Raw genomic sequence first — 57,671 nt, forward strand, 5'->3', positions numbered from 1 at the left:
AGGCCCTGCAGCAGGCAGTATTCAAATGTAAGAAGCCTGTAAGTCACGCCCCCTGTCTTTCTTTTCATTTCTTTCATATACCGCCTTTCCGCAGATATCTGTCTCAAGGATCCTTGTCTTATAGATATCCATAGGTCGAACAGATGTAAGGTCCTGTGAGAGCCATACGAAATCGGCATCCTTTCCCGGCTCGATAGAGCCCTTATGATCCTCTATGTCGAGCTGATAGGCCCCGTTTATCGTGAGCACCCTTAGTGCATCCTCTACAGAGATACACTCCTCCGGAAAATATGCCTCCTTTGAATGCTTGTGGTCGAAGCGGTTTACCATCATATGCAGACAGTCCATAGTATCCGGAGGTATGGTCACCGGGAAATCGCTTGCAGACGACATGACTATGCCCCGTCTCTGATAGCTACCGAGATAATACATATGTTCGACTCTCTCCTTTCCAAGGAAAGGGAATTCGAGAGGCTCATACAGCTCTGTCTTATAATGCCAGTATGGATTTACAACAGCCATAATACCAAGATCAGCCATCCGGTCAGCCTGATCCTCATGACAGACCTGCAGATGGGTGATCTGATTTCTGAAATCATCACCCTCCACAAAGTTCTGGGCAGCCTGACAGGAATTTATTGCCATATCGATCGCCGCATCTCCTATAGCATGAAAATGAGCCCTGTAGCCCTTGTCAAGAGCCATTGTGACCCTCCTGTCAAGCTCCTCCTGATCATAGACTGCCATACCGCAGTCATAGGGCGGCCTCTCATAGGGCTCTCGCAGATAAGCCGTATGTCCGTCCACTACCCCGTCCATAAAGAATTTCACTGTATTGAACTGAAGGCTCTGATGGCCGGAAAACTCTCTGTGTAGATTATCGAGCCTGTCAAAGAATGTCTTCGGATCCATATCAGGAGTAAGGGTAAGGGCAATCCTGTATGAGAGAAGAAGCCTCTTCTCTTCCTCCAGCTGCCTGTAAGCCTCGCATATCTCCTCCTCATGATGCCAGTAGCTAAGCACTGGCTCAAAGGCATTTGTGACGCCATAGGAAAGAGCTATTTCCTGATACTTAAGGATAGCCCTTTTGTACTCTTCGACTCCGATATGTGGAAGAGTATCCTTCATCAGATATACGGCAGCCTCCTGAAGAAAGCCTGTAGGCTCGCCGGTCTTATCATCCTTTACTATATGGCCCTTTTCTGGATCCCTTGTATCTGAGCTGATATGGGCAGCATCGAGAGCCTTCGAATTGACCCAGATCGAATGATGGCCGCTGTCCATTATCATTACAGGACGGCTATCGCATACACAGTCCAGGTATTTCTTATCAGGTCCCTTGGGCCCGAAGAGGCCGGTATCAAAGCCCGATCCAAGCACAGGCTCATCTCCCGGATGCTTTCTCAGATAATCAGCCAGCTGCTTCTGACATTTCTCTATCGAATCTCCGTCCAGCACAGGTCCTGCCATAAGCTCTACTGTCTGAGAAATATGGGCATGTCCCTCTGTAAAGCCCGGTGTGATCAGACCGCTGTCATAGCATATGACCTTGGTCTCTGGAGTCTTGTACCTTTCTATCTGATCTCTTGTGCCCACAGCGATCACCTTGCCGGAGGCTATAGCGAAGCCCTCTGCTATCGAATTATCACAGTCAGCAGTAAAGGTTTTTCCGTAAATAATCTTTTCTGCTCTCATTTCAACTTCTCCTTCCCTTTATGCCATTTTCTTCTTTTTCTTTCTGCCTGCTATATCAGATACCACGAAATATACGACTACCATAAGAAGCGCCGCAAGGAATACTATCGTGGTAAGCGCATTGATCTCCGGAGATATGCCCTTCTTTATCATTGAATATACCTTAATAGGAAGTGTCACGGTCTCGGCATCTGTCAGGAAGCTTGTGATGATAAGCTCGTCAAGGACCAGCGAGAAGCTCATGAAGGCTCCTGCTATTATACCAGGCATTATCTCCGGAAGAGTGATGTGGGTAAAGGTATAGAATCTGTCGGCTCCCAGATCCATGGAAGCCTCTTCTGTAGACGGATCCATACCTACAAGTCTGGCCTTTACAGTGATATAGACATATGGCAGGACCAGGGTCACATTACCTATGACTATAGTCGGCAGGCCAAGGCTGATCCCGGCTCCGTTAAACATCAGAAGCATTGCCACTGCAAGCACGATCTCAGGTATTACTATAGGAAAATATACTGAATTCGTGATAAGCTTCTTTCCCGGGAAATGGGCCTTTCTGAGGCCTACCGCTCCCATTGTCCCGATAATGGTACCGATCACTGTCACCAGAAGAGCGATAAAGAGGGTCGTAAAGAATATATCCCAGAGATTGCCGTCAGAAAAAAGCTCCTTGTAATATTTCAATGTAAAGCCCTGCCAGGTCACGTTTGCCCGGCTGTTATTGAAGCTGAACCTTATCATTACAGCGACAGGAGCATAGAGCAGGATAAGCACTATAATAAGGTAGACCCGTCCTGCGATCCTAAGCCCCCTTCCCTTTGTCTTTTCCTTTTGCATAGTCCTTCTCCTTTCTATGATGCGAGGTCATCCAGGTCTCCGCCAAGCTTCGTATAGATAAGTACCATCAGAAGGATGACAAGCGAGAGGACTACAGAAAGCGCCGCACCGAATGGCCAGTTCCTCGATATGGTAAACTGTCTGTAGATAAGGTTGCCTACCAGCATACTGGTGCCGCCGCCCAGCATATCGGTTACCATATAGTATCCTATACATGGAATAAAGGTAAGGATCACCCCGGCAAAGATCCCGGGAGATGTAAGAGGAAGTGTTACCTTAAAAAAGGTGACAGCCGGATTTGCTCCCAGATCCTTTGACGCCTCTATAAGAGATGGATCGAGCTTCTCGATCGAGGAATACATGGGAAGCACTGCAAATGGCAGAAACATATAGACCATTCCTATGGTCACCGAGAAATTGTTGTAAAGAAGCTGCAGAGGCTTTTTTATTATCCCTATATTCATAAGGAAAGAATTTATCGTTCCTGAATTGTTTAGCATTATTACAAAGCTATAAAGAATAACCAGCCCCGATACCCAGAGAGGGAGCATCAGAAGTATAGTGATGATACCCGTCGTCCTTTTTTTTAGCCTGCTCATGACCATTGCAAGAGGATAGCCCAGAAGCACCGTAAGAAGGGTAGTCCAGAGAGCTATGATAAGCGACTCCTTTACCACGTTGAAATAGACTGGCTTCAGGATATCCGTATAGTTTGCAAATGTGAACTTATAGACGATCTTTCCCAGAAGTCCCTTTGTCATGAAGCTCATGACAAAAAGCATGACTACCGGGATCAGGATAAAGAGCACCGACCATATGGTCATAGGGCCACACATGATGATATTGGCTATTGTAGCCCTTAACGACTGCTTTCTCTTATGACAGGTCTTTTTGCCCTCTGCTGTTCTTTCAACTGCGCCGCCTGCATCCACAGCGACCTTTACACCCGTATCACTCATCAGATCACCTCCTTGAGATGTGCGGCTGTATCGAGCTCGATCTCGCTCTTCTCAGGAATAACCACAGCATCCTTTAAATCCCAGCTCAGATAGACATGGCTTCCAGGCTCAGGCAGATCTGCCGCATTTATGCTGTTGATCTTTATCTCGTTGCCGTTGTTCAGCACAGCTATCTCCTTGATCAGATTGCCAACGAAGATCTTGTCCTTTACCAGAGCCTGGACACAGAAACCATCCGGCCTTTCTGTTGAGACCCTCATATGCTCAGGTCTTACGCAGACTGAAACCGGATCATTTACCTTTATGCTTCCTGCGCTCACCTGTCCTGAAAGTCCCTCTACCATGCCCACCTCAGTACCAATGCTTAGGACTCCATTATTTTCTGCCCTTATTATACCGTCAAAGAGATCCGACTCTCCGATGAAGTTTGCTACAAATCTGGTACGCGGCTTCAGATAGATCTCCTTGGGAGAAGCGATCTGCTCTATCACTCCGGCGCTCATTACAGCTATCCTGTCACTCATGGTAAGGGCCTCCTCCTGATCATGGGTGACATAGACAAAGGTGATCTCAAGCTTCCTCTGAAGCCTTTTAAGCTCTATCTGCATCTGCTTCCTGAGCTTCATATCGAGAGCTCCGAGTGGCTCATCGAGAAGCAGGACCTTTGGCCTGTTGATAAGCGCTCTTGCTATTGCCACACGCTGCTTCTGGCCTCCTGACATCTGCGTGATCCGCCTCTTCTCAAAGCCCTCCAGCTGGACAAGGCTAAGCATCTTTTCGACCCTTTCCTTTATCTCTGCCTTAGGGACCTTCTTTACCCTGAGCCCGTAGGCTATATTGTCAAAAACATTCATATTAGGGAAAAGCGCATAGTTCTGGAAAACCGTATTTACCGATCTCTCGTATGGCTCCTTTTTCTCTACGTTTTCTCCCTCCACCTTAACGAGGCCCTCGCTCGGAAGCTCGAAGCCCGATATCATGCGAAGAGTTGTGGTCTTTCCACAGCCTGAGGGGCCGAGGAGGGTTAAGAACTCTCCTTCCTCTATATTCAGATTACAGTTCTTTACCACATGGTTGGAGCCGTACCATTTTTCCACATTTGTCATAGAAACTATTGGCTGTGCCATAATATCACCTCCGGTCAGTTAGTTTATCGCATCAAGACCACGCTCGCTGGTCCTTATCCTCATCGCATCCTCGATATCGGTGATAAAGACCTTTCCGTCTCCTGTCTTTCCGGTACCTATGATGGTAGCGATATCAGCCAGGATCCCGTCACATTTATCATCCTCTACCACTGTAAAGATAAGGATCTTTGGCAGGAGGTTTATATCCTCTCCCGAGAAATGCATCTCATCTATATATCCTCTCTGCTTTCCTGAACCCATTACCGACAGAACTGTAAGTCCCTCGCAGTCATGTGTCAGCAGGATGTTCTTTATCCCGCCAAGCTTCTCCGGTCTTGTGATGATCTCGATCTTCTTCATTTGTATACCTCCTTAGAAATTCATCGGTGCATCCCAGAGCTTTAATGGGTGACCGATCAGGTTTTCCTTTGCGTTCTTATAGCATTCATATCCCCAGGCCACGTCTTCAACAGGCATTCCCTCAATAGAGACAAGTATTATCTGGTCATCGCTCTCGCGCGCCTTCCTCTTGCCGCGGACTATCTGTCCCAGCTCCGATATATCGTCTCTTCTCATCAGGCCATCACGGACCATATAGATGAAATCCTCTCCCATACAGCCGGTGTGCTTTCTCCTGCCCTCGCTGTCGTAGCCCTCCTTGTCCTCATCGGCGTAATTTTCATACATACCGATGTTATCTACTACCTTCCTGAATGGAAGGATAGATTCATAATCCATGTTAAATGTGGATGTAGAGATGATAGTGGCTCCTGGCTTTATCCAGTCTGCCTTGTATTCCGGCCACTCTCCCTCCTTGCACGAGACCGCTTCTGTAACTATATCCGAGCCTCTTATCGCCTCCTCAAGTGTAGCTGCTACACTGACCTTTTTCACCCAGGGAAAATTCGTCTTGATGAAGTCACATGCCTCAAGGGCTGTCGCACTATCAGGAGTCGATCCCTTGATCTTTATCTCCTCTATGGTCCTGATCTTTGACAGGATAGCCATGACCGAGGACTTGCCTATAGGTCCTGCTCCTATAAGGGCAAGCACCCTGGAATCCTTTCTGGCCAGAAGCTTGGCCGCGAGTCCTGGCATGGCTCCTGTCCTTATCGAGCTAAGGAGGTTTGCCGACATATAGGCTAGCGGGGCTCCTGTCTCGACGTCGTTAAGCATCATCATGAGTATCGACCTCGGAAGACCATGCTGCCTGTTCCTCCCATTCGAGCCATACCACTTGCAGCCCGCCAGATGAAACCTTCCTCCTATATATGCCGGCATGGCTATGAATCTGCGGTCAGCCGCGTTATTAAGCGGAAAGCCCGGTATATCGGAATGCTTGGGAAAGTAAAGCATCATTCCGTGCTGGTCATGATCAGGTCCTCCCATGATAGCGTCTCCGTCCTCTAAGAGTCCCACGACCTCCTCCATAACATCAACTGCTTTTCCAGCATCAAGTACACCGGCCTCCACCATATCGTCCTCAGAGAGCCAGAGTATCCTGATCCTCTTATTCGTTTCCTTGTGAGTCAGTTGACTTCTGATATCGAGTGCCATCTTTTCTTCCTTTCATAAAAAATCGGAGTGCTGCGAGAAGCAGCACTCCTTTGTGCAAGGTATGATATGAAAACTAAAAAGGCCGCCCCGTTTCCGGGACGACCTCTTTGTCTTTTCGATCAATACGTGGCCATCATATCCCTTATGGCAGACATTGTCAAGCAAAAATTTCCGATTTGGCAATATTGCAAGATTTTTCCGGAATGTTCGACGTATTTTTTGTACACTAAAAGCCCTTGACAGACCTTGTCTGCAAGTGATAACATTGCAGTCAAAACTGATTCTGGAACACGCAAAGGAGCGCCTGCACATGCAGCGCTTCTTTTTTTGTTCCCCGATAAGAAACGGAGGTAACGCCAATGAAGAACAGACTAAAAAAAATATGTGCAGCATCACTTGCAGCTATCATGGCTATAGGGTTGATGAGCGGCTGCGGCAGCCAGACATCAGCTTCCGGCAAAGCAAAAGCTTCCTCCGGGAAATCGCTTAACGTCATTGTCTGGGAGGGCACCTGGTCCGAGGATATGTTTAAGGACTTCACAAAGGAGACCGGTATCGATGTAAATATAAGCTACATCTCAAACACTGACGAGCTTCTTACTAAGCTTATAAACGGCAGCGCGACCTATGATGTGATGGATCTGGAGGGCGCCTATGTAAAGACCTTCGTAAAGAACGGCCTGCTCGAAAAGATCGATGACGACAAGGTTCCTAACCAGTCCAACATCATCGACGAATACATGAAAGAGGGGCCTATTGGTGATGAAAAACTGACCTATACGGTTCCTGATATGGCTCCTAACTACACGACCGTTGTCTACAACAAGAAGACCTGTCCTGTAAAGATAAAGAGCCTTAAGGATCTCACTAACCCTAAACTAAATGGTCGCGTCGCTCTTGTTGACTCGACTATCTCGCTTTACGGCGCGGCTCTGCAGTGTCTCGGATACAAGGCTGACTCCACAAACGAGAAGGAGATCAAGGAGGCCAATGATCTCCTGATGAAGATCAAGGAAAACACCAAGGCCTTCGTCGGTGAGACCGCTGTTCCCCAGCTCGAGGACGGCGAAGTCGACGCAGCACTCTGCTGGGACTACCCTACTCTCTGCGGAGATTCTGAAAAGAACTGGGACAAGTTCGGATATGTAAGCCTTGACGGCGGTGTTGAGAGATGGGCTCAGTACTGGGCTGTTTCTAAGAGCTCAAAGAATAAGGAAAATGCCGAGAAGCTGATAAACTTCATCTTAAAGCCCGAGGAATACTCCAAGAGCCTGAACGAATATGCTGTCCCGCCTCTTGAGAAGCAGGATAAGATTGCCTCGTATCTGCCGAAGAACTACTATGACAGCCCGGCAATGACTCAGATGACAAAGGATCTCTTTGATAATTCCTGGGAGGCCACGGTTTCTGAGAAACAGATCGATATAATGGATGACTATTATACTCAGCTGAAAGGAGAATAAAATGATAGCATGGATAATACTGAAATAAGCTTTTTATACCTGAATGAAAATGATATGATACAGGCAGGGGTGCTGGACGCCCCCGCCTGCATTTCGACTACAGAGGAAGTCCTTGCCCTTCTCTCTGACGGTGACGTCCTTATGGGAGGTAAGAATCACAGGGAGCACGGGATACAGCTTATCTTCCCAAGAGAAAGCCCTATTCCCGGCTTCCCCTTAGAGGACAGCCCCGACAGGAGATTCATGTCCATGCCGGGCTATCTCGGTGGCCGTTTCCACATAGCAGGAGAGAAATACTACGGGAGCAACGGCAGGAACGTGCCTAAGGGGCTGCCCAGGTCGATCCTTATGTTCACCTTAAATGATGTCGAGACCGGAGCCCCTATAGCCTATATGTCTGCCAACCTTCTGTCCGCTATGCGTACCGGCGCGGTTCCGGCTGTGATGGCTAAATATACGGCCAGAAAAGATATCCATACCATAAGCTTTCTTGGTACCGGCGAGATCAACCGGGCCATCCTCAAATGCTTCATGGCTATATATGATAATGTGACTACGATAAAGCTCCGCGGAAGCAGTGCCAGGTCAAAGAGTGCCCTTTCAATGAAAAAGTTTGTCGAGGACAACTATCCGGATGTCAGGGAGGTCATCATATGCGAGACCCTTGAGCAGGCCTGTCGTGACACTGATCTGATTAGCGAGGCGGTCTCTACGATCAACAGGCAGTGGCCTCTGGTGGATCCGGCCTGGCTTGCCCCCGGAACTACTATCATTTCATCCGGGACCATGGATCTTACTGACCATGACTTCATTGCTGACCATATGAAAAAGGTCGTCGACAACAAGGGCATGTACGATGACTATGTGAAGGTCTATCAGGAATACGATGCCAATGGCAACAAGCTCTCGACCGGTACTCCGGGTATCTTCTTCTCGGAGATGATCTCTAAGGGCCGCATCAGGGATTCGGATGTCACCGAGATCGGTAATATCATAAGAGGCCGCGCCCCTGGCCGGACCAATGATGATGATATTTATCTGATCAGCGCCGGCGGTATGCCGATACTTGACATTGGCTGGGGATATGAATGCTACAGACGTGCTAAGGATAAGGGGATAGGTACCTGGCTTAAGCTCTGGGATTCCCCTTATATGGGTGTTTAAGAAAGGAAAATTTTATCTATGGAGAATTTTACACACTGCATCCCTACCGAATACCATTTCGGTAAGGGTGCAATTGACTGTCTCGGAGACTGTCTGGCCAGATACGGCTCCCGGGTACTTCTTGTCTATGGAGGCGGCTCTATAAAGCGCACTGGTCTCTATGACACTATCATTGGTATCTGCAATGACAAAGCTTTAACTGTAACTGAGCTTTCCGGCGTTGAGCCAAACCCTCAGATCGCTACCGTGCGTAAGGGAATTGCTCTCTGCCATTCCGAGTCCATCGATGTGATCCTCTCAGTCGGAGGCGGAAGTACCATTGACTGCTGCAAGGCCATTGCTGCCGGATATTACTACAAGGGTGATCCGTGGGATATGGCCCTTGCCGGCGGCTGCCAGGACAGATCACTTCCTCTGGTGGATGTAATGACCCTTGCGGCGACTGGCTCTGAATTCGATGCCGACGCCGTGATCTCCAATTCCATGACCTCACAGAAGCTTGACGGCACCTATCGCTGTCCTGATGTATCGATATGTGATCCGACCTATACCTTTTCTGTCCCTGCCTCCCAGACTGCCGCAGGAAGCGCCGATATAATGAGCCATATCTGCGAGCAGTATTTCTCCAGGGTCTTCGACAGCGACCTATCAGAAGCCATCGGTGAAGGTATCCTCAGATCAGTTATAAAGAACCTTCCCAAGGCCTTATCTGATCCATCGGACTACAGCGCCCGGGCCAACCTGATGTGGGACAGCTCGATCGCCTGCTCCGGTATCCCTGCATACGGCAAGATCCCTACTCTCTGGCCTTGTCATGCAATGGAGCACGAGCTCTCCGGTTTCTACAACATCACTCACGGCGTCGGCCTGGCTATTCTTACCCCACGCTGGATGAGATTCGTCCTGAAGAAGGACACTTCAGTCACTCCACGTTTCGTAAAATTTGCCCGCAATGTCTGGGGGCTTGATGGCGATGACGACGAGGCTCTGGCAAGAGAGGGTATCGAAGCCCTCGAAGATTTCTTCTCCTCTGTAAACCTTCCTTCAACGCTTACAGAGCTTGGCATAGGAGACGAGCACTTCCTCGACATGGCAAACGACCTGAAGGAGGTCACAGGAGGTCTTGAAAACGACTACGTTCCTCTTACGATCGACGACATAGTAGCCATCTACACCGCATGCCTGTAAGGCATAATACGGCCATCTGTACCGCCTGCATATAAGCCATCATTCAGCCATCTGCAACGCCTGCCTGTAAGGCATCATATTACTGTTGTCTGGGGCAACCACATGTAAGGCCCGTAAAGCATAATATAGTCGCTATCTGCGGCGACCACATGTCAGGCTTGTAAAGCATATAAGAAACCGGAAGATCAATAGATCCTCCGGTTTTTTTATATAATAAACAGCATCCATGCTTACTAAATCCTGAACCCTAACCCCCCTAGCCCCTAACCCCTACCTATGCCAACGTCGGACTATCCCAGAGCTTCAGCTTCACCCCTATTCCCTGTTCCAGAGCCTTGCGGTAACATATACTGCCCCATGCCACATCCTCTACCGGCATTCCTCCTACCGAATAAACGATTATATCGTCATCGCTCTCGCGTCCCGGAGCCTGTCCCAGAAGGATAGCACCCATATCGCTTATAGCTTCTCTCTTTAGCTTTCCGTCATGGATCATATCTGTGAATTTACTTCCTACTATATTTACCTTACCGAATGTAGGGTAAGGATATTCCTCCGCCCATGCATCGTAAAGCTTGATATTGTCTACGACCAGCCTGCACCTCTTAGCCAGGAAGTCGCTGTCGAAGTTCACAGCAGACGGAGCTACGATCATTGCTCCCGGCTTTACCCAGGAACCGTCTACAAACGGATAGGTGGCCGGGTCTTCCCCTGATGTGGATGCGAACGACATCACATCCGTATCCCTTACCATTTCCTCTACTGTATCGCATACAGTGATGGTAGTAAACTGTGGATAATGCTCCTTTACATAGCTTACAAAGTCATCTATACCTTTTTTACTTCTTCCCTTGATCTTTACCGTATCAAGCGCCGGACAGGTGGCTACGAAGGATGCGAGAGCCGTACGTCCCATGACTCCGGGGCCGCAGATACCGCAGACCCTTGAGTCCTTCTTCGCCATGTATCTGGTCCCTACTCCAGGTATAGCACCTGTCCTGTAGGCACTTACCAGGTTTCCGCTCATCAGGCACTTAGGAGCTCCGGTATTCTTATCATTCAGCATGATCATAAGGATAGATCTGGGAAGACCCTCCTCCTTGTTTGCCATATTGGATCCGTACCACTTGCAGCCTGCTATATCAAACGGCGCCCCGATATAGGCCGGCATGGCCATGAATCTCCTGTCATCTCCTGTATCAAGCGGCATCTCAGGGAATGGTGAGCTCTCAGGAAACTTGACCATTGAACCGTGAGAATTGTGATTTTCACCAGCCATAACGAAGTCTCCCTTTGTCAGGTCCTTTAGCACATCCTCCATTGCATCGATGCAGGCACTCATATCCTCTACACCGACCTTTTTCATATCCTCCTCATCAAGATATAAGAAATCTACTTTGCTTGTCATATAGCTTCCTCCATTTTCCATAAAAATACAGTTTTTATAATATGACCGTTTCAGCCCTTCCTGAAGTCACTATCAACCTGCGCTTACAGGTCTGCGAAGGCCTATCCTTTCCTCTTCTTCCTCGTAGCTTAATGCCTTTCTGTTTACCTCATCCATATCCATGGCCGCGAAAGGCTTTACCTTCATCACGAATCTGATCCAGATCGAGCAGTAGGTGACAAGGACTACAAACAGTACTCCGCAGAGCTCATAGATCCTGATACGGTCTGCTCCCGTACTGATATTTGCTATCATATAGACATTTCCTATGATGCCTATGATCTGCGGGATTCCCTTCATTGTGAATCTCCTTGAACGGTCAGGATACTTCTTTCTAAGGATCAGTACCGATATATGTACCAGGCAGTAGGTAAAGAGCCAGAAGCATGATCCTGAGAGAATAAGGAAGGTTACTGCTTGCGCTTTTCCCATTCCCGATACCACAAGGATCCCGACTGCGACTGACATGAATATCAGTCCCACATAAGCTGCATTGTTCTTATTGGTCCTTGAGAAAACCTTCGGAACCATACCTGCCTCTGACATTCCCTGCATGATCTTCGAAAGCGATGCATAGCCTGTATTCACTGTTGAAATACCTGCAAGGATAGTAACTATTCCCATCCATACCTTTCCAGGCATTCCTAGAAGATTTATCGCAAATGTGATATGCGGCGTGCTCTGCGGATCATTGGCAAGTCCCTTGAGCGATACATAGTTTGTCATTCCGCATCCCAGGAAGGCCTGAACAATTAAGAGAAGCACAAGTGCTACTATCATTGAAAGAAGGACGTCCCTCTTCGGGTTCTTCAGGTTCTTCGCCTGAGGGATTATGAACTCGACTCCGATGAAGAGCCAGAAGGCAAGTGCCATACTGTTCATTATCCCCTTCATTCCACCTATCTGAGAGAAGGTCGGTGCAGATGCAGAGTAATCTACCAGGTGGGCAGGATTACCAAGCTTGAAGAAGCTTATTATGCCAAGCAGGATCATTGAGCCTACCAGAAGCACTACTACTATATCCTGTACCTTTGCGAACAGATCGACTCCCTTTATATTTACAAACAGGAAAACGACCAGAAGGATCATCGATATGATCCTGTTATCTATCTGCGGGAAGAAAAGCTGCTTGATCACTGTCCCGCAGAGTGTGATCTCTGCTGTAAGCGAAAGGATCTGTGTGATCACATAAGCGCTCAAGTTTCCCATCATCGAGGCCATCGGTCCCATTCCTGCCAGCAGGTACTGTCCTGTTCCTCCGTCAACATCCGGCATCAGCTGATTCAGCTCTGCAAATGAAAGTCCGACAAATGAATTCAGGATCACGACGAGGAAAAGCGGTATTATGAACCATCGTCCTATCGATCCCATTCCTGTTCCAAGAGACACGAGGCAGCTTGTCGCCACGATAAGTCCTACGTTTATCGCAACTGCACTGAATAATCCAAGTTTCTTCTGCTGCATAGTCTATCCTCCTTCCAGTCAGGATACCAAAAAACGGAGCTCCTTTATAAGGAACTCCGTTGTCCGTATCTGCTTTGTTCTTTGTTTCGACAGTGGATAGTATAACCTCTTGTATTATACAAGAATTGTAAAAAAACGAACCTTTTGACTACATTATCCTTATCCGTGACTGATAGTCAGACTGCCTTATCAGCTTTCTGTATTCAGCCGGTGTAACCCCTGTATTCTTCTTGAAGACCCGGACAAATGCACTCTGGTCATAGTATCCGTAATCTGTTGCCACATTACAGATATTCTGATCCGGATGCTTGTCTATATAGTCAAGAGCTCCCTGAAAGCGCAGGATACCCGAATACTTCTTCGGCGAAAGCCCCATCTCCGTCTTGAAGACCTTTTCTATATATCTGGCCGAATATCCGGTCTCATTCACGACATCCTCGATCGTTACTATCCCTCCTTTATTTGAAATGCTCTTCAGGACCGAGCTTACTATCTGCTCCTTACAGTTCAGACTGTTCTCCTCCCCGGCCATTCTCTGCCTGTAATAATCCAGAAAAAAGTTGCATCTCTCATTGAAATCCGAAAGCTCACTTATCTGCTCAGCCAGAAAGCTGTCATTGCAGCATGATGTGAGATCGACCTGCAGATAGTTGTACTCCTTGAAATTCCCGTTCAATATCACTGGCTTCACCCCGGGAAGAAAGCGCATCCCGAAGAAGATGTTTCCTGCCTTCATCCAGGTTGATCCACGCTCGAATACCGTCCCTGCCGCTATTGCATTTCCATGATCGAGATCAAAGACCAGATCCACACAGTCATCAGGTACCGAGGGAAGCAGGGTCTCTGACAGACTCGTGATCCGAAACTCATAGAAATGGGCTAAACCCATCGTATTCACTATTCTCTTCTTGTAAAAGTCACTGCTAAGTGTCCAGTCCGGCTGAATCGAATACATTTATCTCACCACAACAAAAAACGGAACCCCCGTTAGGGAGCTCCGTTGCTCTTCTTATGTGTTTTGAGTTTATTATAGTATTGTGGTGGGTATTAGTCAATGGGAGGAGAGGGGAGGTGAGAGGTGAGAGGTGTGAGGTGTGAGGTGAGAGCTGTGAGGGGTGAGTGGTTAGGGGCCGAAAGCACAGAGACAAGAACGAGCGTAAGCGAAGTTCGAGTCTTGTGCGAGGCCGCTGTCTGAGGCTGAAAGCATAGAGATGAAGACGAGCGATAGCGAAGTCTGAATCCTATGCGAGGTCGTTCTGTAAGATTAGCGAAAGCAAGCCGTAGGCGAAGCTTGAGCTTAGCGAGCAGAACTTCATTATTATCGAGAACGAGTCGAAGACGAAGTTCGAGCTTAACGAAGACAGCTTCCTTGTTAATGAGAGCGAGTCATAGGCGAGGCTCGAATTTAGCGAAAAGAACTTCCTTAGTATTGTCACAATCCTACTTTTTTCGGGCTTATTTTCAATGACAACAGATCGCAATATTTAAAAACTTTTATTTAGTAATCACCAGCATCTGGGTCAATATACAAATCCCCCACCTCACAGATCATATCTGAAGTTTCATATGTGTTTGCTATCCTTTTATAAAGTCTTATACTAAATATGCCCTTCAAATACAGTTTCTTTTTATTGACCTCATTAAAAGAAATCAACAACTTGTATTGTGATGTTTTAGTATGGAGATATTCAATATCGTTCTGATACTACCTTTATTATTTAAAATCTCCCACAATTGTATAGAGTATTTTTTGTTCACTGCTTGATTCAGCCTCTGTATATACTTCAATTCCAAAAAGCCCCTTCGTGTCAGGTTGCTTCTTATTTATCGAAAAAACGCAGATAGCAACCATATATCTGGTTCCTCTTCTCGTCTCAACATTACGAAGTAACCAAGCATCATATTCTTCTTCTGTTACTCCTTCACTTACAGACTTTGACATAACTTCCTTAGGTGCTCTCTGCCATTTTACTATATCGGAGTCGAATGTATCGATCATCTCCGAAATCTGTTTTCTTATCCCCGGCTTTTTCTTCAGCTGCGGGCATAGCTTTCTGTATATCGGTTCCACATCCTTATCAATTATAGCATTCATAACTATCCCCTGGATATCGTTCTCACGTTTCTTCTTCTCGTATTCGTTTACCTTTCCCTTTATCGCACTGACATACTTCGAAACTCCACATGAGGTCACAGCTAGTGATAGCAGACTGATCATTACAACTACTCCAAGCCTTTTTATGCTTCTCTTATCTGAATTCATCCCAGTACACCCATATCGAATCATCTTCGTCATTTACTATATATTCTGAAGCTTTTGAATTATATATTGTAGCACCAAGCGACAACAGAAAATTCTTTTTCATATTACCAAGCTTAACTCGTCCTTGTTAATGAGACCGAGCTGATAAGCGAAGGTCGAACCTAGCGAAAAGAACTTCCTTAGCCATTGGCACAGCTTTGGCCACAGGCAGCTCATGGATCCGGATCCAGCCTTGAATACTCAATCGTCGTATCTGTAGATGCTCTCTCCTGTGCTGCTGCGACCTCCTCGTCAAGACCGCGGAGGGCATCAAAGGGTGCGAATATCTTCGCCCGGTTTATCGGATCCATACGCCGGTGATGCATTGCCGGACGCGGAAGATCGATAATGTCTGCATATCTGTCTGACGGGCTGCCACCAGCTCCCTGATGCCTCGCAATGTTCCCTGTCTTTTCTGATGCCACTATAGCCTCCTATGATCCCTATATTCTCCGATGCCATAATTCCATATGAGCCCTGTCTCTTTCGATTCCAGACTCCATTTAGTCTCTGTCCTTTACGATGTCACAGGCCTTTGATCTCCCATGATCCTTTGTCTTTTCTGATACTATCATGCCCTATGGCATCCTTTGGTCCCTGTCTCTTCCGATCTGCCAGGCCCTGCTGTCTCCTATGATCCTTTTCTTTCCCGATGCTATCATGCCCTGTGGCCGCCTATCTGTCCGTTTCTCTCCTTCATCGTGGCCCCGTCCAGGAGACTTGTGCCCTTTAACACTGCATTCTTCCCATACTTCTCACGGACAGCCCTGAGTCCGTCCTGGAGTCTCTTCTCCTTAGCTGCCGCGTCTGCATCTGTAAAGAGATCCATCTGGACAAAGCCGCTGTCAGCCTCTGTATGATTGGCCGTGATAGTGATACGACGTACTGTTAGGGAATGGTCCGCTATCTGTGAAAACAGTCTCACACAGGCAGAGGAGATATCTGTGGAGAGATTCGTCGGAGAGAGGAGGCGTATGCTGCCATGGGAAGGAGTCGGTACAAGCCTGCCATAGTGATCTCTATGTACCAGACCTGTATAGGTACCCATATCCACATTCTCCCTGTCGTAGCCCACGTCGATAGTGATCGAATCCGTCACAAGCGATCTGTCGGTAAGTCTCCAGACAAGGCTCTCCGCCATCTCACGAACTATGATAACTGCCTTCGCATAGGGATAGGGCTCTGACAGCACCTGCCCCTCTGAGACGCTCTTCTCTGATGGCTCGTATCTCCTGATCTGGTTCATAGTGACCGGCTCATAGCCCCAGGCATGGTCTATCATGATCTCAGCATTGATCCCGAACTCACGGAAGAGCAGATCTTCATTGTCTATGGAAAAGGCTGCCAGATCTCCCATGGTATAGATACCCAGCTTCCCCAGATGGCGCACAGTTCCCGGTCCGGTCATCCAGAAATCCGTAAGAGGCCTGTGGTCCCAGAGCCTGTGGCGGAACTGCATCTCATCAAGCTCTGCCATGCGGACTCCGTCCTTGTCCGGTGGCATATGCTTGGCTACTATATCCATAGCGACCTTGGCCAGATATAGATTCGATCCTATACCTGCCGTAGCCGTGATATGAGTCTCATAAAGGACCTCTCTTATCATGGCCTTGGCAAGCTCCGCCGCACTCATATGATAGAGAGAAAGATATGAGGTGACATCCATAAAGACCTCATCTATGCTGTATACCAGAGTATCGTCGGGTGAGACGTACTTACCGTATATACCGCAGATCTTAGCAGAGGTCTTCAGATAATAAGACATCTGAGGAGGTGCTATGATAAATGAAAGCTCCAGAGTAGGATCTGCCTCCAGCGCATCCGGATCAAAGGACTTCGCTGAAAATCCCTCTATACCCTTCTGCCTGAGACGCCAGAGTCTGTCAGCATTGATATCCCTTACCCGCTGTATGACCTCGAAGAGACGGGCCCTTCCTGAAATGCCACAGGCCTTCAGTGAGGGGGACACCGCCAGACATATGGTCTTCTCAGTGCGGGATGAGTCTGCAACCACAAGATTCGTCTTCAGAGGATCAAGGCCACGAAGAGCGCACTCTGCCGAGGCATAATATGACTTCAGATCTATGGCTACATATGTATGATCCGGCAATGCAGAGTCCTCCTTTATCCCAAAAATACCTGTAAATATCAGCCGGTCACCTCGACAAACCACCTGCCTACCCTCGACGGGTAGAGGGAGCCCGCCCTCTCGAAGAACAGATGCTTCTCATGTCCTCCTATGACTATGGTATAGCAGTCCCCGCGTGAAGAGCCTGCTCCCGAGGCAGCCGGGCAGAAATCACGGACCTCAACAGGGAGCCTCCGCCCATCCCATGTGATCGAAATCGGCTGCATATATCCGGTCTGATCAAAGACCGATTCTACTGTCACATAAATACGCCTGCTCCTGTCTGTATCCATAATCCATGCGTCACCTCCTGTACATCCGTTTGGCACATATATTCTAGCACGAATGTTCGGAGTTGTCAACCATGATCACATGAATATTTTCACCCGCCTAGTCCATTCAGCATCAGATCAGCTGCGGCCGCAGCAAGCTCATCTATGGTCCGACTTCCATCCCCGCTCTTTTCCCATGCCTTATAAATGCTAAGCGCTGTATATCCTATAAAGGTGCCGGCTATTTCCTTGTATCCACTGTCGGAAACAAATGAGGTGAAAAATCCGCTTGAAAAATACTTATCCCGCATCCACTCCAGTAAGTCCTCATACTCATCCGACGTAAACAGCCTGTGGTAAGGCTCCTCCCTGCTACTGATCTCTTCATAAAAAATCCTTACTCCCCCATGCAGATCCGCCTTATCAAGCGCCTTCAGAGCGGCCTTCATGCTTTCAACTATATCGTTTCCTATATCATATAAGACGTCTTTCTTCGACGCATAATACTTATAGAAGGTATTGGACTGGACCGGAGCCTCTCTTAGTATATCCTCGACCCGGATCTTATCGAAGGGCTTCTCGGCGATCAGCGAAAGCATGGCATTTTTGATGTCCCGCATAGTCTTTTTCGATCTGATATCGTTCGGGTTTTTATTTGTATTAGGCTTCGGCATCAGATGCCCTCCTTTTGATACTTATTCTCTGTCCTGATCAGTCTCTCTGCCCAATTCATTTCTGCCGGAAAATGATTTAGGGTCTTTCGCTTACTTCTACTTTGTAATTATAAAATACGGTATTTCATATTGCAATAATACAGCCGTTCTGATCGCAGCGGTTAAAAGCAGAATGTATTTATTCCATCGCATAAAAAAGAACCCTTTTCCACAGAAAAAGGGCTCCGGGAGCTTTACTTCATGAAGCCTACCTGCTCATTGCAAACCTTGTCACCAGTCCGCCTATGGCATTTCCGTTACTGGGAGGTGTGAGGTCTGAGGTGTGAGGTCAGAGGTGCGAGGACCCAGAGGCTAGGGATTAGGGCCTAGGGGCTAGGGATAAATCCAAACTAAGTCCTAAACCCTACTCCCTGTACCCTGAGCTCTCATACCTGTGCTATTAACTTTCTGAACTGATAATATTCTTCACTTCATCTACAGGCAGATCAATGTCAGTTGCAATCTGGTCCACTGAAAGTCCCCGCAGGTACAGTCTTCTGACACTGGCTCTTGTCTTTTGTTCTGCTTCACTAGAGGCCTTACCCCAAGCTTCATTCCAAGCTTCATCCCAAGCCTCATTCCATACTTCCTTACGCATCTCTTCGATTACCTTACACATAGTTCTCACTCCCTCCGTATCTTCCTTGAAGTAAGGAAGGGGCCAGGGATTAGGACCTAGGGACATCTAAATCCAAACTAAGTCCTGAACCCTTCTCCCTATCCCCTGAGCTCTCATGCCTGTGCTATTAACTCTCTGAGCTGATAATACTTTTCACTTCATCTACAGGCAGATCTATTCCAGCAGCTATCTGATCAAACGAAAGTCCCTGAAGGTACAGTCTTCTGACACTAGCTTCTTTTGTCTTTAGCTCTGCCTCACTAGAGGCTTTATTCCAAGCTTCATTCCATACTTCCTTACGCATTTCTTCGATTACCTTACACATAGTTCTCACTCCCTTCGTATCTTCCTTAAAGTAAGGAAGGGGTTAGGGGTTAGGGATAAATCCAAACTAAGTCCTGAACCCTACTCCCTATACCCTGAGCTCTCATACCTGTGCTATTAAATCTCTGAACTGATAATACTTTTCACTTCATCTACAGGCAGATCTATTCCAGCAGCTATCTGATCAAACGAAAGTCCCTGAAGGTACAGTCTTCTTACACTAGCTTCTTTTGTCTTTAGCTCTGCCTCACTAGAGGCCTTACCCCATGCTTCATTCCAAGCCTCATTCCATACTTCCTTACGCATATCTTCGATTACCTTACACATAGTTCTCACTCCCTTCGTGTCTTCCTTGAAATATCTCACTCGGTCTGCCAGTACGGTATAGTTCATATCACCGGGATCCTCACAGAAGAAATCATGGATCAGTTTCCCAAGCTCTGTTCCGTCATCCCTTATCTCACAATTAACATATACGATATGCTCTCCATCTCCAAATGGTTTCCCTGAATCTCTGATGATCCTTTCAATCCTGTATATCTGCTGATCATCTCCGAGCACATCATTTTCAGTGATAAAAATCACATAGGTCTCCGGGAGCATGGTAAAATCCTCGCTTGGCTTTAGGCTGTGAGAATCAAGTATACTGGAATGATAGCGGGCTCTCTTGGGATCTGCTCCACTGTCCGAGCGCTGGATTTCTACATTCATCTGTGTGCCGTCATCCTCAACCGCCAGCACATCCAGATAGAGGTCCCTGCCAACAAGGTTCTTGAAATTCCGCTGTGTACGCACCTGCTTTACAAAAACCTGTCTGCCAAGGATGATGCGAAGCAGCAGCTCCGTCACTGGTATGTTGTCATCGAAGCAGACATTCATGAAATCGTCATCTATCAGGCGAAATCCCCTGATCCGCTCCAGATCCTTCTGATGCTCGCGCTCCAGGCGCTCCCTGTCCCTTTCTGCTACAGGCAAAGTTTCTTTCTCGTTCATAATTCTCCTTTCCTTGCACATATGGCGACAAAAGGAGTATACCTGTGGCGTCTGCGCTTCTGTTTATCATACTCTCCTCTGTCTCCTGTAAATTGTTACTGATAATATTTTATCATGGATCTGATGGATTTGCAAGCTTTTTTCGAACATATGAACAGGTGTGAGGTCAGAGGGACCAGAGGCTAGGGCTTAGGGGTTAGTGAAGTGGTAAACTTATTTTAGACATGGAGGGGGTAATTTTTGGACACGGATCTTATATAATAAAGACAGAGAAGATCCATTTCATGGTTATCTATGGCTGAATGCCAAGATACATCTTGATACCGGCATACTCACTCAACTACCTGACTCCTAAGCAATACAGGGAAGTTCATGCCGTCTAACTTGCCCATGAATCCATCCCTGTCGATACAGAGCGACCGGCAATGCATAGCGTAATGCCCAATGCATCATCTAAGAAGTCCACATCACTGAAAGGAGAGACAAAAAAACATAAATTTGTGTCCAAAATTTGTTGACTACTGCAGATTGCGATGGCCAGGTACTTTCCATCTCCGGGGGATGGGTCAGTTTTAATTATAAATCACCAGGGGGTCAGGTCCATTTCTCATCTTCCGAAATATCAAATGAAAGATAAAAAGGTGACAGACGTAAGTAATGCCTTACGTCTGTCACCTTTAATTCTGCGCCTTTATCCCTGCGACTTTTACTTCGTCTTTGCTGTAACCTTCATAGTCTTCTTCGACCCGTTCTTAAAGGTTACCGTGACCTTGATTGTGGTCTTTCCCTTCTTCAGCAGTCGCACATTTCCCTTCTTGGAGACTCTGGCGATCTTGCTGTTTCCTACGCTGTAGGTGATTTTCGCTACAGACTCATTTTTCTTAAGCTTAATCCTCTTTGTCGATCCCTTCTTTACCGAAAGTGTCTTCGAGGTCGTCTTTACCTCTGCCCTTATCTGACGGTCTATCGCTTTTGACTCTTTAGCATCAACGAGCTCATAGTCGCCTGCGCCAACGTATAACCTGCCTCCTGTCAGATCCTCAGTAGCGAGTGCGCTGTGTGAGACCATGACATAGCTGCCGGAGCCTTTGCGCGCGTACATATATAGGGTCTTCTGATCCAGATCGTCTGAATCCAGGCTGACACTGGCTGTGCCGTCTGCTGTCTGCGCCTGTACGGTGATAGTGGTTTCCGCTGCTTCTGTAAGCTTACTTACAGCGTCTATTGATGAAGCGTCAAGTGTTATCTGTGCCTTGCCCTTGGTATCTGTGATCGGGGTCTCGATTATTACCTCCACCCGGCTCACCTGACGGCCATCCTCACTCGTAGTCTGTGCCGATACTGTATTTCCTGCCTGTGTCGTCACTGTCTGTATCTTAACCTGAGATCCACTATCCGTTACTGCGACAGTAGTAACGATGGTTCCCGGGTTCGATTTCGCGGTCTCGATGTCCCGCTTCTGAGCAGCCGACGGATCAAGAGTCGTGGTGCCATGATCTATTGTAGCGGCTGGGGGCTGGGTGGTGCCTGTGTTACCGCCGGTTGTGCTTCCTGTATTTCCTCCGGTGGTTCCGGTGCTGCCAGTATTGCCGCTTGTCGTGCTTCCTGTGTTTTCTCCGGTGGTGGTTCCGGTACTGCCGGTATTGCCGCCTGTCGTGCTTCCTGTATTTCCTCCGGTGGTGGTTCCGGTGCTTCCGGTATTGCCGCCTGTCGTGCTTCCTGTGTTTCCTCCGGTGGTGGTTCCGGTGCTTCCGGTGTTACCGCCTGTCGTGCTTCCGGTAGTTCCTCCGGTGGTGGTTCCGGTGCTTCCGGTGTTACCGCCTGTCGTGCTTCCGGTAGTTCCTCCGGTGGTGGTTCCGGTGCTGCCGGTGTTACCGCCTGTCGTGCTTCCTGTATTTCCTCCGGTGGTGGTTCCGGTGCTTCCGGTATTACCGCCAGTGGTGCCTCCGGTTGTACTTCCGCCGGTTGATGCCTTTGGGTTTACGGTGATTTTTGCCGGAACTACTTTGATATCATAGTTCGATGCTGCGTGTGCATCTACCGTGGCGCTCAGGTCATAGGTTCCCGGCGTATCTGTCTTAGCATCGCTACTGATTTTTACCAGTTTTTCGACAGTATCTTTTCCGACAAGTTTATCGCTCAGCGTCCATGTATATGCCGGAAGCTTATCTGACTGTGTGATAGTGATGTCTTTCAATGTGATGGTGATCGGCTTCTTTTTTACCGTCACTGTCACTGAGACATCTGTGAGCTTCTGGTACTTCGCGGTGTCTGTCGGGATAAATGCAGCTGTTGCTTTATTCTTGTGTGTGCCGGCGCTTAGGATCTCATCAGATGTCGGTGTAGTGAGTTTCCAGATACCGTCTACCATCGTCTCGACCGGAGTCTCGCTTACTATCGAGACCGATCCTCCTGTCAGCGCGCCGGTACTGAGCTTCTCTCCGTATGTCAGTGTAAGCGATGGAGCAGCAGTCGCGCGAACGGAGTATTTCGATATCGTAAGCTTTCCTGAAGTATTTCCTGCTGTCACGGTATAGTATTTACTGGAGTTCGAGGAGAGAGTAATTTTACCGTCAGTCTCCTCTTTCGATGAATCTTTAACAGAAGACTGCAGTGTCACTCCAAGATCCGCCCTGTCATCGCCTGCCACTATTCCGTCACAGGTCCAGGCTTCGGAGATCGCCTTGCTTATGTCATCACCCACATGGAGCGAGACATCATTTATCTGGATGGTCACCGTTTTTTTACTATATGACAAGTCCACATCGCAGGTAAGAGGCGCATATTGTACTGTCGTATCATCTGGAACGAAGGTAAGAGAGACCTTAGGATTAGCTGTGATGAAGGCCTTGTTTACCACTGTACCGGTGATATCCCCTGTAAACTTCCAGGTACCGGACACTGTGTTCTCTGTCGTCCCTGAACCGGCTTCTTCAGAAGAATTATCGTAAGTGAAAGTCACTAAGCCTCCAGAAATATTATCGCTAGAGAGTGTCCCGCCGTAGGTAAGACCTGTGATCTCGGGGGCCTTTTTTACCGTAAGCGTTTTAGGCTCTGCGTTCTGCACTGTAACTGTCAGCTCCCCTGTCGCTGTATCGTATGTGTCGGTATCTTTCGGGGTGAAGGTGAATGTAACTTTGTAGGACCCAGCCGATGCTGTATTCTCAGGTATCTGGAACTTATACTCACCAGCCACCACTGTAGCGCCGTCTTTGGCTGTGACGTACTTCTTTAAGAATGCTTCATCGATTGTTGTGCCTGTAGAGACCGCTGGTATCTTTGAGACAGAGATAGTTGGCTGCTTTTTTTCAATGATTACAGTATCGCTGTCGCAGGTTGGTCTTCCGTAGTTTGTCCAGATTGCTTTCGGCTTATGCTCTGTAGGAGCCGAGTCACTCAGAGACGGATCAAGCATTGTTCTATCACTGACATTAAAGTAACGGAGATACATCAGATGTCCGCCGCTGCTTTGTGCTGTCTCTATTTCCTCATCTGTGAGATCAGGATTGTTATTAGCCTGGCCGTTTATAACCGGATCATCCCAGGTCACATCGACGTTATACCACTTGCCACCGAGGCAAATCTGGTTCCACTCGTGGCCGCCACCGGTGATCGAGATGGTAGGCGCTCCCAATCCATTCATAAGCACAGAGAAGGCTGCCGCATATCCGGCGCAGACTGTGTTGTTTCCTATAAGCGAGCTGGCTGAGCTCTGCTTGTCACTACTATTAGTGTCGTCCCAGGTGAGACGCCTGATCAGCTCGTTGTGGATGATTTTTTCCTGATCCAAGATATTGGTCTTCGATGAGGCTTTATCTATTAATACGTTCACAGTAGAAAGGAACTGCGCCTTTGCCGTGGCACGAGCAGAGCCTGTCTGGTATGCTGACATGATGTTAAGTAGAATTGATCCAGAAGTTATGTCCTGACCTTGTGTATATGATATCTGATATCCATTCCCCACGAAAAAGTACTGTGCTTCGGTCTCCATCCAGATCTTAGCGACTTCACCTGCGGCAGCTTTGCTGAGATCCGAAAAATCTGCTATGACCGTAGTGTATTCATTCGTAGAGTCATCCATGATCTTATTGGCCTGCGCAGTAAGGGCATCATAGAGTGCCTGCTGGTTAGCGCTCATACCCTTATAGAAAGGATTAGCATCTCTACTTATCGAATACTGGCTCCAGTCTGTAGTTTTTGCTGGCGAGCGTCTGATTCTCCTCGGGGCAGTGGTCGTCCGCGGAGTGTTTTCTTTTATGATCTGCGTGAGCTCCTCGTCGGTCAGCTCCCGGAAGGTCGGCTTCTCGTAGCCTGTAGGCTCTGTGATGTAGGAGTCAGCGGCCTGTGCCTCGCTTCCATCCGGGACATCTGCACTGTCATCAGATGCATTGATAGTCGCCTGATCTGTCGCATCGCTTTTGGTGCCTGATGCATAGGCGAGAGTCGGTGTGTATGAAATAGCTGTCACAGCCGCAATCAGTACGGCCGCGATTCGTGTGAATCTGTTCTTCATAGGTACCTCCATATAGTTGCAGTTAACTCATATCACTGTTATTTTACTACACACCGGAGAGAATTGCTACAGAATGTTTCTGGATGGAGGAGATGTGGATAATATACGTGAAAAGCTGCAAGGTCTCTGAAATATTAATCGGCAGATAGAAGCAGTACGAAACTTAATTAATGCTATGAGAAACTGATTCTCACATAACCAAATTATGCTTACTGAAGCACTATCCACTGCTCTCTCATAAAGTCATATAGATTGATATACCTGACTTCAAAATGATCAGCAATTTCTCCAATACAAATCTTCCCCATCCTGGAGCCATTGTATGTCTGCGACTTTTCAAAAGTAACAACAGTTCCCGCCTCATGTATTCCTGCTGCTACAATCCACGGATCAGCATGACCTGCCTGCGACTATTGTGCCATCGCACGGTCATTATAGTGACCACACGACTGTATATAATTCATAATACGCGCATACTCAGCAATATAGCTCTGGCGATGTACAAGGCCCTTATTCTGCTGCTTCAACCATTCTGCAAGATTGTCTTTCTTTGCTTTTATAATCTCATCTGACACTACATCAAGCATAATGATATTGTCCTGTGCAAAAACACGCTCAAACCGTCGCCAGTACCCAGGTGCTATATCAAATGCATAGAACTTCCGGTACGCCTCCACAAATGAATTAGTATTCATCCTCCGATTGCAGAAATAAGTCTGGTGTATGTGCTTCCGTTAGTATTGGTCAGATGATAAGCATCCGTATATAACGTCTCTCCACGCGATACGCTTGCATCCAGCGACTTGACAAACCTGTGATCCAGCCTGCTCTGCAGAGTGGTATAGTAGTTGCCTCCTGAACCAGTAGTTCTGCTGTCATTAATGCTTCTACCAAGCTGAGAATTAATTCTTTCGAAATCTGCTCTGTCCATTATCCCTGCATCGTATGCCCTTCTTGCAATAACATACTGGCTGCAATTAAATCGATCAGCAACAGATTTCACTCTCTGCGATAAACTGCCAGTATCTTCGTCCCAGATTATTCTGAACTTTGTCATAGGCACAAGCATTTCAGCAGCCACCTGATTACACAACTGTTCAGTCTGATTAACCCTATAGTTTGCATTATTCTCTGGTCGATTGTACAGGCTCTCACTTCCGAGCCAGATATGGCATATCTCATGAAGCAACGAAAACACCTTTGCATTTTTGGAATCAGTATTATTAATAAAAATAAGTGGCGCATACTCATTGATCAGCGTAAAAGCGCGAAACTCATTTATATTCAGCTTGCGATGAGTATTATTCCCTACAATTCCATTCATCATAACTATTATTCCAGCTACTGACATGGCACTTCTCAGCGTCTTAAAAGATTCATCAGCATTTCTGAAATCAAGCGACCATCCCTCCTTGAGATCCAGTGTGTGCAGAATATCATCATTAAGCTGTTCTGCCGTAACTTTCTGCCCTTCATACTTCCCTACATAATTATATGGATCATTTCCATTCCGTATATTATAATCAGCCATCCAGTCCTGAATGTCTGACATGGCATTAACAGTATCGATCAGATCCCTGCTGGGATTCTCAAACGACGTACTGTTTATAGTCCTGAATTCAGCTATTTTATTATCTTCTACTGGCGGCTTATCAAGAAAGAAATATCCGAACGGAATATGTATCTTTCTGCTCATATTCTCCACCTGTGAAAAAGTAGGCTTCTTCCGACCTGCAATCCAGTCGCTCAGCCTTTCGACAATTTCGTCAGGAGCCATCAATGACTGTGCCTGCTCCAGCACCCACTGAAGGACGGTATTATTCAGTTGTAAGTATAAGCTGGCCATGATCATCGTCTCCTTCAGTCTGTCATTTCATCTTGCGTTCCATCTGTATTATATAATGGTTATGACTGATTTTCAAGAAATAGCCGAGTCAGTTTTCAGCGTAAATATTCCGATTTACGAGTAAAACTGACCCACCTTTTGTATCCGTCAAATGAACAATCCCCAGGATAACCTATCTCCCAGGGGCTTTCTCTTTGCTCGAACATGGCGATACTTTATTTGTAGTTCACGAAACCGATATTCTGCACCCCGTATCCTAGTGTATTGTTCAGATACTGGTCTATGCATTGAAGTGATACATCAAAATTCTTCTGCAGCTCCCCCGGTGACGAAGCACAGTCAAATCTGATCCTGTTCCGCAGGTCAATTTCCTCATTGGGATTTATCGTCAGTTCTCCGAATGAATCGACGAAGTCATTGGCAAAAAGGTTTACCTCATTCTCAGTAGTATTTCAGACGGGTTCATTCCGTGTATATGTCCTGTATGGATATATACCTGACATTGGCAGATGTGCTGATCTCATCCTCTACCCAGTCAGTGATGCCGCCGAGTGAAAAGATGAGGTACTGCCTGACATCATATGGCTGCACCAGTCTGCCACGATTCAGAAGAGTCTCGTACTCTTCTTTCCCGAATGATGAATTTTTGAACTTGCATTCGCCAATAACAGCGAACTTTGCGGCTTCGTCAAGGCCTACCACATCTATATCCGCCGGACACTTCTTCTCAGAGTCTGTGCCGCGCCATTTTCCGACTTTTGTAATGAATATATCTGAGGCTCCTGACAGGCTCTCCCTGAAGACGTATTCCTGGCATATCTCTTCAAAAATCGGCCCCATATATTCGTGTATAAACGGTCTTACCATGGTCTGATAATATTTTTCTCCGGCAAATCTCTCAATCGCACCTATGCCGTGTGATACAAAGCGGAACCAGAACCTGAACATACCGTCATTCAGAACGTACTGCGTGAGTTTTTTATTCTTTTCATTGAGAATCGGTATATCCTTGCGGATGATGCGTACAGCTTCGAGCTTCCGCAGTGCCTGCGAAGTCCTGGCGGTATCAAATCCGGTCTTCTCTGATATCTCATTTACATGGGTGCAGCCACCGCCGACAGCATTTACAATCGCAAAATACAGTGACACATCACGAAACTCCTGCTGTAGCAGGTTCTTTGGTTCTTCGTAGAAATATCCGGATGTACTGAAAAATTCATTTGTGATGTTCTCATCGAGTGACAGGGACGTATCAAACATTGAAAGGTACTTCGGTATGCCGCCGGTCACTCCGTACACTATGGCCTTTTCCTCAGGAGTATAATCAGGGACGAATCTGGCTGATGTCAGATAGTCAAGTGGCAGCAGATCGATCTGGCCGGTACGTCTTCCGAAAAGCGGGGACTTCTCCCCAAGAACTTCTTCTTCCATGAACGTGATTGATGAACCGCATAATACGAGCATCATGTTCATATTTTTCCATTCGTGATCGATCTCACGCTGTAGAACGGAAGCCAGCTCAGGATGGTTGATGGCGATATATGGATATTCATCGATTATAAGGAGCAGCCGCCCATTCTGTGTGCGCTTCTTCTCCTCTGATGTGATATAGGTAAACAGATTGCCATATGACCTGAAGCTTGGAGCCGATGCGTCAGGGCTGTAATGATGAAAAACTTCCTGGCTGAATTCTCTCAGGTTCTCATCATCCTTGCTTTCTATCCCGGTATAGAAGATGGTATCCTTGCCTTTGGCAAATTCATTGAGAAGCGTAGTTTTCCCGATTCTTCTCCTGCCATAGAGGATCATCATCTGGAAATCCGTATGGTTGTACATCCTGTTCAGTGCGTCAAGTTCGTGTATTCGTCCGATAAAGCTCATTGCGGTCGCCTCTGTACTAATATATAGATTACTAATCTATATATTAGCGTGTATATTGGGCGATGTCAAGTTGATAAATGGATTCTTCTTTCAGCTTTTTGAAAAATACAAGCCGATTTTCTCATATGGCAGGCACTCTGAAAAGACTGCATAGAGGCAGAGAGAATCTGCAATTACAATAATGATCTGATAGTGGCTGCAATCACTGGGCTAGTGTCTGCATTCAAGCCTGTATTTGATATCGAAAGCCAGACCGTATCAGATAATCCGCTGGTTGCAATTATCAGCATGGCGGCTTGCTTTGCTTCACTTCTGGTATACCTGATCAAGGGTACAGCATACTCACTGTACTGGTCCGTGAATGATGAGGTACTTCTTCATGCAATGAAGCTGTTGGATATACGGAGTAAAGGTGTGTGATGCTGGCTTCGTACTCCTTGAAAAAAGGCTGTTACCGTCATATAATACAGACAAGGCCTCTGTTCCGAACAAATTAAAAACAAAAAGTGAGGCTTCGGGATACTTTGTGGGTAAAATCCCCGCCTGCGGTTATAACTAAACATTGAAAGGTCACCTCATTTTCGGTATCATTATCAGCGACTAAACATCAATGATAAGGAGAAACGAGATGACCTCTTCCAATACATTACTCAAAAAGATCATCGGTGTCAAGGACGTTGTTGTGACTGATGCCGAAATTTACAGTGATCACGATGGCGTTACACACCTTACGATAGATGCACGTCCGAACTCATGGAACCGGAACAAGTGCCCATTCTGTGGACGTAAAAAACTTCCCGGATACGACAGACCATCACAATCTCTAAGGGTGTGGAGAGGCCTGGATCTTGGCGGAGTAATGGTGGACATCAGGTCTCAGACCAACCGCATCGTATGTCCTGAACATGGTGTAGTAACAGCTGATGTTCCGTGGGCCTACCCAAACAACGGCTTTACAAAGGACTTTGACATAGCAGGTAAAACTGGCAATGATACAGGCAAAAGACAGCCAGCTGTACCGTGGATACCGTCTTAAAGAGGCTCTCCGCATGATCTTTAAGAGCACTGACGCTGATAAGGCAGAGACCGAGCTAAACCGCTGGCTCTGGTGGGCGAGCCACAGCAGGATTCCCGTGTTTCATGATATTTACAAGAAGATCAAGCGGCATAAGGAGCATATACTGAACACCATAAAGTTCGGGCTGAGCAACGCCAGGATCGAGGCTACTAACAACAAGATCAAGCTGATAATCCGCAAGGCCTACGGGTTCAGGAACATACAAAATATGCTGGATATGGTCTACCTGGTATGTTCGAATATCAGGATACCACTTCCTAACAGAAAGTCGAGGAATAGATGAACGCAGTGATACTCAAAAGGAATGGAGTTTCTTACTTACCCACAGAGACTACCGAAGAGCCTAGTAAGAATTTCGTGACAGGTTGTGGATCTTGCAGTATTCGTCAACTGTCAGGCCGCTCTCATTCCTGTCTTTTATGATGTCAGCCCATGACTTTAACCTGATCTCTTTGGTTGCCGTGTCAATGTTCATAGTGAATCCTCCTTGGATTGGTTGAAAAAGTTTGAAAAGTTGAAAACGTGTATAAACTTTTTCAACTTTTCAAACCATTATCTCAGAGAATCCGCACTATGGCTAGATGACGGGTTATCTACCATTTACAAAACTGTGGACTATCACCTCCTTGGCTAATACTGTCTACTATTAAGAATCCATATAGTGTGACTGTCTAATAATAAGGATATTGGCAAATTCAACTGTCCTTACTTATGGGTATATTATAGAGAGTTAATTATCGGGAAATCCACGCTTATCTTTCGCCATATTTCCTTACAGCCTTTACTAATCTCAGTCAACCGAAGCAGGCCCTTTTACCTGATCGATAGTTCCACATGAGACGAAATCAAATTCTTCATCATGAATTCGAACAACATCGTATAGTCACCATTGTGATCAATCTGCGTTAATGCAGCCCGGTATTCATCCTTCCTCTCAATCTTGATATACATTGGCGGAAATCCGAACCGCATGAGTTCTTCGTTCAGAAAGCCTCTGCTTGTTCTTCCGTTTCCATCTCTGAAAGGATGAATCACCGTCAGGCGGTAATGGATTTTCAGCAGCTCTTTCAGGATCGTACTCTTAGAATACTCTCCAGCGTGATCTTCCAGATCCTTCTCCTGCTGATATAAGGAACTTATCTCCTTTGGAATTTCGTGCCAGTCACAAGTTTCAACATCGGATTTCGTAATAATCGCTGGTTCCTGTCGAAATTGGCCGCCAGTATCCGGAAAAGGAAATGTAGAGAACAAGAGCTTGTTGAGCTCCAGAATCTCATAAATTGTAAAACTCTTACTGCTATAATTCTCGAACACTCTCTGATAGAGCTTTGCATGACCGGCGATATGGCAATAAGGCTCATAATTCGGATTGCAGTATGAGCTTTTCTGCATATTGCTCTGCAAATCGTTTACGATCTCAGCTGCCGATTCAAGAGTTGCATGAACGCCCTCAAGCCGCGCATCATTATAGATATAGCTGTTCTCAAAGACCTGCTTGGCAAAGTCGGTCGACAAGTCTGTGGTTATGTCCGGCCACCTGTCGAAAAGATCAGAATATAGGCACACCTCAGACATCCCATATTCTTCTCTTTTCTTTGCTGGCTTATACTTCTTCTTTGCACTAACCGACGGTGCAAGATAGGTATAAAGATTACGAATTCTCCAATAACATGCCTCAAAGCTGGTCCCGAAATGATCCGCAATAATCAATACATCATCACAGGTAAGTTTCGTATCAACCTTCCCGCGCTGATCAATCTGCGCTTTTAATTCATCAGGCGGCATCAAAAAAGCCGAAGCAAATGCGTCCGCGTATTTTTCTATGATGTTCTTTGCCCCAGTCTCACAAATGAAGCTCTTTCCTTCTCGAGGATCCTTCAGATAATGGCAGAGTTCATGTGAAGCAGTAAAGCGTTGCCGGGTAATGGGCCTTTTTGCGTTTATTGCAACAAGGTCTACATCTCCATCCTTCATCGCCGGAAGGAAAAGGCCTTCTACATCTTTGAAATTTCTGAAGACAAAATGAATGCCTAGGTCTGTCAACACATGAAATGGATTGATTGGAAATGTTCTTTCATGTGTATTGAAATATTCCGCTGAGAAATATTTTGCCAGACCTTCGGCATCATTCCGGTATTTCTCGATAATATGATCAGGCAGCATCCATTAACCCTCCTGCTGTTGCTTTGCCATGGCTCTCTTGAAAGCAATAAGGTTCAATATTTCTTCCTTATCATCATCTTTAAGCTCGTTAAAATTACGAGCGAAAACTGCCTGATTCATATCGACATTTTCAGTATCCAGTAGATAATCGGCTGAAAGATGATACAACTTGCAGAAGCTTGTAATCTCATCCGAGTTTACCTTCCGATTTCCAAGCTCAATCTGAGTAACGGCTGATCTGCTGATTCCGAGGCAATTTGCCACATAGTCTTGCGAAAAGCCGAGTTTGAGCCTTGCTTCTCTTAATTTTTCATAAATGGTCTTCATGTCATTTGCCTCCTTCTGTCTAGCTTCCTTACTTTATGATAAGTAAATCCGTTCGAAATGTCAACTTATTTGTTTGATTTTCTAACATCGAGGGTAAAAAATGTTACTATGTGACCTTGTTATATATGGTAAACTAAAATTAAGTCAGATGGGGTGCGGACGTTTTTCTGGACCAATTATACGGTCAATCCAAGCTGTCTCCGGTACTGGATAGGGCTGATCCCTCCAAGTGATATCTTTATACGCTCCTCCGCATACCAGTGCATATAATCATCCAGGATCTTTATGAACTTGTCAATGGAGACATCCTGCCAGGAATGACCATAGAACATCTCGTTCTTCAGCCGGCCGAAGAAGCCTTCGCATGCCGAATTATCCGGCGAGCAGCCTTTCTTTGACATTGAGCGGATCAGCCCGGCATGTTTCATACATACTTTAGATTTCTTCGGCATAGTTTTTTCTTCGGCATAGTCGGAATGGACGATTGTGTACTCGCCCGGTTTCAGTGCCTCGATTGCCGCATCCAGCATCTGATTGACAAGATCAGCGTTCGGGGATGTTCCAATCGTCCACGCGACTGGAAGCCCGTCAAAGCAGTCGATAATCGGAGACAGATACACCTTTCCAGCCGGGATGGAGAATTCCGTGATGTCCGTCAGCCATTTCTGATTCGGCGCATCCGCATGGAAATCGCGCTTTATCTCGTTCGGGACCGCAGGGGTGATCTCGCCCTTATAGGAGTTGTATTTCCGCTTCCTTACACTTTTGACAGTGAGCCTGTCCTGTTTCATGAGACGGCGCACGACCTTCTCTGATACGGTCACGGATTCGCTCCTCAGGACCGCATGGATTCTCCGGTAGCCGTACCGGTTTGAGGATTCATCGAAAGCCTGCCGGATCTTTTCGCGAACATCCGCATATTTGTCCGGAGCCGCCATAGCGGCCTCCTGATAGAAGTAGCTGCTTTTTGACATCTGAAGAACGCTGAGCAGTGTCTTCAGGCGGTATCTGTTCCGGAGGGCGTCAATCACGACTGCCTTGTCATGATTCGTCAGACTTCCGAGACTGACGCCCTCCTCTTTTTTTATGACTTCTGCCGCCTTCTCAAGGACATCCCTCTCAACACGGAGACGAAAGACCTCCTCTTTCAGCTCACCGGCCTGCTTTGTAAGATCATTGACCTATGACTGAAGCTCTTCTATGGTGGCCGGCAGAACAATGAGGCTTTTCTTCCGGACAGAGTTCCGTGACCCACTGCTTCAGAAGTGCCCTGCTCGGATACCCCAGGGCCCGGATCGTCCGGGACGCGCATTTCCCATGCTCCATGTAATGCTTTACCGCGGCTTCTTTCTGCGCTCCATTGTATTTCGGTGACCGAACGGACTTTTTCTTAAGTCCATTGTCCCTGAGATACTCTTCGTACCAGTATCGTAGGGTCTTCCGCCCCGGGTAGCCGAGCTCTCGTATGACTGCGGCTGCGCTTTTGTCGTATTGGATGTAGAGCCGGACGGCTCTGATCCGATCATCATAGGAATACATGTGCGAATCTCCTTCTGGTCATTGTCGCAGTCCAGGTTTTTGTCCGCACCCCAAGTGGGTCAATTTTACTTGACAATCTACAGGCGGCAGCAGGCGTAAAGAGGTCTGTGAGTGTGAAGCTCCCAGGCGTGGTCTACCAGAGATATTTCCAGAATGTGCCGGCAAGGGACGTACAGGATATACTGGAAAAGGCGCTGAATCTGTATTTTCTGGAGAAGGGAGCGTGAGGGGTGTTCACACGTAAAGAGCTGGAAGCCATTGACAGAAATTACTTTGCAGTAATTGTGGCCAACGATTATGACGTGACTCTAATGTCGAAGAATACGCATCATGTCTGGCGGCTCCATAATGCCGAAATGCCGGATGGAAATATAGTAGTGATATTTCATAAGCATCATGCTTCAGATCCGTATCATTTCCATGGAAGATGTGGGACTTTGAATGGAGCTATGAGGGAGATAAAAAGACATGATCTGTTCCAGCTTAACGGCAGAAAACCTGTTGTCAGGCAGGCATGAGTGAGGGCGGCAGCACCAGATGACGGTTCTGCCGTTTTTTGTGCCCTGCCGAAAGATTGAGCAATGCGAAACGCCAAAGGCTCAAAAAGATGAAAATGGACCTGTTTCTTTTTCATCTTTCGGAGAGTCCCTGGGCATACAGGGCGAAGCCGACCAAGGCTGTCAGCAAGGCATATGACTCTGTAATGACGCGCCGGATTGATGAAGGTGACATAATAATCAGGACAATCGTGAGTATGAGGAGGAATCCGAAGGCATATATGATACGGGTAAGGTCAGGAAGGTCTTTCACAGCCTTTGATTTGTGGAGAAAATTCTCTTTTATTTCAGCGCTATGCTCACTATCTGATATCAGTCCGGCGATGCATGGAACCAGATAGAATCCGATCACAAGGGCTGATATCACGCGGCGTATAACAGGTCGATGGAGTAAATGAACAGCGACTATCCTTGAAGCCAGGTTTGTGAGCGTTGTTGTAAGAAGGTACATGAAGCCGAAAAGACAACGCGCCATGAATATGTATGGAGATAGAAAGTCCATATCCACGTCTATGCTGAAGACGCATATTATGGCTTCGATTATGGTCCAGAGCAAATCCTGAGAGAGTAGGAGAAGAATCAATGCCAATGTAATCCAGGAAGACCGACGCTCCTTTACGCGTTGATAAAAAGTGTTGTCCATTTATAAACCTCCGAAATGTTGTGAATAGAAAAAGCGTTCTCGTCTATGGCGGGAACGCTTTAAGGTGTTGGATGGCTTGGAAAGCCTGTAGTATTCAATTTTATCCTTTCACATATGCTTCTAATTCATTAGGATCCACTGGTGGATAATCATCTTCATCCATGTCATCGCTATAGTCTTCAGTGAAGTTCGGGATGGTGAGGACTTCGCAGCCGATGCTATTAGTTACATCTGGCCCATCGTTATAGGTGTTTTCAGGGTATTCGTAGAGAGAAATGCTGACTTCAAAATCTCTACCGCAAGAATCACATACATCTGTGGCAGTAAAGCGGTCTTCAATTTCGGCACCCATGTCTCTTTCGTCTATGGCAGATGAATCCATGTCGAAGCTGTCGATTGGTATAGTCTGTTTATTGCCGCATTTGGAACAGCATACTTCCGCTGGACTTGTCATTATAAATCTCATAAAAATCTCCTGTCATGAATTCACTGGAGCCATAAGTGATGCTGGAACCTTAAATGGCTCGTCTGAGTTTGCTGAGTTACATGGTCTGCAAAGTGGAACAATGTAGCTTTTCATGCTGGAACCGGTCTTTTTAACATGCCCTCCGACTTCTGCGTCGGCTATTTTGCAGATCTGACATTTACAGTCTGCGAGTTTAGGCTTATCAGGGTTGTGATCGGCCATGTATTTATTCCAGTAATCTTCCCAGGAATTGAAGCCATCAGGAAGTTCATCAGCTGAGCCGTGTCTGTTTTTAACTTCTATCTCATGATTATTCTTTATCATAGATAATCCTTTCTATTGATTTGTTGGATGGGTAAAATCTTTTCTTTCTATGTAGAATAAAATCCCGCACGCCGGGGAGATGGCTCCGAAGGGAGCCACAGCGTGTGGGATAGTAGTATCAAGATTCATGTCCGGGGAATTACAGGGTTCCGGGACTGTGAATTGTCAAATTGTGATGTGATTCGAAGGATTGGGTATTACTTCTTGTCGGTCTTCTTGGTTACCTTTGTTGCCTTTGGTCCCCAAACGGTCTTTCCGGCATCTGTCTTCTTGTAAGCCTTAACCTTGACTGTAACCTTGGCACCCTTCTTAACCTTAAGAGAGGTCTTTGTGCCAGCTACGTTCTTAGCTACCCACTTACCAGAACCAACCTTCTTGTAGACACGATAGAGTACGTTAGCACCCTGTGACTTCCAGGAAACAGATACAGCAGCACCCTTCTTGTTAGCTACCTTAAGTCCGGTAACCTTTGAAAGAGTAAGTGACTCTCTATAAGTGATAGAAAGCTGCTTATTATCATTATCAACGATTGAATGATCTGTTGCTGAGATATCTCCTGAAGGTTTAAAGGTAACTACCTGAGTACCCTGAGTTGTAGGATACAGATAGAAAGTAGTGAATCCATCAGCCTTCTTCTCATCCCTTGTAGCAGTCATAATATTCTGGTTCAGAGGATCACTACCGTTGTAAAGGCTTGTCGAAGTGATATTTGCGTGTGTATCGTTCTTGTCGATGGCATAAGCAAGAGTTACCTTCAGAGTGGTGTTTCCATCAAGACGAAGCTCTGGAACAGCAACAGCTGAATCCTTTGCTGAATCGTAAACTACCTTGCCTGTTGTAACATTCTCAATCTTCGTAACTGAGTTACGTACTCCTGCAACAGAATCAATACGAACTACCTTGTAGGCTGTTCCTGCACCAGCGTTATAGGAGATAAGGAGGTTCTCCACCTTACCCTGAACTCTTGCTACATGAACTCCCTTGAAGGTAGATCCAGCAACCTCGTTAGAGAAGTTTGCATCGTTTACAGCCTGAGTCGGAGCATAAGAATAGAGAGTCTTTGCTGCGTGAAGATCATCACCCTTTACAAGTGCTCTTACGGTAACACCAGACTTAGCGATTATATCGTTGAAGTTGATGTCTGACTCAAATGACTTGTTGTCCTCAGCTCCAGCTACTGTACCGATCTTATAAGCGTCAGCAGCCTTGATCTCAGGATCCTTCTTGTCAACTACTACAAATACATAGTTGGTAGAAAGAGCTGTTGTGCTGGTTGCTGTCGAAACAAGTTTGATAGCTGCAACACCTGTGGTAGCATTCGGAGCTAATGTAACAACGCCATTGCTCGATACTCCTGTAACGGCTGATCCACGCTGTCCAGCAAGAGAAGCTGTAACGATGGCTCCGCTTGTTGAAACGATGTTAAGAGCTTCTGTGACGTTTGTCGGCTCTGTACCTGTTACGTCGATCTGAACATACTTGATCTGTGATGCAGCGAGCCCCTCCTCAGTAGGAATTCCAGCTCTAACTACAGAAGCATAATCAACTCCATTCAGGACATCCGCCTGGTCCTTATCGACACCTGTTACTGCAGGTACATCATAAGGAAGTGCATTAACCTTAAAGTAAACTCTGAGCTGCTTAACGATGTTGCCGTTGATCTTTCCTGTAACTGTTACATAGAAAGAATCGGTCACTGTTGTAGCCTTAACTACTCCAGCATCGCTAACAGTGTTCTTTGTGTTGCTTGACTCATAAGAAAGAGTCATACCTTCACTCTTGTAAAGATGCTTAGCAAGATCATATGAGTTTACTGACTTTACATCAAGGATAACCGGGTTGGTATCGCTCTCACCGATCTCAGCGCTGTCAGCTGTTCCGTCAGCGGTAGCCTTAAGGGCATACTGAGAAGTTCCAAGAACAGTCAGAGGAACCTTGGTCTGAGCGATCTGACTTTTGTTGGAGACTGTGATAGTAGCCTCAGTAGTGCCAGCGTGCTTTGCAAAAAACGTCTTTGTAGCTGTGCTATAAACAGCAATCACATCATCACTTGTGATGCTAGCTACATCTGCATCTGCGGCAACTGTAACAATACCTCTGCCTGAAACAGTCCAGTTAGCAGCTTCAGCAGTCTTGAATGAATTAAGAGTAGGGTTTGTAGAATCTGAAAGCTTTGTGCCGTCTGCCTTTCCTACACTTTCCACTTCAAGGGCATCTGTCTTATCAACAGTTCCGAGTGACATTGTATAGCTTGAAGCTTTAAGTCCGAGAGTATAGGTCTCGTTCTGTGCAAGTTTTACATTTACAGTCTTGTAACCTACAAGAGTGTAGTCAGTGTTGTCTGTGTTTGCTGTGTAAGCAGCTAAGATGAACTTACCTGCTACAAAATCATCTGAGCTAGCCGAACTCTTTCTTGCAAGAGTCAGCTTACCTTTTTCAGCCTTGAAGTTGATTTTAGTGTTTGTTCCCTGAACTTCACTTGTGTAAGTGGCATGAGTGAGAGTAGTTGTAGTAGGCGCAGTTAATGAACCACCGACTGTCGCATCTGACACCTGCTGATAGTAAAGATCGCTACCGTTGTAGCTCTTTCCTCCAGCTGTGATCACGCTTGGCTTCAAATCCATACTAAAGTCGTTGGTGTTTCTGAGATAGACAGTATCATCAACTCCCTGGAAGATAGCCTTTGAAGCATCATCAAGATGATCCTGAGCCGCTTGGGCGTCAGCAGTGTTGGTATAGTTAACCGTTAACGTCTTAGCTGTGTGTGAATCGTAATTGATCTCAAAGGTGTAGTCTGTACCTGTTGTTGCATTTCCAGCAAATGAGATAACAACAGTGGTCGCACCGTTCTTATCCCCAGCCTTAGCAGCGATGCTGTTAAGAGTGAAGACATCTGATGCACCAGTAAGAGCTGCTCCGTCCTGTTTCACTGTAAGACCTGTGTCCTGAGCAGTGCCGCCTTTCTTGGCTGTGATTGTTGCTTTATCAATAGCAGAAGCTGAGCTGTTCTCAAATGTAAGAGTAAGAGAACCGCCTGCTTTTACTGTAGCTGTAGTCGCACTTAAAGCAGCATCATTTGTTCCGTCAAGAGTTACTTTCGCGCTTGCGTTTGTAGCCTGGACAGTAGCAGCCTGTGCCTCAACTACGCCCTGAAGTCCAAGTGTGCTAACAGGAGCGAAGGTAAGTGCAGTAGCGGCTGCAAGTACGATAGCTAAACCTTTTTTCATGTTTAACATTTTTTATTATTCCTCGCTTTCCGAAGGGCAGGGGTTAGTGTCTAGGGAGTAGGGGTCAGGGTTACTGAAGTTTAGTCGAATCTTGAGATTCTGATAATACTAAAGCTCCAAAACCCTGGACCCTGGGCCCTTGGCCCTATCCCCTTCCTTCATCATGGAATGTTTATCATGGTACACGTGAAGGAGCGTCCTCCCAAACCACTCGCACAGCCGAGGCGATAGACTGTCGCGGATGCGTCCCGCTATGTCAATCTGGCTGTGTTTTCTTCACAGTCCTTGGGGAGAGCCTTTCCTCTGGCGATCAGGACCGCATACATGATAGAAGCAATCCGTCAGGCCGCAGGATCGGATAGCACCTTACGCTGCTAGTGCCTTACTCCTTCGGACGCTTAAGACTTTATACCAAAAAAGCCCCTCCGGCCATTGCCAGAGGAGCTCCTTTACTATGTTATTGATGTAAATAGATTTTTCTGCCTCATTATCTTCAAGAATTTCTTCCGAAATAATTAAAGCTTTTTTCAAGGAAGACGATCAGGGCAGCAGTTCACCTGTTCCTTTTATCTGATCAGAACCGTGCAGCTCTCTGCTTCTGCGCTGATGCTGCCGCTTGCTGTCTTAAGTGTCCTGGTTCCTGCTGTCTGCTTATCGATACAGACCTTCCAGTCTCCTGAAGGAAGGCTGATATCCTCAGACTTCTGATTAGGGTTGAAGATCACAAGGATCTGCTGTGCAGAATCTCCTGAGCTCTTACCATCGATAGTGTATGCGATCACATTATCACTGGTTCCGCTTAAGAATTTTACAGAAGAATCTATCTCGCTGCCGCTTGTCATGCGAAGAGCCGGATGCGCCTTTCTGAATGAGATCAGGCCCTTGTAATAATTATAGACATCCTGGTACTCCTTCTTTCCGAGATTATCCCACTTGAAGGCGTTGATGCTGCTTGCTGAGAAATCCTTATAAGCCTCATAATATGCCTTCAGGCATGATGCATTTGAGCTGTAGCTGTTCACCCAGAAATCCCTGCCGTTTACTGTCTTTATATCATCGCTTTCATCGTGCTTCACTCCTGACGGAAGCTCCTTTGAACGAAGCATCTCCTCTCCGCCCTGCATGAACGGTATTCCCTCTGAAAGGAAGACTATCGATGAAGCCAGATTGTTCTGGGCTATGAGCTCGCTTCTGTCCTTTGCCTTTGACGAGCCCTGAAGCCTGTCAAAAAGCGTATCATTATCATGGCATGATACATAGTTTATGGTCTGAGAAGCTCTGTTTTCTGTCTTAAGCCAGCTTGCTGATGCTGTTACTGACTGTCTGATATCTGAAGCTTTGCTGCTGTTTCCGCTGGCATATCCTCTCTCGGTGAAGTTGAACACGCCGCCCTTTGCACCGTCACGGATCTGGTCATTGAAGTATCCCACCTGCGGTGTCGCTGCGGAATTATTCTGCGTTGCAAATGAAAGCCCGGTCTTCGTCGGATTGGTCTCGTTATTCCATCCCTCGCCGTAGATAATGATCGAAGGATCTATCTCATGGAGAGCCTTTACTATCTGGTTCATGGTCTTCGTATCGAACAGATAGGACTGGTCTATCCTGAATCCGTTGATATGATACTCCTTTGCCCAGTATACAAAGGAATCCACTATGTATTTGCGGTTCATTGCACGCTCTGTGGCGGTATCATTGCCACAGAATGAGCCGTTGGAATTCGGTCTCGAATAGTAATCCGGAACTATCCTGTTTATGCAGAAATTGTCCTTTGATGCTACATGTCCATAAACCACGTCCATGACTACGCTCATGCCGTTCTGGTGAAGGGACTCGACCATTTCCTTGAACTCCTTCACACGGACTGCACCCTTTGACGGATCTGTGGAATATGACCCCTCCGGTATATTATAGTTCTCCGGATCGTAGCCCCAGTTGTACTGGTCTGTATCCTTTGACTCGTCTACCGAGCTGAAATCATATACCGGCTGGAGCTGCACATGCGTAACTCCCAAATCCTTCAGATAGTCGATTCCTGTTGTCTGTCCTGAAGAATTCTTTGTTCCCTTCTCTGTAAATGCTAGATACTTGCCCTTGTTCTTCATTCCTGAAGACTTATCGTTTGAAAAATCTCCGACATGAAGCTCATAGATAACTGCATCTGTATAGTTCTTGATCTCGTTTGGATTCTTGTCATCCTTCCATCCGGCCGGATCTGTTGAGGATAAGTCTATTACCATTCCTCTCTTACCGTTTGTGCCGCTTGTACGGGCATACGGATCGATCACATCCTTTGCTGTCCTGCCATCGGTCGTGACATCATAGGTATAATATACCCCGTTCTGATCTCCTGCCACCTTTACTGACCAGGTTCCCTTTTCCTTCTTCTTCAGGGAGACTGTCTTTATCAGATCATCGGCTCCCTGCCTCCCTGACTTATAGAGATTGAGCTTTACCTTGCTGGCAAGCGGGGCCCAGAGCCTGAAGGTCGTCGCGCTGGCCTTATAGCTGGCTCCCAGATCATTTCCCGTATAGGTATAGGCCTTTTCAAATTCCTTTGTCGAATAATAGTCCGGTGTTGTGACCCTGGTCTTTACGCCATCATATGTCACATAGGTGGTGTATCTATATGAGATAGGCTTTTTAAGTGTAAGCGTGTACACATTCTTAGCTGCCTTTACCTTGCTTATGGCAAATTTCTTCTTGACAGAATTCGTGACAGAGAATGCCTTCTTTGCATCTGTCTTTTTATCAAAGGCCTTCATCATTGTGACGCTGATACTTGTCTTTGACGCTGATGAAGCCTGTGCTACTGTGTTCCCGAATTTCGTCGCATATCCCTCTATTCCGGAGAATACATACACATCAAGCTTTCCCTTCTTTGCTGCCGACAGATCTATGCTCTGATCCTTATCGACATCCTTTCCGGCCCAGCTGTCTCCGCCCTTCCTCACTATAAAGGAAAGCTTGTCCCCTCCAGCCGGTACTGTAAAGCTCGTCACGGCACAGCCGTTCTTATCCGTTTTCTTCTGGAATTTTCCTGCTGTCCCGTCTACTCCATCTGCCCAGAACCATACGTCCCAGTCGCTGTACTTGCCGTCGCTTCTGTAATAATGAAACGACACCTTCGTCTCTCCTGCTGCCATCGCATCCAGCCTGATCCCCGAAAAGATCGACAGGACCATAATGAATGCACTAACAAGCGCTGATACTTTCCTTAGTTTTTTCCTCATTTATTCCTCCTTTGCAATCCCAAAGCTGTACGGATCTTGTTCAATCCGCACAACTCTAAACTAAAGTATCAGCTAAAATTCTAGCATTATGCACAAAGGCATGGTATATAAATTTTCTTTGATATATATCACTTTTATGAGAAGTAGGGATCAGGCCCCTCTTCACCCCTGACACCTCCCATGCCCGCACTTATACTCTCCATCATGATGATCGCAGTTAGCCTCGGTGCCTGCATCAAGCGTCCCTGCTATCAGTGCCTTTACGGCCTCATCGGTGCTTCCGCTTACTCCGGCACAAAGCCTGATCCCTGCTGCCTCAAGCGCCATCTGTGCGCCTCCTCCTATGCCTCCGCATATAAGCGTATCTACGCCTGCAGTCTTCAAGATACCGGCAAGTGCGCCACAGCCTTCTCCGTTTGTATCAAGGATGTCCGAGCTTATTACATTTCCATCCTCTATATCATACACCTTAAACTGCTGTGTCCTCCCGAAATGCCCGAATACATTTCCATTGTCATAGGTTACCGCTACTCTCATTGTCTTTTCTCCTTTGCTTCTGAGCTCTATGCCTAAGTCCTTCCCATCCATGTCGATCGTGATATGTCCTCCGCCCTGAAACCTTGCCGGCATCCTTTACCTTCCTTTCAAAAAAATAACAGCGCATTCCTTCGAATGCACTGTCATAATATCATATGCTTATATGAAAGGACAAGAGACTTATAAAACACTAGCCTTCAAAATAAAGACTTACTGTAGTGCCTGCCCAGCTCATGCTTTCTGGATCTGTCTACCATGAAGGATGGCTCAAATACCTTTTCTATATCCTCCGCCGGAATACCTGCTCCGCTGTCTCTTATACCAAGCGATTGATGGCATCGACCCCTTAGATCTCCAGCAGTCCCGCATACTCCTTCAGTGCATCCGACATATCTCCTGCGAGGACCTTCTTTGCGAGGGTCTTGCCGAGCTGGACGCCTTCCTGGTCGAAGCTGTTGACATTCCAGAGGAAGCCCTGGAACATCACCTTGTTCTCGAAATGTGCAAGCAGCGCACCGAGTGCCTCAGGAGTAAGTCTTTCTCCTACTATGATGCTTGAAGGTCTTCCTCCCTTGAAATTCTTGTTCAGGTCCTCGTCCTCCTTACCGCAGGCGAAGGCTATGATCTGTGCAGCCACATTGGCCTTTAGCTTCTGCTGGCTTGTAGAGCCCTGGATAGTGAAATCGTTTTCAAGCTGACTGTCCTTGAATCCGATGAACTGAAGCGGTACTATATCCGTTCCCTGATGGAGAAGCTGATAGAAGGAATGCTGTCCATTGGTTCCCGGCTCACCGAAGATGACCGGTCCGGTAGGGTATGAAAGGCTTTCCTTGAATCTGTTTACCGACTTACCGTTTGACTCCATATCGAGCTGCTGAAGATGAGCCGGGAAACGTGAAAGCGCCTGAGAGTACGGAAGTATAGCCGTGCTTGGATATCCAAGGACATTTCTCTCATAGACACCGATCAGGGCATCGAGCATATCCGGATTCTTCATAGGATCAGCCTCTTTGGCGAGCTTGTCCTCCTCGGCTGCCCCGTTTAAGAAGGCTGCGAATACCTCCGGTCCGAATGCAAGTGAGAGGACTGCGCCACCGACTGCCGATGTAGATGAATATCTGCCGCCGATGTAGTCATCCATATAGAAGGCTGCCAGGTAATCCGGGCTGTCTGCAAGCGGAGAGGTCTCACTGGTGACAGCTATCATATGCTTTGAAGGATCGAGTCCGTCCTTCTTCAGTGCATCCATAACGAATGACTGGTTGGTCAGAGTCTCAAGAGTCGTTCCTGACTTGGATACAAGGATAAAGATGGCATGAGCCACATCCACCTCAGCAAGAACTGCCGAAGCGTCATCAGGATCTACATTGCTGATGAAGTGAGCATCCATAAGGAACTTGCCGTTCTTTTTTGCCCAGTTCTCAAGTGCTATATACATGGCACGCGGACCTAAGTCACTTCCGCCGATTCCGATCTGTACGACCGATGTGAACTTCTCTCCGGCCTCATTTACTATCTCGCCCTTATGTACCTTGTCGGCGAAATCAGCTATCCTCTTCTGCTGCTCCACATAGAAGCTTCTCTTGTCAGCTCCGTCAGCAACTACGGCGTCGCCTAGCTGACCTCTGGTCAGATGGTGGAGGACAAGTCTGTTCTCTCCTGTATTTATGACTGCGCCATTATAGAGCTCCTTGAACTTGTCAGCGAGCTGCGCCTCATTTGCAAGAGCTGAAAGGCTCCTTAATATATCATCATCTACCTGCTTTGCGGCATAATCATATGTAAAGCCTGCTGCCATAGGGATCTGATACTTCTTTACCCTTCCGGCTCCCTCTTCTCCGCTCATAACAGACTTCAGATCTACAGGGGAAGACTGCTGCAGCTCTTTGAATGATGCTAAAGTGTCCAGGTTATTCCAGTTTGTCATTTATTCTACCTCCAGTAAATGTCTCTTGACATTTTCAGAATGCATTGTATCATAAAAATGTTGGTTTGAATATACCAACTTTAAAAAAAACACGAAAATTTAACTTTTCGTATTTTTTTGACTTTTCTGAAAATCGTCCCCGTTGCGCAGGCCATACGGTTTCATTTTATCAGACATGAGGCATGACCATCTAGTGTTACGAGGCGAGTTTAAGAAGCTTTGATTGTGAAAGGTTATTATAATGTCTAAGATCATTCTTACCGGTGGCGGCACTGCCGGCCATGTGACTCCAAATATCGCTCTGATCCCGGCTCTTAGGGAGGCCGGCTTCACTCCGGTCTATATAGGCTCCTACAATGGTATAGAAAAGGACCTGATCACAAAAGAGGGCCTTGAGTATCACGGTATAAGCTCCGGCAAGCTCCGCCGTTACTTTGACTGGAAGAACTTCTCGGATCCCTTCCGTGTACTGAGGGGCTATGCCCAGGCCAGATCTCTTCTGAAGAGGATTCGTCCGGCTGTCGTATTCAGCAAGGGAGGCTTCGTCTCTGTGCCTGTAGTGCTTGCTGCCAAATCCCTTCATATACCAGCTATCCTCCATGAGTCAGACATGACCCCGGGTCTTGCAAACAGGATCGCCATGAAGGGCGCTGTAAAGATCTGCTGCAATTTTCCTGAGACCCTTTCCTATCTTCCTGAGGGCAAAGGAGTCCTTACTGGCTCTCCTATAAGACAGGCCCTTCTCCATGGAAGCAGGGATAAGGCCCTTGAATTCACCGGCCTGACCGGCGCCAGGCCGCTCCTGCTTATAATCGGAGGATCGCTTGGCTCTGTCTTTATCAATAATGCTGTAAGGGGAGCTCTTGATGACCTGCTCCGCGATTTCGAGATAATCCATCTTTGCGGAAAAGGAAATCTTGACCCCTCGCTTGACGGCAGGAGCGGCTATGTCCAGTATGAGTACATTAGCAAGGAGCTTCCTGATCTTTTCGCTGCTGCCGACCTTGTGATCTCAAGAGCCGGCGCCAATGCCATCTGCGAGCTTCTGGCCCTGAGGAAGCCTAATATCCTTATCCCTCTGTCAAGAAACGCATCTCGCGGAGACCAGATCCTAAACGCTGCCTCCTTTGCAAAGCAGGGCTTCTCATATGTGATAGAGGAGGAAGATGTGACTGAGAAGACTCTTACTAATGCCATACGTCATGTGACATCACACAGGGACGAATATATAAAGGCCATGTCAGACAGCGCCCAGATGGACCCGATCCAAAAGATAGTAGCTATTATAAAGGAAGCAGCAGATAAGCAGGGCTAAAGGCCCAGTCTGATATCATGCGCATCATACCAGATGAAGCCATTCCTGGCACAATATGAGCCTATCTGCTTTCTCATATCCTCTCCGGCCCGGTATTCGATCAGGAATACCTTAAGGCCGGCCTTTCTGGCTCTGGCGAGATAGCTCTTATAATATTCCCTTACGCTTTTTTTCTGCCTGCAGTACCTGTATCTTGTCTTATTATCACTTTTTCTTATGAATACTGTTCTTGTAAAGACAGACTCCTGACATATACCATCGAAGGCAACCTGGTCCTTTTTTATGGCCTGACTCACAAAGGTATCGCCTCCATTTACTATGATGCTCATATCATAAGCCTTTAGTCCGCTAAGGATAGAGACAAGGCCCTGATAGATATCCTCAGTATGGTAATGGTAATATACGTCTGCATTATCTACGAAAAATCCATCAAGTCCAATAGAACTGTAATACTCTCCTCTGTCCTTTATCAGAAAATCCTGCCAGGCGGTATCTGCCACATTGATCCAGTACTCATCTTCCCAGCCCTGATACGCTCCAAGCCTTAATTCCCTGTAGCTGTCATAGTAGGGCCTGCAGGTCTCTATAGAGCCTGTATTCAGATATCCGTATACCCTGACTCCCTTTCTATGAAGCTTTCTTATATCCGATTTATGAAATTCATCCGGATCTATCACCACTGTACTGTAGGAATACATGCGGCTAAGCTTCTCTCTGCCTGCTGCCGTAAATACCCCGAAATCCTTCTTGTCTGCGGCTTGAGAGGTCAAGGGCAGGCAAAAAAGAAGGGCTGCCGCCATAAGGATAAAGCAGAGCCCGGCCCTTCCCTGTCTTTTTCTCACTGCGCGAGTTTCTCTGCGATCTCTCTTATCTGATCCTCTGAAAGGCCTGCATGTGTAAAGCCAAGAAGTCCCTTATTGTTCGGAGCGTCCTTGTATCTCGGGATCAGATGAAGGTGGAAATGAAATACTGACTGACCTGCGATCTCACCGTTATTCTGCAGGATATTGAAGCCGTCACAGCCCAGAACATCCTTCATATGTATGGCAAGCTTCTTTGCAAGAGTAAAAATAGCTGCCGCCTCCTTATCTCCCAGCTCGAATATGTTGGCATAATGATTCTTCGGAAGGATAAGGGCATGTCCCCGGCTCACCGGATCTGCATCAAGGATCACTGTGAACAGGTCGTCCTCATATATCTTATTGGTCGGGATGATCCCGTTTGCAAGCTTGCAGAAAATGCAGTTATCATCTGTCTTCATCGTAAAACCTCCTGTGTCATATACATAAAGCTAAAACTGAAATATCTGGTCAAGTGTCCTCAGGTCAGCAAAGGTACCTCTGGCACTCATATCACCTGTGTTGAAGGCTCTCTGAAAGGTTTCCCTGCCTGAGGTGATCTCATTCATAGCGCCCTCTGAAAGATGGATAACAACCTTTGCATCGTCTCCATTTCCATACTCAGCACTTATCTGATCGCCCTTTGCCCGTATCACAAGTGGCTGATCCCTGCCCTCTATATGAAAGGCAGCAGTCATGTCAAGTCCATCCTTTCCATGAAAATGCGACTGAAAAGCATTAATAAACTCTGTTTCGGCCTTCTCTGCATTCTCTCCAAGCAGATTGCGATAAATGGATGAAAGGTCACTTATATCCTTCTTCTGCTGTGCTACATAGGCATCATCAGAGACATATTCCGAAAGCTGCTCGCTTTCCTGGGGAGTAAGCTGCATGGTCCTTGTACGAAGCACCGACCGTCTGACTGCCTGATTGCTGCCCGGAAGGGACCTTGCGTGGGACGAAATCGTCCGGTAGAGATTCTCGGCTCTCTTCTCTATTATCCTGTGATATTCAGGATTGTCACGAAGCTCCGAAGTCCTTTCGACATAGCCGCATAGTCCGCCGCAAAGCTGACCTCCAAGTATCTGCCAGGCATTCTCCAGAGTAAGCACGGCTTCCCTCTCTCCATATGTAGTGGAAATAACGACCGGCTGCATATATATACCGGCTATCTCCTCCTTGTCACCGTAGAACCAGCATGCGTCAAGGAACTGGGTCATATAGCCCCCGATCCCCAGCCACTCAACTGTGGTCGCAAGGATTATCCCATCGACTCCCTTCAGTGTAGAAGGAAGTGTCGAGATCGAATTCTTAGCTTCGTATATATTGTACCTCTTCACCTCTACCCTGAGCTCACCAAGGACCTTCTCGATCTGTGAAAGCACATAAATAGTAGGATCGTCGAGTACCCCTCTGCCTCCATAGTATATATTTATCTTCATAGATATGACACCCTCCATGTCTGTGGCAACTGTTTATAGTTTACCACAAAGGGAGGCTATTTCAAATACATTATACGATATGATAGGCCACATCGGCGAATACTATCCTGTCCATCCTGTTAAGTCTTTGTCTCTTATTATAGGACAGGAGCTCTCCATTCAGATATGTCCCGTTCGTGGAATTAAGATCCTCAATGTAAAAATCTCCATCCTCCCTTGTGATCACAGCATGATGGCGGCTCACAACTGCCGAATGGAGGACTGCATCGTTTTCTCCCTCCTGACTTCCTATCCGAAACCTCCTGGTCTGTATCTGATAGTTGTTCTCGGTTCCCTTCCCCTCATAGACCAGCAGTCCTTCAAAATGGTCCTTAGCCTCTCTCTGTTCCACAGCAACATCTGCCTTTCTCATAAATACAGTCTTCTGTCGAAGCTCTGTATCCGGATCAAATACAAAATCATCTGCTATATCAAAAGCCTCTTTCTTCTCTTCCCTGCTGCCCCTCTCCTTTTTTAGAAGCCTTGTGATCCCCGGAAACTTATCCATCAAAAGACCCTTCAGCTTATCCGAAAGCGACGGTTTATCCACTCTTTTCTTACTGACCGGCGGATCTGCCGGTGTCTCGTCTTTAATAACATCGTTTTGAATCGGTTTTGCCTGGCCCTGTTCCTCCTCCCTTATGCTTATCATCCTTTCAGTAGATGGCATCATATCCACAGGATCAGCCGTCTCCATCTCCTTCCTGATAGTTTCAGCCAGTTCATCAATGGTCACAGGATTCCGGCACATCTCATAAAGCCTGTAAACAAGCCTTGCCACCTGGTCCCTGGCATCGTCCACCTGGTCCATATAAAATTCAAAAAATTTAAGCAGCTGACTGGCCGGGCTTTCATGCAGCAGCGGACAGTAGCATAGTCTGACATTCGGCTTATCCTCCCTGTCAAAATAGACCGCTCCCGGATCCATAAGTATATTCTCATCTCTTATCAGATACTGGGAAAGCAGGGAAAAGCCTCTTGCTATACTGCTTACTGCCATATAGAGATTCTCTATAGTGACTCCCTCGGTCCTTACTATATCCTTTAAGGACCTCAGGCCTGTAATGTCATACCAGACCTGCATACCCCGGTCCAGCTCGACCATATAAAAGGATAGAAGCAGCCTCACAGAATTCTGTCTCAGCATCTCCTGCTCATACCCGTCCTCTCCTTCCTCTCCTGACAGAATCATATAGCTTCTGCTGGCGCTTCTCTGGTAGCTTACCTCCATCTCTCATTCCTCCTTTTTATCTCCCTTGTCAGTGATCTTTTCTGCCATATCCTTTGCGACAGCTATTTTCCTGAATTCAGAAACCGCATTTATCTCCGGCGGTTTCCTGTCTGATATTTCCTTATATGTCTCCCCATAGAGGCTTATGGTAAGCAGCAGTACTCCTATGAATATCAGAAGAGCCAGGCCGAACATCCAGGTCGCCTCCAGGGTCAGATATGCCTTTTTCTTTCCTTTCATGATCCCTCCAGCAGCAGGGTTATCAGGGCTCCTGCTGTGATAAATGGTATAAATGGCAGCCTGTAGTCCTTCCCCTTCTTTAGGAAGGCTGCCGCAATAAAGGCAGCTGCTCCTGCCAGCAGACTTGATGTAAATATAAGGCAGATATTTCCAGCAAGACCAAGATAAGCTCCTGTAGATGCTATGACCATTCCGTCTGCTTCTCCCATTGTCTCCGGACAAAGCCTAGAAAACAGCCATATAATAAGACCGCAGGCCACTCCTCCTGCTGCATCCGCGACCGTAAGCCGTCTGCTTATGAGAAATGCTGCCAGACCGCTTGCCATAAATATATACAGCAGGACCTGATGGACCTCCCTTTCCTTTATATCCTCTATGCTAAGGGCCAGAAGAAGGCTTAGCATTATCATGCGTTCCATGTCTCTCCCCCGATCCGCACTTGCTGCAGGGGCGGTATTTCTTTACTGCCTCCTCTCTGGTAAGTGTCTTTACAGTGCGCTTTAGCCTGCTGCATGACAGAGATGAATGTGCCCTGGTACCGTAATCAGTATAGTAGAACACTCCCGATATAGCATCACCACAGCTCTCACATGGATAGTATTTATGACCGCTTTCGCTGCGGAGTCCTCCCAGGGCCGACACCTGGGCCGTATGGATCGAGAGTCTGATATAGGTACAGGAAAGACTTGTATGATATACGCTTCCATTCTCTGTCACATATACTATGCCTCCGTCCCCTTCTCCCTCTGCCGGATCAAATCCGTTCCACCGCCTGATACAGATCCTGTTTCCCAGCTCATATCCTTTTTTGCCAAAAAGCCTCTGACCTGCGAGCAGAGGCATCAGATAGCCGGCTCTTACATCTATATCCTTCTCATTCACCTCAGTCTGTGCGAAATCGATAAAGAGCAGGTCATGAGACAAGAATCCTGTGCTTACTCCGTTTTTCTTCAGGAGGGCCTTTGACGCAGCATAGACGCTTATCGGCGTTATTGCCTCCTTTTTCTCCCCTATAGTCACAACCCCTGCCAGTGCCAGATGCGCGCTGCTTTGATAAACCGTGGCGAAAAGTCCCCACTGGAAGGACAGAGCGCGGAAGATAAGCAGAAATACCAGCACAAAAAATGCGAATAACGGCAGAAGAGCTGCTGCTTCATAGGTATAGAATCCCTCTTTCCTGTTTTTTCTTTTTTTCATAAAACCCTTAATAGTACGCTGCCCCGGAACGGTGCCCCTGCCATTAGTAAAAATGATTGAGGTTTCTGGAAAATGATGTATTCATGTGATTGCCTGACTGAAGGGAATTGTCAAATGTATCAGGGACACCCTTCAGGAACAGCGTCCATATCTATTTCTTCTGGTAAAGATAGCTCATGCTGCACTTCTTCTCTATGGTAAGTATAGGAAATGCCCTGTCATAAAGCCTGAATATAGAAAAGAATGCCGGTGCCGACTTATAGCTGTACTCTATATCTGCGCCTACTACCATCTGATCCATTGCCAGATTCCGGTAGTCCTCCTGCAGCCTGAGAGAATTTTCCAAAAGATCCAGACTTCTAAGTCCAAGCGTCTTCTCGCTCTGCGCAGCCGACATAGTAAGAAGATAACCCTCATAATCTATTCCCCCTGAACATTCCTTTGCCTTCCTCCTTACATCAAACCAGGCTGCCAGCTCCAGCAGATTTCCAGTCGTCCACTGGGCACTTGTCTTTATAAGCGCGACCTTGCCTCCGGACAGGAGTCTCCTGACATCCAGAACGCTCTCCGTATAGGCCCAGGATGCTATAAGTCCCCATTTGACTCCCTCTACTATTAGTGCATTTCCTGTCCATCCTGCAAGAGCAGTCGCAAGAGACTGGGCCTGCGCGACCTTTGATGCATCTGAGAGGAGACTTACCATATTTTCTGCCTCCCTCAGAGCCAGGAGTCTGGTGACTACTGCTGTCAGGTTCTTCTGATCCGAGTCCTTGCCGCAGAGCACATATTCCCACTCATATTTAAGCCCGTCATGACCGTAGTCTTTCCTGTAGCTTGAGAAATGAGTAAGCTCATAGTCTGCAAAAAGTGCCCTTTCTGCAAGGCTAAGCGGCTCTGTGCTTCCCCTGTTCCCTCTTGCCAGCGGCCGCTTCGATACTGCATCAGAGAGATCTATCTTTTTGGATGAGACCCTGGATGTATCCTCAAGCACCTGACCTAGTATGGACTTGTTCATCCAACTGGTCACATCGTCCATAGGATTATCAAGGTCCTCCGCCTTCTTTGCTCCGTCAAGATCCACCTCTGTATTTTCTGTTTTCTCTGCAGTGGTAACCGATAGAGGTACTGCCATTATCCTCTCATCTGCTTTCGTACCCCTGGCAGCTTTCTTCTTGTCCTCCTCTGCTCCCTTTTTTATCTCCTCGGATTCCTTCAGGGCATCTCTTCCGGCCTGCATCAGCTCATCTACCGATCCGTTTTTCCCCGAATCAGCCTCTACCTGCCTGTTCCTGTTGACAATAGCATCAAGGGCCTGCTCAGGCAGCTCATTCTTCTGCTGAAGAGCCGCCTGCTTCAGAAATGCCCTGCCGTTATCATCAGTCAGAAGTCCATACTTAGAGATCTGGCACTTGTCTGTGAGCAGCTGATAGAGATCCTTCCCCGGTGTATCAGGAGAGGTCCCGTTCTTTTCCAGATATACCCTTATCCTGCCCTCCATGACAGCCAGATCGGCACCGCCTCCGCTGCCATAGGAAGCATCCACGGCAAGTATCCTGTAATTATCCCATAGATACCTGTTATAATCCGCAAAGAGGCTCATCGTACCTATATCCGATACCGCCTCTGCCTTCTGCCTCTGTCCCTTAAGTCTGGCAAGATCGAGAAGCAGAAAGGTAAGAAGCAGCACCGTCGCAAGAGAAAGCGCCAGGAATACAGTAATGCTCCCCTTCCTTTTCATTTGTCAGGCTCTGTGCTTATGACATCGCTTCCTCTTTCGTTGATCTTGTTCAGCGCATTGCTGACCACTTCCTTGATCTTGTTTCGAAACATTACCACCAGAACTACTATTATGACAAGAAGCAGCACTACCTCTACCGTGCCTATGCCGTCCTCCTCCTCTATAAAGCTCTTAAATCCCATAACATCCTCCTTTTCTGCGCCGATCTATTGCATCTGCATAAAGGCAGGTATCATCAGCGCTATAAATATGACTCCGAGCAGCCCTATCATAGGCAAAAGAAGCTTTACGGACGCCTCCTCCCCTGCGATCCGGGCGTCCATCCTCCTCTTCTCCATGGCTTCTCTCTCCTCCTGCTCCATCTGATCCCTGAGCTCTCCATTCCCCTTTCTCCTGCACTGGGCAAGCATCATGGACAGCTTGCGGAATCCCTTGTTTCTAAGCGAATCTCCAAACGCGTTTATTGCATTTTCCTCATCCTCTCCGTCCCTTATACTCCTGTTCATCTGAAGAAGCGCCTCATAGGCCGGCCTCCTCGGATGTCCCCTTGCTACAGATATCTGATAGGCCCTTCCGACCTGCTCAAAGGCCTGTCTGACCGAAAAGCCGGCTCCTATATACATTGACAGGGCTGAAACCATCTTGGGATAATCAAGCGATACTTCCTTCTGTCTGGCCTTCTCCAGATCCCTTGCCCGAAATGTGATATAGAAATAATAAAGCCCTGCCGCAAAAGCCATGAGTATAGTAAGCTTTAATCCCTCATCCTCCTGCTTCTCCGTAAAGCTTACGCTTCTGCCGTTTATAGTCTCCGGAAGCACCAGGTAGCTCCCCTCAGGATCTGCTGCATCTGCCGCATCAAGTGCCTTGCTAAGATAATAGGAAAAGCCCATATCTGCATCCGGCGGGACCGGAACTGCTTTTACTGTGAGCTCGATCAGGCTGCTCCTATCCTGACATGACAGAAGCCCCCTTAGTCTTACCTCGGTCGGTGATTCCACCGCACTGTTGTATATCTTCCCTTCGCTGTCAAATATACCCTGAGGACTTATCTCCCATTCGGCGCTGACCGATCCCTGATATCTGGAACCAAGCAAGAGGTCCCTGTATACAGTCTTACTGCTTTCATTTTCTCCCAGATAGGTTTCCTTTATCTCTCTTTCCGCCTGCTTTAGCTTCCTTTCCGACTCCTTATCAGACAGCCTTCTGGCCGATATGCTTATATCGACCTCCTCCTCTTTTTCTCCACTTCTTGCCTTTATATCCCTGTGAGCTGTCGCCCCGGCAGCCTCCGGCCGCCTGAGCTTTTTTACTACCGCATTTCCTGAGCCGCTTGTAAGGCTTATCAGCGACCCCACTATCTCAAGGCCTATGATACAGGCCAGAAGCTTTCCCGGTATCTTCTTCCCTCTTTTCCCGATGAAGAAGACTGCGACGGCAGTAAAGATCGTTATGAATATAGCTATCATTCCATTCCCCCTGTCATACCCTTATCCTTGTTATCCTTTTGCCAAAGTATAGGCATACCGCATAGAGAATCAGACACCCTGTCATAGTCCCTATTCCCAGGACATTGCCGTAGGCCGCCCCTATGAACTCAGGCGCCGAAAGCTTCATATATCCAAGAATACCTAGCGGCATGACTGCCATGACCTTAAGCTCCATCTGCTGCTGGGCTATTGCGGTTCTTATCTCCTGCTTTACCTCGACCCTCTTTGATATCCTCTCGGTGGATTTCCTGATATTGCTGACATACTCTCCGCCCAGCCTCTTACCGAAGCTGAATATCATGGCAAAATCATTTAAGTCCTCGTTATCGAACTTCTCTGACAGCTCTGTAAATGCCTTCTCGACCGGCGTCCTGAGCCTGACCTTGCTGCACAGCTCCACTATATGGTCTCTTAATATGCTTTTCTCTCCGTAGAGCATCCTAAGGCTCTCACCCGCCTCCGCAAATGCATGCTCTATCGAATACCCTGTCTGCAGGGCACCTGTTATCGAGGTAAACATCTCCCTGTATTCCAGCTCGAGCTGCTTTTCGAACTCTTCCCCGGCCTCGTTTTTCATTCTTTTCGAATTCAGGAAAAGGATGGCCGGAAATATGATAAGCCCTATTATACTATCATAAAATATCCAGGCCAGAAGAACGGTCACTCCTATGCTTTCCGCGACCAGAATAAGCCTTTTCCTTCCTGATAAAGTCCTGCCATCGATAATTTCTGTGTGTGGCGCAGACTTCCGGTCTTCTCCCATCCTCCCTTTTCTCCTCCTCTGTACTTATATATAGTCTCTGTGACTATCTCCCCATTCTCCATACCTATTATCTCTGACACCTCAAGAAGCTTCCTGCTCCTGTCTGCAAGCCTTCCCAGATGCACCAGCACATCTATCCCCGATGCTATCTGTGACCTTATGGCTGTGACCGGAAGCTCCACCGATCCCATCAGCACCATTACCTCAAGCCTTGAGAGCATATCCCTGGCCGAATTGGCGTGCCCTGTAGACATGGAGCCGTCATGTCCTGTATTCGCATCTTGACAACAATTATTCCAAGGTCTTTCTGACCTCATTCACCTACCAAAAATCCATACATTCACGGAGAAATCCCAACCAAACAGTCAAGGTGACAGTCACCTGTTACCTCCGGGCTGAACAGGAGGGATGGATATGATAGATGGAAATTTGGCATTACAACCTAAGATTTTTCCCACAGTAGTTAACTATCCTGCGGTAGATCCGCTCGAAGCCAAAGGCTGGTTCAAGGACAGCATTGGGCAGTTTCGTTCCAATGGTCAGATTAAGGATAAAGAAGGCTTCGATTTATACATCCGCAGACGCAATCTGAACAGTTTCATTGACGACTATTCCAAAAAGTCGTCATCGGACGGTTGCACGAAGCCCCGTAAAAACTGGGCTTCTGATACGGGGTCAAGTTTGCCTATGGGCAACCCAGAGCCGAAGTTGACCCCATCAGCTTGCGATGGGGGAAACTGTCTCGGCTCGTCTGCTGAAGGCAGTAAAGCCCTTCCTGCACTTTCATCCTTTTCGGAGTATCCGTCTCTGATGGCTGCAAGAAAAGATATGCCCTGTCTGCTCATAGGATATGACTCTGAATGGGAAAACCTCGAATCTGGTAGAGATATGCTTTCTTGGCAATACGCTCTCGTTGATGGTGAGGATCTTGTTGAGTTCGTCTTCCTTAAAGATGGTGAGGATGATCTTTCATTGATGGACGCTCTCGGATGTATCCTGGATCACCTTGGTAAATATGAAGCCGTAGATATCCGCACTATTCGCAGATACAAATACTGCACTGAATGGAAGAATAACAAGCCCGTTGAAGTCATTACCGATGACGTTCAGGAAGCCCGTAAGAACTGCAAATATGTATTCCGCAGTGATATTGGATTTACCCACGAACTGATTCAGGAAATGCCTGATAAATGCGTAAAGCGTGGTGATCGAGACTGGGCGTGGTTCCATACCTACCTTGATTTCTCACTTGTTGAAAGCATAAAGGTCTGTATCGTTTGCCATGCCGGGAAGGTTGACCTTTCTGCCCTGTCCTATGGAAAGAAGAACCTTCTCCGTTATCTGACAGATATTCAGGGCGGTCTTGCATCTCTTCAGCCCGTAAGATATGCACCGAGAAGCCTTAAAAACGTAAACAATACCTGCGTATATCCGGTCTCTTTATCCATAGCAGATACAATGTGCCACGCACCTGCCGGGAAAAAGAAACTGAAGGATCTCGGTGAAGTCCTCGGTGTTGAAAAAGTTGATATTGATAAGGCTCAGAAGGAACACATGAAAGGTCTTCTTGCCAAAGATCCTGCTCTTTATATGGAATACGCATCAACAGACAGCGTTGTAACCGTTCTGTATGCGTCAGCCATGTATGGATATAACAATGCTTTACCCGTAACAGTAACCAGTGCAACAGCAGGAGTAATGAAGGAGACGATGATGAAGTATTTGGAATGTGAGTCTACCGAAGAATTTAACCGTGTATATCGTGGACTCGAAAAAGTAAAACATGGGAATTACAAGATTCCTGACCGTCCGGGCTTCGTTGAAGCAACAAGCCTTGAACCCATATCAAATGATGCAAATACTATCCAGTATTTTGCTTCACAGGGCTATCACGGTGGTTACAACATCTGCACCGAAGTCGGATATTTCCCTTTTGAAACATTTGACTATGACTTACGAAACGCTTATCCGACAGCAATGTGTCTCGTACCAGATATCGACTGGGAAAATCCCATCCGTAGCGAAGTGATCCGCAGAGACTTAACCCTTGCAGACTTTACCGGCATCGGTGGTATCAATCCTATCACTCCCTTTGTCGGATATGTCCGCTTTGAGTTCCCAGAAACAGTGAAGTACCCTTGCATTCCTGTAAATGTTGACGGTATTCCCCAGTATCCTCTCACATCGGAAGGTATGGATGGCGTGTATGTTGCCGGACCCTTTGTGTGGCTTGCGCTGAAGCTTGGAGCGCACGTTTATTGTGACAGAGGGTACTTCCTTAATATCCGCTATGTTAAGGACTTCTCGCAGGAATCCAGATCCCTCGCAATGGCTGTTAAGCAGCTTGTCGTTGACCGCAACCTTGCAAAACACGACAAGGGTAAAGGTTCCTTGGAAGAACTGATACTGAAGACAATGGTTAATAGCGGATATGGAAAGAACGCACAGAATGTCGTACAGAAAACAGCATGGACAGCCCTTAAAGACCTTATGGAAGATCTCGGTTGCTCTGCTATCACAAACCCTGTTTCAGCAATGATGATTACATCCATCGTACAGGTGGAACTTATTGCTGCACAGAATCAGATTCAGGCTCTTGGATATATGAGCTGTTCCGTTACCACAGACGGTTTTATCTCTAACTGTCCTGAAGATATTCTGAAAGGCCTTGACCTTTATGGTCTGAGAAAGTTTATGGAAGCATCCCGTATATTCCTCACGGACGGTGATCCGGAACTGTGGGAAGCAAAGCATCATCAGGATGATCTCGTTAACTTTACCACAAGAGGAAACGTATCTCTCCATTGTAAAGACCGTGATGGATACGATGGAGTATGCGCTCATAACTCCACCAAATCAGGGTTTGA

52 protein-coding genes and 2 pseudogenes (2 of these 54 cut by a window edge) are annotated in these 57,671 nt (G+C 47.0%); 9 read left to right on the top strand and 45 right to left on the bottom strand.

What is annotated here, in order from left to right:
- The 7 genes in view from ACTNCK_RS04380 to ACTNCK_RS04410 are tightly spaced (at most 18 nt apart) and all read right to left on the bottom strand, a layout consistent with a single transcriptional unit that may run on beyond the window.
- Positions 1-77, bottom strand: the start of a protein-coding gene (locus tag ACTNCK_RS04380) for an MFS transporter (protein WP_441081184.1). 1,135 nt of this gene lie to the left of the window's left edge; only the first 77 of its 1,212 coding nucleotides appear in the window; its start codon is at positions 75-77; its stop codon lies off the left edge, out of view.
- Positions 22-1,695 (bottom strand): amidohydrolase, encoded by a 1,674-nt coding sequence (locus ACTNCK_RS04385; protein ID WP_441081185.1) that lies wholly within the window; start codon positions 1,693-1,695, stop codon positions 22-24. The genes ACTNCK_RS04380 and ACTNCK_RS04385 overlap by 56 nt, the downstream gene beginning before the upstream one ends.
- A gap of 18 nt (positions 1,696-1,713) precedes the next feature.
- The gene (locus ACTNCK_RS04390) at positions 1,714-2,532 is read right to left on the bottom strand and encodes an ABC transporter permease (RefSeq protein ID WP_441081186.1); all 819 of its coding nucleotides are present in this window, start codon (positions 2,530-2,532) and stop codon (positions 1,714-1,716) included.
- A gap of 14 nt (positions 2,533-2,546) precedes the next feature.
- Entirely contained in the window at positions 2,547-3,491 is a 945-nt protein-coding gene (locus ACTNCK_RS04395) for an ABC transporter permease (RefSeq protein WP_441081187.1), read from the bottom strand.
- Positions 3,491-4,618 (bottom strand): ABC transporter ATP-binding protein, encoded by a 1,128-nt coding sequence (locus ACTNCK_RS04400; protein ID WP_441081188.1) that lies wholly within the window; start codon positions 4,616-4,618, stop codon positions 3,491-3,493. Before ACTNCK_RS04400 ends, ACTNCK_RS04395 begins: the two co-directional genes overlap by 1 nt.
- 18 nt (positions 4,619-4,636) lie before the next feature.
- A complete protein-coding gene (locus ACTNCK_RS04405) occupies positions 4,637-4,978 on the bottom strand; it encodes a P-II family nitrogen regulator (protein WP_441081190.1) in 342 nt (113 codons plus the stop codon).
- Positions 4,979-4,990: 12 nt separating this feature from the next.
- Positions 4,991-6,175 (bottom strand): tyramine oxidase subunit B, encoded by a 1,185-nt coding sequence (locus ACTNCK_RS04410; protein ID WP_441081191.1) that lies wholly within the window; start codon positions 6,173-6,175, stop codon positions 4,991-4,993.
- Between the two features lie 359 nt (positions 6,176-6,534).
- Here ACTNCK_RS04410 and ACTNCK_RS04415 point away from each other — a divergent pair, with 359 nt between their 5' ends.
- From ACTNCK_RS04415 to ACTNCK_RS04425, 3 genes are read left to right on the top strand one after another with little or no spacing between them, the layout of a single operon-like run.
- On the top strand, positions 6,535-7,638 hold the full coding sequence (locus ACTNCK_RS04415; protein ID WP_441081192.1) for an ABC transporter substrate-binding protein: 1,104 nt from the start codon (positions 6,535-6,537) through the stop codon (positions 7,636-7,638).
- Between the two features lie 9 nt (positions 7,639-7,647).
- Complete coding sequence (locus ACTNCK_RS04420; protein WP_441081193.1) at positions 7,648-8,802, top strand: tyramine oxidase subunit B; 1,155 nt, start codon at positions 7,648-7,650, stop codon at positions 8,800-8,802.
- Positions 8,803-8,820: 18 nt separating this feature from the next.
- Positions 8,821-9,990 (top strand): iron-containing alcohol dehydrogenase, encoded by a 1,170-nt coding sequence (locus ACTNCK_RS04425; protein WP_441081194.1) that lies wholly within the window; start codon positions 8,821-8,823, stop codon positions 9,988-9,990.
- 274 nt (positions 9,991-10,264) lie between these two features.
- Here ACTNCK_RS04425 and ACTNCK_RS04430 read toward each other — a convergent pair whose 3' ends face one another.
- The 15 genes and pseudogenes from ACTNCK_RS04430 to ACTNCK_RS04500 form a co-directional block, all read right to left on the bottom strand.
- The gene (locus tag ACTNCK_RS04430) at positions 10,265-11,398 is read right to left on the bottom strand and encodes a tyramine oxidase subunit B (protein ID WP_441081195.1); all 1,134 of its coding nucleotides are present in this window, start codon (positions 11,396-11,398) and stop codon (positions 10,265-10,267) included.
- Positions 11,399-11,470: 72 nt separating this feature from the next.
- Complete coding sequence (locus ACTNCK_RS04435) at positions 11,471-12,901, bottom strand: APC family permease (protein ID WP_441081196.1); 1,431 nt, start codon at positions 12,899-12,901, stop codon at positions 11,471-11,473.
- 148 nt (positions 12,902-13,049) lie between these two features.
- Positions 13,050-13,856 carry a helix-turn-helix domain-containing protein gene (locus tag ACTNCK_RS04440; protein WP_441081197.1) on the bottom strand — a complete coding sequence of 269 codons (807 nt, stop codon included), beginning with the start codon at positions 13,854-13,856 and terminating at the stop codon, positions 13,050-13,052.
- A gap of 759 nt (positions 13,857-14,615) precedes the next feature.
- Positions 14,616-15,164 (bottom strand): DUF5104 domain-containing protein, encoded by a 549-nt coding sequence (locus ACTNCK_RS04445; RefSeq protein WP_441081198.1) that lies wholly within the window; start codon positions 15,162-15,164, stop codon positions 14,616-14,618.
- 212 nt (positions 15,165-15,376) lie between these two features.
- Positions 15,377-15,628: a hypothetical protein gene (locus ACTNCK_RS04450; RefSeq protein ID WP_441081199.1), complete on the bottom strand. Its 252-nt coding sequence runs from the start codon at positions 15,626-15,628 to the stop codon at positions 15,377-15,379.
- 233 nt (positions 15,629-15,861) lie between these two features.
- The gene (locus ACTNCK_RS04455) at positions 15,862-17,313 is read right to left on the bottom strand and encodes a Y-family DNA polymerase (RefSeq protein WP_441081200.1); all 1,452 of its coding nucleotides are present in this window, start codon (positions 17,311-17,313) and stop codon (positions 15,862-15,864) included.
- 38 nt (positions 17,314-17,351) lie between these two features.
- Positions 17,352-17,624, bottom strand: coding sequence for a hypothetical protein (locus ACTNCK_RS04460; protein WP_441081201.1), 273 nt, complete (start codon positions 17,622-17,624; stop codon positions 17,352-17,354).
- A gap of 89 nt (positions 17,625-17,713) precedes the next feature.
- Positions 17,714-18,277, bottom strand: coding sequence for a TetR/AcrR family transcriptional regulator (locus ACTNCK_RS04465; RefSeq protein ID WP_441081202.1), 564 nt, complete (start codon positions 18,275-18,277; stop codon positions 17,714-17,716).
- A gap of 439 nt (positions 18,278-18,716) precedes the next feature.
- Positions 18,717-18,935: a hypothetical protein gene (locus ACTNCK_RS04470; protein WP_441081203.1), complete on the bottom strand. Its 219-nt coding sequence runs from the start codon at positions 18,933-18,935 to the stop codon at positions 18,717-18,719.
- Between the two features lie 127 nt (positions 18,936-19,062).
- Complete coding sequence (locus ACTNCK_RS04475; RefSeq protein ID WP_441081204.1) at positions 19,063-19,260, bottom strand: hypothetical protein; 198 nt, start codon at positions 19,258-19,260, stop codon at positions 19,063-19,065.
- Positions 19,261-19,376: 116 nt separating this feature from the next.
- Complete coding sequence (locus tag ACTNCK_RS04480; RefSeq protein ID WP_441081205.1) at positions 19,377-20,252, bottom strand: PD-(D/E)XK nuclease family transposase; 876 nt, start codon at positions 20,250-20,252, stop codon at positions 19,377-19,379.
- Positions 20,253-20,958: 706 nt separating this feature from the next.
- Positions 20,959-24,765: a hypothetical protein gene (locus ACTNCK_RS04485; RefSeq protein ID WP_441081206.1), complete on the bottom strand. Its 3,807-nt coding sequence runs from the start codon at positions 24,763-24,765 to the stop codon at positions 20,959-20,961.
- A gap of 209 nt (positions 24,766-24,974) precedes the next feature.
- Positions 24,975-25,460: pseudogene (locus tag ACTNCK_RS04490) on the bottom strand (DUF4411 family protein).
- Entirely contained in the window at positions 25,457-26,461 is a 1,005-nt protein-coding gene (locus ACTNCK_RS04495; RefSeq protein ID WP_441081207.1) for an ImmA/IrrE family metallo-endopeptidase, read from the bottom strand. The pseudogene ACTNCK_RS04490 and the gene ACTNCK_RS04495 overlap by 4 nt, the downstream one beginning before the upstream one ends.
- Positions 26,462-27,073: 612 nt before the next feature.
- The gene (locus ACTNCK_RS04500) at positions 27,074-28,492 is read right to left on the bottom strand and encodes an ATP-binding protein (RefSeq protein ID WP_441081208.1); all 1,419 of its coding nucleotides are present in this window, start codon (positions 28,490-28,492) and stop codon (positions 27,074-27,076) included.
- A gap of 192 nt (positions 28,493-28,684) precedes the next feature.
- Between ACTNCK_RS04500 and ACTNCK_RS04505 the strand changes: the two genes are divergently transcribed.
- From ACTNCK_RS04505 to ACTNCK_RS04515, 3 genes are all read left to right on the top strand, one after another.
- On the top strand, positions 28,685-28,912 hold the full coding sequence (locus ACTNCK_RS04505) for a hypothetical protein (protein WP_441081209.1): 228 nt from the start codon (positions 28,685-28,687) through the stop codon (positions 28,910-28,912).
- 262 nt (positions 28,913-29,174) lie between these two features.
- On the top strand, positions 29,175-29,528 hold the full coding sequence (locus ACTNCK_RS04510; protein WP_441081210.1) for a hypothetical protein: 354 nt from the start codon (positions 29,175-29,177) through the stop codon (positions 29,526-29,528).
- Positions 29,482-29,853 (top strand): ISL3 family transposase, encoded by a 372-nt coding sequence (locus tag ACTNCK_RS04515; RefSeq protein ID WP_441081211.1) that lies wholly within the window; start codon positions 29,482-29,484, stop codon positions 29,851-29,853. Before ACTNCK_RS04510 ends, ACTNCK_RS04515 begins: the two co-directional genes overlap by 47 nt.
- Positions 29,854-29,913: 60 nt before the next feature.
- Here ACTNCK_RS04515 and ACTNCK_RS04520 read toward each other — a convergent pair whose 3' ends face one another.
- The 4 genes and pseudogenes from ACTNCK_RS04520 to ACTNCK_RS04535 form a co-directional block, all read right to left on the bottom strand.
- Positions 29,914-30,045 carry a hypothetical protein gene (locus tag ACTNCK_RS04520; protein ID WP_441081212.1) on the bottom strand — a complete coding sequence of 44 codons (132 nt, stop codon included), beginning with the start codon at positions 30,043-30,045 and terminating at the stop codon, positions 29,914-29,916.
- Positions 30,046-30,383: 338 nt separating this feature from the next.
- Positions 30,384-31,733 (bottom strand): Fic family protein, encoded by a 1,350-nt coding sequence (locus tag ACTNCK_RS04525; protein WP_441081213.1) that lies wholly within the window; start codon positions 31,731-31,733, stop codon positions 30,384-30,386.
- A gap of 3 nt (positions 31,734-31,736) precedes the next feature.
- On the bottom strand, positions 31,737-32,060 hold the full coding sequence (locus tag ACTNCK_RS04530; RefSeq protein ID WP_441081214.1) for a helix-turn-helix domain-containing protein: 324 nt from the start codon (positions 32,058-32,060) through the stop codon (positions 31,737-31,739).
- Positions 32,061-32,236: 176 nt separating this feature from the next.
- Positions 32,237-33,599 (bottom strand): annotated as a pseudogene (locus tag ACTNCK_RS04535) (IS3 family transposase).
- Positions 33,600-33,829: 230 nt separating this feature from the next.
- Here ACTNCK_RS04535 and ACTNCK_RS04540 point away from each other — a divergent pair.
- On the top strand, positions 33,830-34,117 hold the full coding sequence (locus ACTNCK_RS04540; protein WP_441081215.1) for a hypothetical protein: 288 nt from the start codon (positions 33,830-33,832) through the stop codon (positions 34,115-34,117).
- 112 nt (positions 34,118-34,229) lie between these two features.
- Here ACTNCK_RS04540 and ACTNCK_RS04545 read toward each other — a convergent pair whose 3' ends face one another.
- The 7 genes from ACTNCK_RS04545 to ACTNCK_RS04575 form a co-directional block, all read right to left on the bottom strand.
- Positions 34,230-34,799: a hypothetical protein gene (locus ACTNCK_RS04545; protein WP_441081216.1), complete on the bottom strand. Its 570-nt coding sequence runs from the start codon at positions 34,797-34,799 to the stop codon at positions 34,230-34,232.
- 100 nt (positions 34,800-34,899) lie between these two features.
- Entirely contained in the window at positions 34,900-35,265 is a 366-nt protein-coding gene (locus ACTNCK_RS04550) for a hypothetical protein (RefSeq protein ID WP_441081217.1), read from the bottom strand.
- 12 nt (positions 35,266-35,277) lie between these two features.
- The gene (locus ACTNCK_RS04555; protein ID WP_441081218.1) at positions 35,278-35,589 is read right to left on the bottom strand and encodes a hypothetical protein; all 312 of its coding nucleotides are present in this window, start codon (positions 35,587-35,589) and stop codon (positions 35,278-35,280) included.
- A 197-nt stretch (positions 35,590-35,786) separates the two neighbouring features.
- On the bottom strand, positions 35,787-38,816 hold the full coding sequence (locus tag ACTNCK_RS04560; RefSeq protein WP_441081219.1) for a hypothetical protein: 3,030 nt from the start codon (positions 38,814-38,816) through the stop codon (positions 35,787-35,789).
- Between the two features lie 566 nt (positions 38,817-39,382).
- Positions 39,383-42,046, bottom strand: a complete 2,664-nt coding sequence (gene pulA, locus ACTNCK_RS04565) for a type I pullulanase (RefSeq protein WP_441081220.1) — start codon at positions 42,044-42,046, stop codon at positions 39,383-39,385.
- Between the two features lie 162 nt (positions 42,047-42,208).
- Entirely contained in the window at positions 42,209-42,676 is a 468-nt protein-coding gene (locus ACTNCK_RS04570; protein WP_441081221.1) for a NifB/NifX family molybdenum-iron cluster-binding protein, read from the bottom strand.
- Positions 42,677-42,929: 253 nt separating this feature from the next.
- Positions 42,930-44,510 carry a glucose-6-phosphate isomerase gene (locus ACTNCK_RS04575; protein ID WP_441081222.1) on the bottom strand — a complete coding sequence of 527 codons (1,581 nt, stop codon included), beginning with the start codon at positions 44,508-44,510 and terminating at the stop codon, positions 42,930-42,932.
- Between the two features lie 241 nt (positions 44,511-44,751).
- Between ACTNCK_RS04575 and ACTNCK_RS04580 the strand changes: the two genes are divergently transcribed.
- Entirely contained in the window at positions 44,752-45,825 is a 1,074-nt protein-coding gene (locus tag ACTNCK_RS04580) for an undecaprenyldiphospho-muramoylpentapeptide beta-N-acetylglucosaminyltransferase (RefSeq protein ID WP_441081223.1), read from the top strand.
- On the opposite strand, the gene ACTNCK_RS04585 is transcribed toward ACTNCK_RS04580, so the two are convergent.
- From ACTNCK_RS04585 to ACTNCK_RS04640, 12 genes are all read right to left on the bottom strand, one after another.
- Positions 45,822-46,667: an endo alpha-1,4 polygalactosaminidase gene (locus ACTNCK_RS04585; protein ID WP_441081224.1), complete on the bottom strand. Its 846-nt coding sequence runs from the start codon at positions 46,665-46,667 to the stop codon at positions 45,822-45,824. The two genes, ACTNCK_RS04580 and ACTNCK_RS04585, sit on opposite strands and share 4 nt — an antisense overlap.
- Positions 46,664-47,086, bottom strand: coding sequence for an HIT family protein (locus ACTNCK_RS04590; protein WP_441081225.1), 423 nt, complete (start codon positions 47,084-47,086; stop codon positions 46,664-46,666). Before ACTNCK_RS04590 ends, ACTNCK_RS04585 begins: the two co-directional genes overlap by 4 nt.
- A 30-nt stretch (positions 47,087-47,116) precedes the next feature.
- Complete coding sequence (locus ACTNCK_RS04595) at positions 47,117-48,106, bottom strand: SCP2 sterol-binding domain-containing protein (RefSeq protein WP_441081226.1); 990 nt, start codon at positions 48,104-48,106, stop codon at positions 47,117-47,119.
- 70 nt (positions 48,107-48,176) lie between these two features.
- On the bottom strand, positions 48,177-49,376 hold the full coding sequence (locus ACTNCK_RS04600; RefSeq protein WP_441081227.1) for a DUF6382 domain-containing protein: 1,200 nt from the start codon (positions 49,374-49,376) through the stop codon (positions 48,177-48,179).
- A gap of 3 nt (positions 49,377-49,379) precedes the next feature.
- Positions 49,380-49,616, bottom strand: a complete 237-nt coding sequence (locus ACTNCK_RS04605; RefSeq protein ID WP_441081228.1) for a hypothetical protein — start codon at positions 49,614-49,616, stop codon at positions 49,380-49,382.
- Entirely contained in the window at positions 49,613-50,035 is a 423-nt protein-coding gene (locus tag ACTNCK_RS04610; RefSeq protein ID WP_441081229.1) for a prepilin peptidase, read from the bottom strand. Before ACTNCK_RS04610 ends, ACTNCK_RS04605 begins: the two co-directional genes overlap by 4 nt.
- Complete coding sequence (locus ACTNCK_RS04615) at positions 49,995-50,813, bottom strand: hypothetical protein (RefSeq protein WP_441081230.1); 819 nt, start codon at positions 50,811-50,813, stop codon at positions 49,995-49,997. Before ACTNCK_RS04615 ends, ACTNCK_RS04610 begins: the two co-directional genes overlap by 41 nt.
- Positions 50,814-50,964: 151 nt before the next feature.
- Entirely contained in the window at positions 50,965-52,551 is a 1,587-nt protein-coding gene (locus ACTNCK_RS04620) for a DUF5702 domain-containing protein (RefSeq protein WP_441081231.1), read from the bottom strand.
- The gene (locus ACTNCK_RS04625) at positions 52,548-52,733 is read right to left on the bottom strand and encodes a Flp1 family type IVb pilin (protein WP_441081232.1); all 186 of its coding nucleotides are present in this window, start codon (positions 52,731-52,733) and stop codon (positions 52,548-52,550) included. Before ACTNCK_RS04625 ends, ACTNCK_RS04620 begins: the two co-directional genes overlap by 4 nt.
- A gap of 24 nt (positions 52,734-52,757) precedes the next feature.
- Positions 52,758-54,020 carry a type II secretion system F family protein gene (locus tag ACTNCK_RS04630; RefSeq protein ID WP_441081233.1) on the bottom strand — a complete coding sequence of 421 codons (1,263 nt, stop codon included), beginning with the start codon at positions 54,018-54,020 and terminating at the stop codon, positions 52,758-52,760.
- A gap of 13 nt (positions 54,021-54,033) precedes the next feature.
- Complete coding sequence (locus ACTNCK_RS04635) at positions 54,034-54,804, bottom strand: type II secretion system F family protein (RefSeq protein ID WP_441081235.1); 771 nt, start codon at positions 54,802-54,804, stop codon at positions 54,034-54,036.
- A complete protein-coding gene (locus ACTNCK_RS04640; RefSeq protein ID WP_441081236.1) occupies positions 54,708-55,121 on the bottom strand; it encodes an ATPase, T2SS/T4P/T4SS family in 414 nt (137 codons plus the stop codon). The genes ACTNCK_RS04635 and ACTNCK_RS04640 overlap by 97 nt, the downstream gene beginning before the upstream one ends.
- 97 nt (positions 55,122-55,218) lie before the next feature.
- Between ACTNCK_RS04640 and ACTNCK_RS04645 the strand changes: the two genes are divergently transcribed.
- On the top strand, positions 55,219-57,671 hold the 5' portion of the coding sequence (locus ACTNCK_RS04645) for a hypothetical protein (protein WP_441081237.1). Its footprint extends 631 nt past the window's final position; only the first 2,453 of its 3,084 coding nucleotides appear in the window; the start codon lies at positions 55,219-55,221; its stop codon lies off the right edge, out of view.

This window comes from Candidatus Weimeria sp. HCP3S3_B5, from assembly GCF_052064335.1.
Classification (GTDB): domain Bacteria; phylum Bacillota; class Clostridia; order Lachnospirales; family Lachnospiraceae; genus Weimeria.

Coding starts and splice junctions, on each gene's coding strand:
- ACTNCK_RS04385 (WP_441081185.1), bottom strand. CDS start 1,695: ATGAGAGCAGAAAAGATTATTTACGGAAAAACCTTTACTGCTGACTGT.
- ACTNCK_RS04390 (WP_441081186.1), bottom strand. CDS start 2,532: ATGCAAAAGGAAAAGACAAAGGGAAGGGGGCTTAGGATCGCAGGACGG.
- ACTNCK_RS04395 (WP_441081187.1), bottom strand. CDS start 3,491: ATGAGTGATACGGGTGTAAAGGTCGCTGTGGATGCAGGCGGCGCAGTT.
- ACTNCK_RS04400 (WP_441081188.1), bottom strand. CDS start 4,618: ATGGCACAGCCAATAGTTTCTATGACAAATGTGGAAAAATGGTACGGC.
- ACTNCK_RS04405 (WP_441081190.1), bottom strand. CDS start 4,978: ATGAAGAAGATCGAGATCATCACAAGACCGGAGAAGCTTGGCGGGATA.
- ACTNCK_RS04410 (WP_441081191.1), bottom strand. CDS start 6,175: ATGGCACTCGATATCAGAAGTCAACTGACTCACAAGGAAACGAATAAG.
- ACTNCK_RS04415 (WP_441081192.1), top strand. CDS start 6,535: ATGAAGAACAGACTAAAAAAAATATGTGCAGCATCACTTGCAGCTATC.
- ACTNCK_RS04420 (WP_441081193.1), top strand. CDS start 7,648: ATGGATAATACTGAAATAAGCTTTTTATACCTGAATGAAAATGATATG.
- ACTNCK_RS04425 (WP_441081194.1), top strand. CDS start 8,821: ATGGAGAATTTTACACACTGCATCCCTACCGAATACCATTTCGGTAAG.
- ACTNCK_RS04430 (WP_441081195.1), bottom strand. CDS start 11,398: ATGACAAGCAAAGTAGATTTCTTATATCTTGATGAGGAGGATATGAAA.
- ACTNCK_RS04435 (WP_441081196.1), bottom strand. CDS start 12,901: ATGCAGCAGAAGAAACTTGGATTATTCAGTGCAGTTGCGATAAACGTA.
- ACTNCK_RS04440 (WP_441081197.1), bottom strand. CDS start 13,856: ATGTATTCGATTCAGCCGGACTGGACACTTAGCAGTGACTTTTACAAG.
- ACTNCK_RS04445 (WP_441081198.1), bottom strand. CDS start 15,164: ATGAATTCAGATAAGAGAAGCATAAAAAGGCTTGGAGTAGTTGTAATG.
- ACTNCK_RS04460 (WP_441081201.1), bottom strand. CDS start 17,624: ATGGATACAGACAGGAGCAGGCGTATTTATGTGACAGTAGAATCGGTC.
- ACTNCK_RS04465 (WP_441081202.1), bottom strand. CDS start 18,277: ATGCCGAAGCCTAATACAAATAAAAACCCGAACGATATCAGATCGAAA.
- ACTNCK_RS04470 (WP_441081203.1), bottom strand. CDS start 18,935: ATGTGTAAGGTAATCGAAGAGATGCGTAAGGAAGTATGGAATGAGGCT.
- ACTNCK_RS04475 (WP_441081204.1), bottom strand. CDS start 19,260: ATGTGTAAGGTAATCGAAGAAATGCGTAAGGAAGTATGGAATGAAGCT.
- ACTNCK_RS04480 (WP_441081205.1), bottom strand. CDS start 20,252: ATGAACGAGAAAGAAACTTTGCCTGTAGCAGAAAGGGACAGGGAGCGC.
- ACTNCK_RS04485 (WP_441081206.1), bottom strand. CDS start 24,765: ATGAAGAACAGATTCACACGAATCGCGGCCGTACTGATTGCGGCTGTG.
- ACTNCK_RS04495 (WP_441081207.1), bottom strand. CDS start 26,461: ATGAGCAGAAAGATACATATTCCGTTCGGATATTTCTTTCTTGATAAG.
- ACTNCK_RS04500 (WP_441081208.1), bottom strand. CDS start 28,492: ATGAGCTTTATCGGACGAATACACGAACTTGACGCACTGAACAGGATG.
- ACTNCK_RS04515 (WP_441081211.1), top strand. CDS start 29,482: ATGATACAGGCAAAAGACAGCCAGCTGTACCGTGGATACCGTCTTAAA.
- ACTNCK_RS04520 (WP_441081212.1), bottom strand. CDS start 30,045: ATGAACATTGACACGGCAACCAAAGAGATCAGGTTAAAGTCATGGGCT.
- ACTNCK_RS04525 (WP_441081213.1), bottom strand. CDS start 31,733: ATGCTGCCTGATCATATTATCGAGAAATACCGGAATGATGCCGAAGGT.
- ACTNCK_RS04530 (WP_441081214.1), bottom strand. CDS start 32,060: ATGAAGACCATTTATGAAAAATTAAGAGAAGCAAGGCTCAAACTCGGC.
- ACTNCK_RS04545 (WP_441081216.1), bottom strand. CDS start 34,799: ATGGACAACACTTTTTATCAACGCGTAAAGGAGCGTCGGTCTTCCTGG.
- ACTNCK_RS04550 (WP_441081217.1), bottom strand. CDS start 35,265: ATGAGATTTATAATGACAAGTCCAGCGGAAGTATGCTGTTCCAAATGC.
- ACTNCK_RS04555 (WP_441081218.1), bottom strand. CDS start 35,589: ATGATAAAGAATAATCATGAGATAGAAGTTAAAAACAGACACGGCTCA.
- ACTNCK_RS04560 (WP_441081219.1), bottom strand. CDS start 38,816: ATGAAAAAAGGTTTAGCTATCGTACTTGCAGCCGCTACTGCACTTACC.
- pulA (WP_441081220.1), bottom strand. CDS start 42,046: ATGAGGAAAAAACTAAGGAAAGTATCAGCGCTTGTTAGTGCATTCATT.
- ACTNCK_RS04570 (WP_441081221.1), bottom strand. CDS start 42,676: ATGCCGGCAAGGTTTCAGGGCGGAGGACATATCACGATCGACATGGAT.
- ACTNCK_RS04575 (WP_441081222.1), bottom strand. CDS start 44,510: ATGACAAACTGGAATAACCTGGACACTTTAGCATCATTCAAAGAGCTG.
- ACTNCK_RS04580 (WP_441081223.1), top strand. CDS start 44,752: ATGTCTAAGATCATTCTTACCGGTGGCGGCACTGCCGGCCATGTGACT.
- ACTNCK_RS04590 (WP_441081225.1), bottom strand. CDS start 47,086: ATGAAGACAGATGATAACTGCATTTTCTGCAAGCTTGCAAACGGGATC.
- ACTNCK_RS04595 (WP_441081226.1), bottom strand. CDS start 48,106: ATGAAGATAAATATATACTATGGAGGCAGAGGGGTACTCGACGATCCT.
- ACTNCK_RS04600 (WP_441081227.1), bottom strand. CDS start 49,376: ATGGAGGTAAGCTACCAGAGAAGCGCCAGCAGAAGCTATATGATTCTG.
- ACTNCK_RS04605 (WP_441081228.1), bottom strand. CDS start 49,616: ATGAAAGGAAAGAAAAAGGCATATCTGACCCTGGAGGCGACCTGGATG.
- ACTNCK_RS04610 (WP_441081229.1), bottom strand. CDS start 50,035: ATGGAACGCATGATAATGCTAAGCCTTCTTCTGGCCCTTAGCATAGAG.
- ACTNCK_RS04615 (WP_441081230.1), bottom strand. CDS start 50,813: ATGAAAAAAAGAAAAAACAGGAAAGAGGGATTCTATACCTATGAAGCA.
- ACTNCK_RS04620 (WP_441081231.1), bottom strand. CDS start 52,551: ATGAAAAGGAAGGGGAGCATTACTGTATTCCTGGCGCTTTCTCTTGCG.
- ACTNCK_RS04625 (WP_441081232.1), bottom strand. CDS start 52,733: ATGGGATTTAAGAGCTTTATAGAGGAGGAGGACGGCATAGGCACGGTA.
- ACTNCK_RS04630 (WP_441081233.1), bottom strand. CDS start 54,020: ATGATAGCTATATTCATAACGATCTTTACTGCCGTCGCAGTCTTCTTC.
- ACTNCK_RS04635 (WP_441081235.1), bottom strand. CDS start 54,804: ATGGGAGAAGACCGGAAGTCTGCGCCACACACAGAAATTATCGATGGC.
- ACTNCK_RS04640 (WP_441081236.1), bottom strand. CDS start 55,121: ATGAGGTCAGAAAGACCTTGGAATAATTGTTGTCAAGATGCGAATACA.